A 56,667-nucleotide genomic window follows, 5' to 3' on the forward strand; every position below is an offset into this window, starting at 1 on the left:
CCGACCATGGCCCGTCACGTCCTCTCGTCAGGCCGCCCGGACGGCGACCTCGTCGTGCGGCTGCCCACCGAGCACCACCTTGAGGGCGCCGGTGCCGGCGGCCCGGGCGAAGACGTCGTACGCCTCCTCCATGTGCTCCAGCGGGAAGGTGTGGGTGACCAGCTGCGCGGTGGGCAGGCGGCCCGCGGCGGCCATGCGCAGCAGGGTGGGGGTGGAGTGGGTGTCCACCAGACCGGTGGTGATGGTCACGTTCTTGATCCACAGGTCCTCGAGGTGCAGTGTGGCGGGCTTGCCGTGGACGCCGACGTTGGCGACTCGGCCGCCGGGCCGCACCATGCGTGTGCACAGCTCGAAGCTCTCCGGCACGCCGACCGCCTCGATCACGACGTCCGCGCCGAGCCCGTCGGTGAGATCGGCGACCAACTGTTCCGGGTCCTCGTGGGCGTCGGCCACGGCATCGGCGCCGAGCCCCCTGGCCGCCTCCAGGCGGGACGCGGCCAGGTCCACGGCGACGATCCGCTCGGGCGTGAACAGGCGTGCCGTGGCGATCGCCGCGAGGCCGATGGGGCCGGCTCCGACGACGGCGACCGTGTCGCCGGGGCGGACGTGTCCGTTGACCACGCCCACCTCGTAGGCGGTCGGGAAGATGTCCGCCAGCAGGACGGCGTCGTTGCTCTCGACCGCGCCGGGCAGGGCGTGCACGGACATGTCGGCGTAGGGGACGCGGACGTACTCGGCCTGGGTGCCGTCGATCAGGTGGCCCAGGGTCCAGCCCCCGCCGCCCCGGCACTGGCCGTAGCTGCCCTCCCGGCAGTAGCGGCAGCGGCCGCACGCGCTGATGCAGGAGACCAGCACACGGTCGCCCGGCCGTACGGTCCGGACGTCGCTGCCGACCTCCACGATCTCGCCGACGGCCTCGTGGCCCAGGACCGTGCCCGGGCGCACCTCGGGCACGTCGCCCTTGAGGATGTGCAGGTCCGTGCCGCAGATGGTGACGGCGCCGACCCGTACGACGGCGTCCGTGGGCTCTTTGACGTCAGGGTCCGGGACCTCCTCCCAGGCCGAGTGCCCGGGACCGTGGAAGACGAAGCCTTTCATGACGCTCCTCACCGTCCTCTGTTCGACTGCCTGGATTGTCCCGTACATACAGCTTGGACGGTAATCACCCGATCCGCTTGGGCCGTCCGGCCCCCTCGCCCGCCGACGGTCCGGGGTGCGCGGTTCGGTGCCGGTCAGTACGGTGGCGTTCTGGTGTTCGACCATCGACGTGCGGGAGACTCCGGAACGTCAGGGACGTCGAGGTCATCGGGCGGTGGTGGCGGCATGGCCGGCAAGGACGCGGCGAAGGTGCCGCGCAAGACCTATGAGAACGAACTGCTGCGTCTGCAGACGGAGCTGGTCAAGCTGCAGGAGTGGGTGCGCGCCGAAGGCGCCCGGCTGGTCGTGGTCTTCGAGGGCCGGGACGCGGCGGGCAAGGGCGGGACGATCAAGCGGGTCGCCGAGCACCTCAACCCGCGTGTGGCACGGATCGCGGCGCTGCCCAAGCCGACCGAGCGCGAGCGCACCCAGTGGTACTTCCAGCGCTATGTCGAGCATCTGCCGGCGGCCGGGGAGATCACGCTCTTCGACCGGTCCTGGTACAACCGGGCCGGGGTCGAGCACGTGATGGGTTTCTGCACCAAGGAGGAGCACCAGCTCTTCCTGCGGCAGTGCCCGATCTTCGAGCGGATGCTGATCGAGGACGGCATCCTGCTGCGCAAGTACTGGTTCTCGGTGAGCGACACCGAGCAGCAGGATCGTTTCCGGCGCCGGCTGGAGGATCCGCTGCGGCGCTGGAAGCTGTCGCCGATGGACCTGGAGTCCCTCAAGCGCTGGGAGGCCTACTCGCGGGCCAAGGACGAGATGATGGTGCACACCGACATCAGCGAGGCGCCCTGGTTCGTGGTGGAGAGCGACGACAAACGCCGGGCTCGACTGAACATGATCGCCCATCTGCTGGACTCACTGCCCTACCACGAGGTGCCACCACCGGTGCTGGAGCTGCCCGAGCGGCCGGAGTCGACCGGCTACGAACGCCCGCCACGCGATCTGCAGACCTACGTCCCCGACCACGCGGCGAGCCTCTGAGCAGCCGGCCGTCCTTCTCACCCCCGCTCGGGCACGATCGCGACGGCGCAGGCGGAGTGGTGCAGGACGGCGTGGGCGACACGCCCCAGCTGGAGTCCGAGGTGCCCGGTGTCGCGCCGGGCGCCGACCACCAGCAGGTCGGCCTCGTGGGAGGCGTCCAGCAGGACCCGGCGGGCGGGGCCCTCCACCGCGCGCCGGCGCAGGTCCACGTCCGCGGGCGCGTCCTTCAACGCGTCGTCCAGGGCCTCGATGGCGTGCTGCTCGTGCAGCCGGGCGGGTTCGCCGGCCAGCAGCGGGTGGTCGGTGGTCTCGTGCGCGGGACACCGCCAGGCCCGTACGGCGTCCAGGGTCGCGTGCCGCAGCCTCGCCTCCTGTGCGGCGAAGCTCAGGGCGGCGGAGTCCGGGCCGGACTCGCCGACGCCGACGACGACACGGCCCCGCGCGACCGCCCGGACCTGGTTGTCGTGGCTGCCGCGCAGCACGATCACCGGACAGTCGGCGTGGGCGGCGACGGTGAGGCTGACCGAGCCGAGCAGCATCTCGGCGAAGCCGCCGCGCCCGCGGGTGCCGAGCACCAGGAGGGCGGCACCGCGTCCCTCACGGACGAGGGCGTACTCCGGCTCCTCCGGCAGCACGTCGGTGGAGATCTTCAGGTCGGCCTGGCGCCGGCGGGCCCGCCGCTCGGCGGTCCGCACGATGTCCTCGGCCGTGACCTGCTCGGACGGCCTGTCCGGGGCCGCGGCGGGAGAGACGCCCTCGTAGCGTTCCCAGAGGGAGGCGTACACCACCCGCAGCGGCGCCCCGCGCAGAGCGGCCTCGTCGGCCGCCCAGTCCACGGCCCGCAGGCTCGGCTCGGAGCCGTCCACGCCGACGACGACCGGGAGCTCCACCGTGCTCACCCCTCCGCCCCGAAGTCGAAGACGATCCGGGCCTTGACCTCGCCGCGCAGCACCTCGTCGATGGAGTCGTTGACGGAGGCGAGCGGGCGGGCCTCGTGGATGACCTTCGTGCGGCCGGCGGCGTGCAGCTGGAAGACCTCGGCGAGGTCCTGCCGGGTGCCGACGATCGAGCCGATCACCGAGGTGCCCTTGAGGACGGTGTCGAAGATGGGCACACGCACCGTGCCGTGCGCCGGCAGGGCGACCATGACCAGCTTGCCGCCGCGCCGCAGACCGGAGTTGACGGCCTCGAAGGCCGCGTCGTTCACCGCGAGCGCGATGGCCGCGTGGGCACCGCCGTGCTGCCTGAGCACTTCGCCGACGTCGTCCTTGCGGGCGTCGATCAGGATGTCCGCGCCGAGTTCCGCGGCCAGTTCGAGCTTCTCGTCGGTGACGTCGATCGCGGCGACCGTGGCGCCGGCGATCTTCGCGTACTGCACGGCGAGGTGGCCGAGACCGCCGATGCCGGAGATCGCGACGAGCTGGGTGGGCCTGACGTCGGCGACCTTGAGCGCCTTGTACGTGGTCACGCCCGCGCAGGTCAGCGGGGCGGCGTCCAGGGCGGTGATCCCGTCGGGAACGGGCTGGGCGAAGTCGGCCCAGGCCAGCATCTTCTCGGCGTAGCCGCCGTCGCAGCCGTAGCCGGTGTTGATCTGCTGCTCGCACAGCGTCTCCCAGCCGGACAGGCAGTGCTCACACCGCCCGCACGCCTTGCCGAGCCAGGGCACGGCCACCCGCTGCCCGACGGCCAGGTGGGTGACTCCCTCGCCCAGCTTCTCGACCAGTCCGACGCCCTCGTGCCCGGGGACGAACGGGGGGTTCGGCTTCACGGGCCAGTCGCCGTGCGCGGCGTGGATGTCGGTGTGGCACAGCCCGGAGGCCTCCACACGGATACGGACCTGGCCGGGGCCGGGCTCCGGGTCGGGGCGCTCCTCGATGACCAGGGGCTCGCCGAACGCTCGTACAACCGCTGCCTTCATGGGTCTCTTCTCCTCAGGGGGTGGGTCGTCGGGGGGTGGGTCATCGGGGGTCAGGCGTGGGGGACGACGGCGACGGGGGCGGTGGCGTGGTGCAGGACGGCGTGCGTGACATGGCCGATGTGGGCGCCGAACGGGCTGCGGCGGATCCGCCGGCCCACCACGACGAGGGAGGCGTTCCGCGAGGCGTCCACGACATGGACGGCCGCGCTGCCGTAGCGGGACTCCTCCGCCACCTCCACGTCGGGGAACTTCGTCCGCCAGGGACGCAGCACCTCGGCCACCGCCTCGGCGGCGCTCAGTGCCAGCGCCTCGTGCAGCGCGGGGTTGGCGGGCGTGCCGTACGCGTAGTAGGGCGGCGGGTTCCAGCCGTACACGACCCGCAGGGACGTGGCGCGGCGCAGGGCGGCGTCGAAGGCGAACCCGATCAGCGTCTCGTCCGGGTGCTCGACGTCGAGCCCGAGAACCACGGGCCGGAACGGCGTCGCGGCGGACGGCACGCCGGCGGGGTCCGGCTCGTGCTCGTCGGCGGCCACTTCCAGCGCGCGCACCAGCACCACCGGGCGCTCGGCGTGCGCCACGGCGGACAGGCCGACCGAGCCGACCATGAACCCGCCGATCCCGCTGAGACCGCGCGAGCCCAGGACGAGCAGTTCGGCGCTCTTCGCCGCCTCCGCGAGGACGTCACCCGGGTGTCCGGCGGTCTGCTCGCGGATCACCTCGACGCCGGGATGGCGCAGGCCGATGCCCTCGGCGGCCTCCCGCGGGATCCGCTCGGACCAGTGCTGCTGGGTCTCGGCTCCCAGGAGCGGGGCCTGGGCCATGGGCTCCGGTACCGGCTCCCAGATGTGGAGGAGCTTCAGCGGCAGGTCGCGCAGGCCGGCTTCCCGAGCCGCCCATTCCGCGGCGGCGCGGCTCTCGGGCGACCCGTCGAGGCCTACGGTGATGGTGCGGAGCATGATCTCTACCTCCTGAAGCGGGGATCTGATTCCAGAGTCGTGTTCGGGGGCTTGCTCGGGCAGGGGCCACTGGTCCCCGATCGGGACCGAACGACCCCCCGCGCCCGCAGGGTGCCGCCGGCGGCCACCCGGGGGTCGGTGCGTTGCCCGACGTCGCTCACTGTCGTCGCGGACGCCGGGCGGCACCGGATGCCGAAGGTCTGCGGCCACGGGGCCGAACGGCCCTGTCCCCGGGAGCCGTTGGGCTCGTGCCGGGCTCCGCGCCCACGGGGCCGTCGCCGAACCCCGGGATGCTTGTCGCGTCCGGTCGCGCACCGGTGGATCATGAGGGGCAGACGACGGAAGGCGGCAGATGTCCCAGGTCTCGGACAGACACGTCCCGGGGTGGCATCGCCTGGTGCCCGGCCTCATCACACTCCTCGGCTACCGGCGCTCGTGGCTCACGGGCGACCTGCTGGCCGGCGTGACGGTGGCCGCGTACCTGGTGCCGCAGGTCATGGCGTACGCGGGGGTGGCCGGGCTGCCGCCGGTGGCCGGCCTGTGGGCGATCCTTCCGGCGCTCGCGCTGTACGCCCTGTTCGGTTCCTCGCGTCTGCTGTCGGTCGGCCCCGAGTCCACCACCGCCCTGATGACGGCCACCGTGGTCGCGCCACTGGCGGCCGGGGACTCCGGGCGCTACGCCTCGCTGGCGGCGGCACTCGCGGTCACGGTCGGACTGCTCTGCCTGATCGCCCGGGCGGTGCGGCTGGGCTTCCTCGCGGATCTGCTGTCCCGCCCCGTGCTGATCGGCTATCTGGCGGGCGTGGCGCTCATCATGATGGTGGACCAGCTGCCCAAGCTCACCGGGGTGCCGACGACCGGATCGGAGTTCTTCCCCCAACTGTGGTCCTTCGTCAGCCATCTCGGGGACGCGCATCCGGCCACCGTGGTGTTCTCCGCCGTCGTCCTCGTGTTCCTCTTCACCGTGGCCCGTTACGTCCCCGCCGTGCCCGGCCCGCTGGTGGCGTTCGTCCTCGCCACCGCCGCCGTCCCGGTCTTCGACCTGGACGGGCGGTACGGGCTCAAGGTGATCGGCGAGGTTCCGTCCGGTCTGCCGACCGTGGCCCTCCCGGACCTCGGCGAACTGCCGCACCTCGTGCTGCCCGCGCTGGGCGTGCTCCTGGTCGCCTACACCGACTTCATCCTCACCGCGCGGGCGTTCGCCGACCCCGCGGACAAGGGGCCCGGGCTGGACGCCAACCAGGAGTTCCTCGCCCTGGGCGCGGCGAACCTGGGCGCCGGGGTGCTGCACGGCTTCCCGCTGAGCAGCAGCGCCAGCCGCACCGCGCTCGCGTCCTCGGCGGGCGCGCGCAGCCAGGCGTACTCCCTGGTTGCCGGGGCGGTGGTGCTCGCCGTGCTGCTCTTCCTCAGCCCGCTGCTGACGCGCACGCCCTCCGCCGTGCTCGGCGCGCTCGTCGTCTACGCCGCGGTCCGCATGATCGACCTCGCCGGCTTCCGCCGCCTCGCGGCCTTCCGCCGCCGGGAACTGCTCCTCGCGCTCGGCTGCCTCGCGGGGGTGCTCGCCCTGGACATCCTGTACGGGGTGATCGTGGCCGTCGGCCTGTCCGTGGCCGAGCTGCTGACCCGGGTGGCGCGTCCGCACGACGCCGTCGAGGGACTGGTCCCCGGGGTGGCCGGCATGCACGACGTCGACGACTACCCGCAGGCCCGGACGATTCCCGGTCTGCTCGTCTACCGCTACGACTCACCGCTGTTCTTCGCCAACGCGGAGGACTTCCGGCGTCGTGCCCTGGCAGCCGTCGACCAACAGACCGAGCCCGTCCGATGGTTCGTCCTCAACACCGAGGCGAACGTCGAGGTCGACATCACCGCCCTCGACGCGGTCGACGAACTCCGCCGCGAGCTGACGCACCGGGGCGTCGTGTTCGCCCTGGCCCGGGTGAAGCAGGACCTGATGGACGACCTGAAGGCGTACGGACTGACGGACTCGGTCGGCGAGGACCACGTCTTCCCGACCCTGCCGACGGCCGTGGCCGCGTACCGCGCGTGGCTCGCACGTCAGTAGCGGACACGCGCCGTGCCCTGCGACGCGGTCCGCGAGGGGCGGCCTCCTGCTCCGCCTTCGGTGCCGAACGGCCCGGCCCCATGGACCGCCTGGCCCATGACCCGCCCCCGTGGCCGGGCCCACGCTGGCCCTGGAAGTCCGTCACACGGCCGCGGAGGCACTCCATGAACGCTTCCCCCACCCCCAGCATGCTGCGCTCGCTGTCCGCCGAACACCGCCGGCGGCTCATGCGGGTGGCCCGCGAGGTGTCCATCCCCCAGGGCACACGTCTCTTCGAGGAAGGCGGACGCGCCGACCGCTTCTGGATCATCCGCACCGGCAGCATCGAGCTCGACATCCATGTGCCGGGGCGTCGGGCGGCCGTCATCGAGAACCTCGGCCACAACGAACTGGTCGGCTGGTCCTGGCTCTTCACCCCGCACGTCTGGCACCTGGGCGCCGAGGCGACCACACCGGTACGCGCCTACGAGTTCGACGCCACGGCCGTCCGGTCCATGTGCCAGGACGACCCGGCCTTCGGCAACGACCTCACCCGATGGGTCGGCGAGGTGCTCGCCCACCGCCTCCGCTCGTCCAGGACCCGCCTCCTGGACCTGTACGCCCCCTACGGCGCCGGCAGCGTCGCCTGACCCGGACTCGGACCCGGGCCCGTCGGGAGTGGGGCCGGTCGGCCCTGGTGCATTGGACCTGCGCGCGTGATGATCGGCATCATGGACAGCTCGCGGTCTGTCCTCTGCCGGGCGACGAGGGGTCATCACCATGCCAGAGCCACGCACCTTCAGCGAACAGAACCCGATCCGGGTGTTCCTGCTCGACGACCACGAGGTCGTCCGCCGCGGCCTGGCCGACCTGCTCGACTCCGAACCCGACATCCGCGTGGTCGGCGACGCCGGCACCGTCGACCACGCCCTCGCCCGGGGCCCCGCCCTGCGCCCCGACGTCGCCGTCCTCGACGTACGCCTGCCCGACGGCGACGGCATCTCCGTCTGCCGGGAACTACGCAGCCAGATGCCCGAACTGGCCTGCCTGATGCTCACCTCCTTCGACGACGAGGAGGCCCTCCTCAACGCGATCATGGCCGGCGCCTCCGGCTACGTCCTCAAACAGATCAAGGGCTCCGACCTCGTCTCCGCGGTCCGCACCGTGGCCTCCGGCCAGTCCATGCTCGACCCCGCCACCACGGCCCGCCTGATGCGCTCCCTGCGCGCCGAACCCGCCGACACCCCCGCCGTCCCCTCCGAACTGGCCGGCCTCTCACCCCGCGAACGGGAGATCCTCGCCCTCATCGGCGACGGCCTGACCAACCGCGAGATCGGCAAGCAGCTCTACCTCTCGGAGAAGACCGTCAAGAACCACATCTCCCGCCTCCTCGCCAAACTCGGCGTCCAACGCCGCGTCCAGGCCGCCGTCCTCGCCTCCCACCTCGAACAGCCGGAGACGGGCGACCACCGGACCAGGTGACACCGGCCACGCCCCCACCCGGACACGTCCAGCCGGCGTTTCGGGCGGGTTTCCGCTGCGTGCGAGCGGAGAAGCATTGGTCAAGAGTTGTACATGAACGCTTGTGGGGATTTGGGCGGCGGCCGATCATTGGCCGGATCGCACCCGCACCACGAGCACGCAGGAGCCCCGGTGGCCGCTGGCCAGATGACCCACGAGCCGGCCGACACGCCGCCGGCAGCCCAGGCGGAGCGGCAGAAGCTGCGCAAGCACTTCGGACGCTTCGACATCCTCTTCTTCCTCCTCTGCACCATCGTCGGAGTGGACACCATCGGCACGGTGGCCTCGTCCGGTGCCGAGGCGTTCACCTGGCTCATCGTTCTGGCCCTGGTGTTCTTCGTGCCCTCCGCCCTGCTGACCGCCGAACTGGGGGCCGCGTTCCCCGACGAGGGCGGCCCCTACATCTGGACCAGCCGGGCCTTCGGACGACTGGCGGGTGCCGTCAACAACTTCCTGTACTGGATCACCAATCCGGTGTGGCTCGGCGGCACGCTCTCCGTTTCGGCCGTCACGGCGTACACGACCTTCTTCCATGACGGGAAGGACCTGAGCACCCCGGCCTTCTACGTCTTCACCCTGGTCTTCATCTGGGTGGGCGTGCTCGCCGCCATCCTCTCCTTCGACGTCGGCAAGTGGATCCCCACGATCGGCGCCTGGAGCCGCTTCGCCCTGCTCGGCCTGTTCACCGTCACCGTGGTGGTCTACGGCGTCCGGCACGGCGTGCACGGATTCGGGATCGGCGACTTCTCCCCGACGTACGTGGGATTCGTCGGCCTGGTGCCCGTTCTGATGTTCAACTACGTCGGCTTCGAGCTGCCCAACACCGCCGGCGACGAGATGACCGACGCCCAGAAGGACGTGCCCTTCGCCATCTTCCGCAGCGCCGTCCTCGCCGTCCTGCTCTACGCGCTGCCGATCCTGGGCATCCTGCTCGTCCTGCCGGTCGAGGCCATCACCGGCCTCGGCGGGTTCATCGACGCGATCCGTCAGGTCTTCACCGTGTACGGCGGTCATGTCGCCGGCGACGGCACCGCCACGCTCAGCGGCGCCGGCAGCCTGCTCGGGGACCTCGCCGCGATCCTGTTCATCCTCACGGTGCTGTCCTCCGGCGTCACCTGGGTCATGGGGTCCGACCGCGCCCTCGCCGTCTCCGGCTACGACGGGGCCGCGCCCCGCTTCCTCGGCGTCATCTCCAGCCGGTTCGGCACCCCGGTACGGGTCAACGTCCTCAGCGGCCTGGTCTCCACCGTCGTCCTGGTCCTGGCCCACGAACTGACCGACGGCAGCGCCGCCAAGCTCTTCGGGGCCGTCCTCGGCCTCGCCGTGTCCACCACCCTCGTCAGCTACCTGGGCATCTTCCCGGCCCTCGCGGTACTGCGCCGCAAGGCCCCGGACGTCCCCCGCCCCTACAGGGCGCCCCTCCCCCGCACCATCAGTGTGGTCCTCACCGCGCTCGTCCTGTTCGCGAGCGTGCAGCTGGTCGCCCCCGGCCTCGGCGACCACTGGTTCGGCTCCGACTACGCGCCGGACGGCTGGAGTCACGGCGAGCGCTGGAAGTACCTGCTGACGGAGGCCGTCCCGCTCGCCGGGTTCATGCTCCTCGGCGTGCTCTTCTGGGCCCTGGGCCGGCCGACCCGCGTCGCGGCCGCCGCCGAGGACTGAGGCCGGTCCGGCACGAGGACGGGCAGCGGGGCTCTCGGTCTCACCGGGCCAAGGACACGGCCGCGACGAGGACGAGGCCCGCGCAGCTGGCCAGCACCCACCCCACACAGCGCAGACGCAGCGTTCGGTAACGCCGCTCGTACTCCCCGCGCAGGGAGCGGCAGCGAGCGGCGATCCGTTCGAGGTCCTGCCGGGCGCGCTGGAGGCTGTCGGCGACATAGCGCTGCTCGATCTCCGCGCGCTGGGAGGTGGTCAGCCAGTCCATCGGCCGGACGAACTCGGCCGCGCGCTCCTCCGCCACCGAGATCGTTGCCTGCCACAGCAGGTACCCCTCCACCTCGTTGCCGAGACCGGCGCCCGCCGTGGTCCGCCCCGGCATGTCGCTCATCCCTGTCTCCCGCCGGTCAACGCCCGACTCCGTACGCCTCGGCCTCCCGCATGGCGATCTCGGGGTGGTGCAGGTCGAACGCCGGGGATTCGCTGCGGATCCGCGGCAGGGCGACGAAGTTGTGGCGCGGCGGCGGGCAGGAGGTCGCCCACTCCAGGGAGCGGCCGTAGCCCCACGGGTCGTCGACACCGACCGGCTTGCCGTACCGGCCCGTCTTCCACACGTTGTAGAGGAACGGCAGCATCGACAGACCGAGGACGAACGAGCTGATCGTCGAGATCGTGTTCAGGACGGTGAAGCCGTCGGCCGCCAGGTAGTCGGCGTAACGGCGCGGCATGCCCTCGGCACCCAGCCAGTGCTGCACCAGGAAGGTGCCGTGGAAGCCGACGAAGAGCGTCCAGAAGGTGATCTTGCCGAGGCGCTCGTCGAGCATCCTGCCGGTGAACTTCGGCCACCAGAAGTGGAAGCCGGCGAACATCGCGAAGACGACCGTGCCGAAGACGACGTAGTGGAAGTGCGCCACGACGAAGTACGAGTCGGAGACGTGGAAGTCCATCGGCGGCGAGGCCAGGATGATCCCGGTCAGACCGCCGAAGAGGAACGTGACGAGGAAGCCCGTCGCCCAGAGCATCGGTGTCTCGAAGGACACCGAGCCCTTCCACATCGTTCCGATCCAGTTGAAGAACTTCACGCCCGTCGGGACGGCGATCAGGAACGTCATGAAGGAGAAGAACGGCAGCAGGACGGCTCCCGTGACGAACATGTGGTGCGCCCACACCGTCACGGAGAGACCCGCGATGGCGATCGTCGCCGCCACCAGGCCCATGTAACCGAAGATCGGCTTGCGGGAGAAGACCGGGATGATCTCGGTCACGATGCCGAAGAACGGCAGGGCGATGATGTACACCTCGGGGTGGCCGAAGAACCAGAAGAGGTGCTGCCACAGGATGGGTCCGCCGTTGGCCGGGTCGTAGATGTGGGCGCCGAACTTGCGGTCCGCCTCCAGGGCGAACAGCGCGGCCGCGAGCACCGGGAAGGCGAGCAGGACCAGGACGGCGGTCAGCAGCACGTTCCACACGAAGATCGGCATGCGGAACATGGTCATGCCCGGTGCGCGCATGCAGATGATCGTGGTGATGAAGTTGACCGCGCCGAGGATGGTGCCGAAGCCGGAGAAGGCCAGACCCATGATCCACAGGTCGGCGCCGATGCCCGGGGTACGGATGGCGTCCGACAGCGGTGTGTAGGCGAACCAGCCGAAGTCGGCCGCACCCTGCGGGGTGAGGAAGCCGCCGACGGCGATCGAGGAGCCGAACAGGTACAGCCAGTAGGCGAACATGTTCAGCCGGGGGAAGGCGACGTCGGGCGCGCCGATCTGCAGCGGCATGATCCAGTTCGTGAAGCCCGCGAACAGCGGGGTCGCGAACATCAGCAGCATGATCGTGCCGTGCATCGTGAACGCCTGGTTGTACTGCTCGGGCGAGACGAGCTGCAGGCCCGGCCGGGCCAGCTCGGCGCGGATCAGCAGCGCCATCACGCCACCGATCAGGAAGAACCCGAACGACGTGGTCAGGTACAGGGTGCCGATGGTCTTGTGGTCGGTGGTCGTCAGCCACTTCACCACGACGTTGCCGGGCTGCCTGCCCCTGACCGGCACCTCACTGTCGTAGGAGGCGGCGATCGGCTGCTCCGGGCCGTTGAGAATAGTCACAGGTCGTGTGTCTCCCGATGCGCGCGGTTCGCCCGCGCCGTGGCGTGGGTCACGGTCATCCTGGCGGCTGAGTGCCGGGAGGGAAGTCCACGGCGGTCGACACACCGCCGAACGGGGGATTGTCACCCCCGAGTGGAGCAACCGGGCCCGTCGTGCTCGCGCTGACGGTGGTCCCGCGCCGTGCGGGGTACTCGGCCACGCGTCCCGGATACGCCGACGAAGGGCAGGTGAGCGACCATGCCGGCCGACGGATCACACCCCACCGCGAGCACGGCGCAGGAGCCGGTGGGCGAACTGGTGCAGCGTGCGACACAGCAGCTGTCGCAGCTGGTGCGCGACGAGATGCGCCTGGCGCAGGCGGAGATGTCCGAGAAGGGGAAGCGGTTCGGCAAGGGCGGCGGACTGTTCGGCGGTGCCGGTCTGATGGGTGTCCTCACCCTGCAGGCCCTGGCGGCCACCGCGATCGCCGCGCTGTCGCTCGTGCTCGACGTGTGGGCGGCCGCTCTCATCGTCACGGGCGTGCTGGCCTGCGTCACCGCTGTCATGGCCGCTCTCGGCAAGCAGCAGATCGACAGGGCGTCACCGCCGAAGCCGGAGCGGACGGTGCGCAGCGTGAAGGCCGATGTGGCCGAGATCAAGGAGAAGGCACAGCGATGACCGAGGACAAACCGCACACGGGCGAGGAGGCGGCAGCCTCCCCGGAGGAACTGCGCAGGCGGGTCGAGGCGACCCGTGAGGAGCTCGGCGGGACCGTCGAGGCGCTCGCGGCGAAGACCGACGTGAAGACCCGTGCCCACGAGAGGACGGCCGACGTCAGGCAGCGGCTCGCCGAGCGGACCACACAGGTCCGTGAGAAGGCCGCACAGGTCGGAGAGCGTGCCCGGGACAAGGCTCCGGAGCCGGTGCGGGAGAGGGCGGGGCAGGGCGTGCGCATGGCGCGTTCGCACCGCGTGCCGCTCTTCGCGGTGGTCGGCGCCCTGATCGCGCTGCTGGCCGTCCGTCGGGTGAGGAGACGTCGATGAGGGCGTCGGGGATCGCCTGAAAGCCGATCGGCCCGGCCCTGGGCGCCCTCGGCGGTGCCCAGGCGGGCGGGATGTCCCCACAGGTCCGGAAGAGGCCGGGGCCCGAGGAGGGCGCCCCGGACGCCGCCGACGAGCGGCGCGGCCGGCCCGAGGTCCTGTCGGCGGCCGTCCTGCCGGGCAGGATCCCGCCGGGGTCGGCCCGGGGCTCAAGTCCCCTGCTCCCGGTCCGGCGTTGGCGGATACACTGGTGGCTTGACCACACCCTCTGCTCCGCATCCGCTCCTTCGCTACGGCTGGGACGGCGCGTTCGCGACCGCCTTCGCCCCCTACGAGGCCGAGGGTCTGCGGCCGGGGAGGGTGGTGCGGGTCGACCGCGGCAGCTGCGAGGTCGTCACCGTCACCGAGGCCGGTCCGGTGGCTGCCGTACGGGTGGGCACGGGGCCGGTGACCTCTCCTGATCCCGTACCCAACCCGTGCACCGGCGACTGGGTGGCGGTCGACCTGGAGCAGCGGGTCGCCCGGGCCGTGCTGCCGCGGCGTACCGCGTTCGTGCGGGCCGTCTCCTCGCAGCGGTCCGACGGACAGGTGCTGGCCGCCAACATGGACCAGGTGCTCATCGCCGTCTCCCTCGCCGACGAGCTGGACCTGGGGCGCGTCGAGCGTTTCCTCTCCCTGGCCTGGGAGAGCGGCGGGCAGCCGGTGGTGGTCCTCACCAAGGCGGATCTGGTCCCCGACCCGACCACCCTGTCCTATCTGGTCGAGGACACGGAGAGGGTGGCTCCGGGGGCGCGCGTGCTGCCGGTCAGCGCGGCCACGGGGCAGGGCATGGACGCCCTCGCGGCCCTCATCGGCGGCGAGGGCGGCACTACGGCCGCCCTTCTCGGGCAGTCCGGTGCCGGCAAGTCCACGCTCGCCAACGCGCTCACGGGAGCGGACGTCCAGCGGGTCGACGCCACCCGGGACAGTGACGGCAAGGGGCGGCACACGACCACGACCCGCGATCTTCTGCCGCTGCCGGGGGGCGGTGTCCTGATCGACACACCCGGGCTGCGGGGGGTGGGGCTGTGGGAGGCCGACGGCGGCCTCGCCCAGGCCTTCACCGATGTCGAGGCCCTGGCCCGGGACTGCCGCTTCCCCGACTGCGCGCACGTCACCGAGCCGGGGTGCGCGGTGCTCGCCGCGGCCGAGGAGGGGACCCTGTCCCTGCGGCGGCTGGAGAACTACCACAAGCTGCTCCGCGAGAACGAGCGGATCGCCGCCCGCAGCGACGCGCGGCTGAACGCGGAGCTGCTGCGGAACTGGAAGCAGAAGAAGGCGCTGGGCCGCCACATGATGGAACGCAAGCGTGGCCCCCGGGAGGGCGGCTGACGCGTTCAGTTCCCCCCGTCGAGGTGCTGGGCGTCGTCGAACCGCAGCAGGTCCCACCGGGTGCCGTCGTGGACGAACTCGTTGATCGACGTCGCCGCGGGTGTGGCGTCCGTGAACAGCACCGGGGGGACCACGTCCAGCAGCGCCGACATCACCGCGACGATGAGACCGGCATGGCACACCACGACGACGGTTCCGCCACGGTGACGGGACATCAGCTCGTTGACGGCACGGCCGGCCCGGCTCCGGAACCGGTTCCAGGTCTCCCCGCCCGGGGCGAAGGGCCGGTCGGGATGGGCGGTCATGTCGAACGCCCCGTGGACGCGCCGGTATTCGTCGATGGACAGGCCGTCGGCCGCCCCGAAGTCGAGTTCCCGCACCTCGGTCTCGACGACCGGCGCTGCCAGCCCCAGGCCCCTCGCCAGGCTCTCGGCCGTCTCCCGGGCTCTGCGGACCGGGCTGGTCAGCAGCGCGTGCGGCCGTAGCCGCTCGGCCTCGAGCCGTGCCGTGAGCCGCGCGGCCTGTTCCCGTCCCCGCTCCGTGAGACCGGGACAGCTGCGGGAGCCCGCGATCAGTTTCTTCACGCTGGCATGCGACTGCGCGTGCCGTACGAGGAGGACACGGGTGGCTGAGCCCTGTTTCATGCGAGTGGACGTTCCTTCGAATCGGCCTGCGAAGGCAGGTCAGTCGAGATCCCAGCCGCCGTCGACGGTCAGGCTCTGGCCCGTGATGAAACCGGCTTCCGGAGAGGCCAGAAACGCGACGGCCGCGGCCACGTCCTCGGGCCGCCCATGCCGTTTGACGCATTGGCGGGCGAATTCCCGCTGCCGCCAGACCGGGTAATCCGGATGAGATCTTTGCCCGGAACTCAGTTCGATCGACCCGGGTCTGACGGAATTCACCGTAATGCCGTGCGGGCCGAGTTCACGGGCCAGTGCGCGGACGAATGCCTCCAGACCGCCTTTGGCCGCGATGTAGGGGACGAGTTCCACGCGTCCGATCCGTGTGAGCACCGTGGAAACGGCCACGATCCGGCCGGTTCCGCGTGCCACCAAATGCGGTGTGGCGGCCCGTGCGCAGGCGATATGAGCGAGGAGATTGACGTCCACGGCCGAACGGATCTCGTCCCAGGCGGTTTTCTGCCATGGCGCATATGTGTATGCCCCGGCATTGCACACCAGGACGTCCAGCCTTTCCCGGCACAGTGCCATGACGCCCCCGAGGCGGTCCACGGTCTCCCGGTGCGTGAGGTCCCCGGCCACCGTGGCGACGACCTCCGCGCCGGCTTCCGACACCTGGTCGGCGATGCCGGCGAGCCCGGCGTCCCGGGTCAGATGGGTCAGCACCAGGTCATGGGTGGCGGCGAGCCGTACGGCGATGGCGGCGCCGAGACCCGATCCCGCCCCCGTGACCACGGCGACGCCCCGAGACGACATCACATTCCCCCTCCGCGAGCGGCCTGATCACCTTTCCGATAGTGCCACCCAAGACAGGCCGATCACCCCCCGTGATCCGGCCATTCCGGCACCGTCCGCTGTTGGCCACGAAAGCTCTGCGGCATTCTGTGATGCCGGAAGGGCCGACGAAGCTGGAGGTTTTCAGTGGGTGCCATGGACGCCGAACGTCGGACGAATACTGATTACCTGAATAGCATCAAAGAGGTCGTCGCCGGGGGTGTCAGCAGCAGCATGCGCGCCGCGGCGGTCCCCGTCCCGCTCGTTGTCCGGAGCGCCGAAGGCTGTTCGATCCGGGATGTCGAAGACAGTGAGCTCGTGGACTTCAACATGGGCTACGGGCCCCATCTCTTCGGTTATTCCGACCCCGACTTGGCCGAAGCCGTCGCCGACCAGTTCACCAAGGGCCACATGACCGGCCTGCCGCACGAATGGGACGCGGCGGCCGGATCCCTCGTGGCCGAACTCGTGCCGGGCGTGGAACAGATCAGGTTCGCCAATTCCGGCACCGAGGCGGTCGCCTCCGTGCTGCGGCTGGCCCGTGCCACCACGGGACGCTCCCTGGTGGTCACCTTCGAGGGGCACTACCACGGCTGGAGCGAGACCGTCCTGCGCGCGGGCAAGACCACGCTCCAGGTCCGGGGCGCCCGGCCGACGGACGTCGTCCCGGGGGCGCCGGGCATGATCCCCGAGGCGCTCGCCCACACCGCGCAACTGCCGTGGAACGACGCCGAGGCCGTCACGGAGCTCTTCGCCCGGGACGGCGACCGGATAGCGGCCGTCATCCTGGAGCCGGTCCTGGCCAACGCCGGTGTGATCCCCCCGGCGCCCGGCTTCCTCGAGCTGCTGCGCGACCTGACCTCGCGCAGCGGCGCGGTGCTCGTGTTCGACGAGGTGATCACCGGTTTCCGGGTCGCCCGGGGCGGGGCGCAGGAACGGTATGGCGTCGAGCCCGACCTCACGGTCCTGTCCAAGGTGATGGGCGGCGGGTTCCCCGTCGCCGCCTTCGGCGGACGCAGGACCGCGATGCGGATGCTCGCCACGAACGAGGCGCACCACGCCGGCGTCTACGCCGGCAATCACGCGGCCCTGCGCGCGGTCGTCACCATGCTGACCAAGATCCGCGCCCGGCCCGGCCTCTACGACGAACTCGAGGCCGTCGGGGCCGGTGCGGAGGACGCCCTGCGCGAGGTCTTCGCCGCGGAGAAGCGTCCGGTGCACATCAGCCGGGTCGGCACCCTGATGTGCGTGGCCCTGCTGAGGAAACCCCTGGAGCGGCGCGACACGCTGCGCGACCTCGCCGAGGCCGTCGACTTCCCCCGGCACCGCCGGTTCCAGACCCTGGCCCAGCGGGAGGGCGTCTACTTCCATCCCAACGCGCTGGAACCGTGGTTCCTGAGCACCGCGCACACCGGGGACGTCCTGGACAAGGCGGCAGGGGCGTTGCACCGCGCGCTGACCGGGCTCGGATGACCGCCGCGCGTGCGGAGCTGCTCTCCCTGCTGCGGGACCGGGCGGCCCGGCTCGGGGACACTCCGCTGATCAGCGACGGCTCCGGGAGCGTCGGCGCGGCGCAGCTGGTCGAACGGGTCGCCGCCAAGGCCCGCGCGCTGCGGAAGGCGGGCGTCGGGCCGGGTGTCCTGGTGGGGACCGTGGGCGGGCCCGCGGCGGAGTTCGTCTCCGACGTGTTCGCGGTCATCTCCACCGGGGCGGTCGCCGTACCGCTCTCGCGCCGGCTGACCCCGTGGGAAATGCGGCGCCTCGGGGAGCGCTGCCGGCTCGACTTCCTCTGGGCCCCGCAGGACTCGCCGCTGGCCTTCCCGTTCACGGCCGCGGACAGCGGTGCGCGCAGGCTGAGCGGTGCCGGGAAGGCCGGCCGGGAGGGGCCGCGGCGCCACGCCTTCGACGAGGCGGCGACGGCACAGATCACCTCGGGCACCACCGGGCACCCCCGGGTCGCCCTGCGCTCCGCCGCCGCCCTGCTGGCAGAGGCGGAGAACTACCGTACGGCCCTGCAACTGGGGCCGGAGAGCCGGCTGCTGTGTCCCGTGCCGCTGCAGCACGCGTACGGCTTCGGACTGTGCGCCCTCGCCGCGCCCCTCGCGGGTGCCCACGTCCGTTGCCTGACACCGGACAGGCCGCGACTGCTGCTGCGCGAGCTGGCCGACGACGCGGTGACGCTCTTCGTCGGGGTGCCCCCCATGCTGCGGCTGCTCGCCAAGTCCGCCCGCTCCCGCCCGCGGGACGGGCGTGCGGTCGGGTTCCTCTCCGCCGGCATGGCGCTGGACCCGCACACCGCCGAACTGGTCGCCGACCGCCTCGGCGGGCAGGTCGGCCAGGTGTACGGGACCACGGAGACCGGGCCGATCTGCGTGAGCAGGCCGGCCCCGTGGGACCCGGGCCTCGCCGGGCCCGGCCCGCTCCTGCCCGGTGTGGAGGTCGGGCTGTCCCCGGTCCCGGAGACCGGCGAAGGCCACGGCGGCTCCACCGGGCTCGTGACCGTCACCTCGCCGTCGACGATGCTCGGTTACGCCGAGGGAGACGGCGTCGACGCGACCGCGCTGCGGGACGGGTTCACCACGGGCGACCTGGCCCGCTGGGAGGGGCGGCGACTCGTCCTCGTCGGGCGCCTGTCCACCAGCATCAACGTCGCGGGCGCCAAGGTCAGCCCGGAGGAGATCGAGGCCGTCCTGCTCGCCTTCCCGGAGGTCGCCTCCTGTCTGGTCTCCGGTGCGGACGACCCGGTCCTCGGGCAGCGGATCGTCGCGACGGTGACCCCGGACACGGTCGACCTGGAGAAGCTGGGCCGCTTCTGCCGGGAGCGCCTGTCGCCCTCCTGGGTCCCCCATGCCTTCGCCGCCGTGGCGCAACTGCCCACCACCGAGACCGGGAAGGTCATCCGACCGAGGACGGACGGCCCGGACCGTCCGGCCAGTAAGGACATGTGAACGTGCGAACCGAGAACATCTTCCTGGCAGGGACCGGCGCGTACATTCCGCCCAGGGTGAGCGTGGCGGATGCGGTCCGGCGGGGCGCGTACGACCGGGAACGGATGGATTCCTGCGGGTGGCGGAACATCGCCGTGGCCGACGGGATCTCCGCGCCGGACATGGCGGTGGCGGCCGTACGGCAGGCGGTGGATCGTTCGGGACTCGGTCCGGACGACATCGACCTCCTCGTCCACTCCTGCGCCTACCACCAGGGCCCCGACGGCTGGTCGGCTCCTCACTACATCCTGCGCTCCACCCTGGGCTCCCCCATCCCGGCGCTGACGGTGGAGCAGGGGTGCAACGCGTTCCTCGCCGCCCTGGAGACGGCCACCCAGTACCTGCTGTGCGCGCCGTCGCGCAACGGGGCCGTGGTGAGCGGCGCCGACAACTTCGGCGCCCCCTCGGTCGACCGGTGGTACGCCCACCGTGACGCGGTGCTGGCCGACGCGGCCACGGCGGTAGTGCTGTCGAAACAGTCCGGCTGGGCCGCCCTGCGCTCCGTCGAGTCGGTGTCGCTCCCCCAGTTCGAGATCCTCAACCGCGGGCACGACCCGATCTTCCCGCCGGCGGTCACCACCGGACGCAGGCTCGACATGAACGAGCACCTGGAGGCGATGGTCGAGGAACTCGGCCCCAAGGCGTCCGAGATCGTGCAGGAGTACGGCGCGAGCGGCACGAAACTGGTCGAGCAGGTGACGGCCGAGGCGGGGATCACCGTGGCGGACGTGTCGAAGGTCCTGCATCTCGGGGCGGGCACCGCGGACTTCCTGGACAGCCATCTGCGGCCGATGGGCCTGGACTCCTCACTGGGCGGCGTCGACTTCTTCCGCGACGTGGGTCATGCGGGCGCCACCGACGTCGGACTGCAGCTCAACCACCTCGTGGAAGAGGGCGAGTTGAGCATCGACGACCATCTGCTCATGCTGAGCGCCGGACCCGGACTCATGATCACCGCTGCGGTGCTCACCGTGCTGGAGACCCCGGCCCGCGGCGAGGGGGGCCACGCGTGACGGGCCCTCAGGCCGTACCGGGCGCCGGGCCGCAGGAGCCGGTCGCCGTCGTCGGGCTGAGCTGCCGGTATCCCGGCGACGCCGACTCCCCCGACGCCTTCTGGGATCTCCTCGTCCAGGGCCGGGACGGCATCGGCGACGGAGCGGAGCGCTGGGCGCCGTACGCGGACACGGCTCCCGAGCACGCGGCCGTCGTACGGAACACCACGACCCGGGGCGGCTTCCTCGCCGACATCGCCGGTTTCGACGCGGAGTTCTTCGGCATCTCGCCGCGCGAGGCCGAGCTGATGGACCCGCAGCAGCGGCTGCTGCTGGAACTGGCCTGGGAGGCCCTGGAACACGCGGGGATCCCGCCGCTCGGCCTGGGCGGCGGCGACTGCGGGGTCTTCGTCGGTGTCGGTTCGGACGACTACGGGCGCCGGCTGCTGGAGGACCTGGCCGGGATCGAGGCCTGGACCGGCATCGGCGCGGCGATGTGCGCCACCGCGAACCGCGTCTCCCACAGTCTCGACCTGCGCGGGCCGAGCCTGGCCGTGGACACCGCGTGCTCCGCCTCCCTGGTCGGAGTCCATCTGGCCCGCCGGAGTCTGCTCTCCGGAGAGTGCGACCTGGCACTGGCCGCCGGGGTGAACCTCATGGTGGCGCCCGGTCTCTCGGTCACCCTGGACCGGGCGGGCGCCACCTCACCGGACGGCCACAGCAAGCCCTTCGACGCCTCGGCGGACGGCTACGGCCGGGGCGAGGGGGCGGGCGTACTCGTCCTGAAGCGGCTGTCGGACGCCGAGCGGGCCGGGGACCGCGTGCTGGCCGTGATCCGGGGCAGCGGGGTGAGCCAGGACGGGCGTACCGCCGGCATCATGGCGCCCAACGGCGACGCGCAGGCCGACCTGTTGCGCCGGACGTACGCGCGGTGCGGCATCGCCCCGGACACCGTCGACTACGTGGAGGCCCACGGCACCGGGACCGTCGCGGGCGACCCGCTGGAGGCGGGGGCGCTCGCCGCCGTCTTCGGCGCGGGCCGGCCCGCGGACAGCCCCTGCCTGATCGGCTCGGTCAAGGGCAACATCGGGCATCTGGAAGCCGGTTCGGGGATCGCCGGGATGATCAAGACGATCCTCGCCCTCGTGCACGAGGAGATCCCGCCCAGCGTGGGCTTCTCCACGCCCAACCCGCGCATCCCCTGGGAGGAGTCCCGGCTGCTGGTGACGCGGAAGCGTACCCCGTGGCGCCGTGGGGAGCGTCCGCGCCGTGCGGGTGTCTCCAGCTTCGGATACGGCGGCACCATCGCCCACGTCGTCCTGGAGGAGGCTCCCCAGCGGCCCGGGCCCTCCGCCACCGCGCCGGAGGAGCCGGGCCTGCCCCGGCTGTTCCCGCTCTCCGGCCGGTCCGAGGCGGCCCTCCGGGAGGACGCGGCCCGCCTCGCCGACTGGCTGAGCGGGCCGGGCGCGGGCGTCCCGCTCGCCTCCCTCGCCCAGGACCTCGTGGCCCGGCGCAGCCATCTGGACCGCCGTGTCGCCGTCGTCGCCGCCGCCCACGGGGAACTGGAGAACAGGTTGCGCCGGTTCGCCGCGGGCGACTCGGTCCCCGGCGTCACCGAGGGCACGGTGGCGGGCGAGGGCGGGGACGGCGTGGTGTGGGTCTTCTCCGGGACCGGCGCCCAGTGGCCGGGCATGGGCCGTGAACTGCTCGCCGAGAACCCCGTGTTCGCCGAGGTGATCGACCGGATCGGGCCGGTGTTCGCCGAGGAGACCGGCACGACGGCCCGGCAGCTGATCGAGGACGGGGACGTCGGCCGGGTCGACGTCGCCCAGATGATGATCTACGCCGTCCAGCTGGGCCTCGTCGCCGTCTGGCGGTCGCTCGGTTTCGCGCCCTCGGCCGTCATCGGCCACTCGATGGGCGAGATCGCGGCCGCCGCGACGGCGGGAGTGCTGTCGCCCGAGGACGGCGCCCGGCTGGTGTGCCGGCGCAGCCTGCTGCTGCGACGGGTGGCCGGCGCGGGCGGCATGCTGATGATCGGTCTGCCCGCCGAGGAGACCGCCGCCAGGCTGGGCGGCACCGACGGCGTGGTGCCGGCGGTCCTCGCCTCGCCCACGTCGACGGTGGTGGCCGGGGCGAGGGAGGAGATCGACGCCCTCGCCGGGACGCTGGCGGCGGACCCGGCCGTGCTGGTGCGACGGGTCGACAGCGATGTGGCCTTCCACAGCCCGCAGATGGAACCGCTGATGAAGGAGCTGGCGGAGGCCGCCTCCGACCTCGCCGTCCACGCCCCGCGCATCCCCGTCTACGGCACCGCGCTGGACGACCCTCGCGATCCCGCTCCCCGCGACGGCGCCTACTGGGCGGCCAATCTGCGCAGCCCGGTGCGGCTGTGCGGGGCGGTTGCCGCGGCGGCCGAGGACGGCTTCCGGACCTTCCTGGAGGTGTCGGCCCATCCGGTGGTCCGGCACTCCGTCCAGGAGACCCTGGAGGCGGCCGGGGCCGAGCGGCACTGTGTCGCCGGGTCCCTGCGCCGGGACACCGGGGAGCGGGAGCAGCTGCTGGCCAACGCGGGACTGCTGTACTGCAACGGAGCGGCCGTCGACCGGCCTTCGGCGCCGGCCACGCAACCGCTGTCGCTCCCGCCCCGGAGCTGGCGGCGTCAGCGGTACTGGCGGGAGCTGACGGTCCGCGGGGCCGACCGCGGCCGCCACGAGGTGACGAGCCGCACGCTGCTGGGGCCGCGCAGCACCCTGGCGGGAACCACGCCCCTGGACGTCTGGCGCACCCGTGTCGACCTGGAGTCGCGGCCGTACCCGGGCAGCCACACCATCCACGGGGTGGAGATCCTCCCGGCGGCCGTCGTCCTCCAGACGTTCCTGGACGCGGCGGGGCGCGACGGCGGGCCGTACGGCCTGTCCGAGGTGTCGTTCGACCTGCCGCTGCCCCTGACCGAGGCCCGCGACGTCGACGTGACCGCGCAGGACGGCGTCGTACGACTGCTGTCGCGGACCGCCGACCCGGGCGGGGACGGGCAGCCGTGGCTGACGCACGCGGTGGTCTCCGTGTCCGACGACCCCTCGCCGCCGCCCCTGCCGCCCGCCGCCACCGGGAGCGGGACGGTGCTCGCCCCGGACCGGATCGTCGCCGACCTGGCCTCGGTCGGGGTGCCGACCATGGCCTTCCCCTGGCGGGTGGACCGTCTGGAGCGCCTCGGGGAGGGGCTGCGCGCGGAGGTCGTCGCCGACGAGCCGGCCTCCGCCCCGAGAACCTGGGCTCCGCTGTTCGACGCCGCGCTGTCCATGGCGGCCGTCGCCTTCCCCGGACCCGCCGCCCTGCGGGTGGTGGCCGGTGCCGGCCGGGTGTGGACCACCGGCGAGCCGCCGCCCCGCGCCCGCGTCGAGGCGTACGCCGACGGACCGGTCACCGGCGCCCGGGGCAGGGTGGACGTGCGGATCGCGGCGGAGGACGGCCGGACCGTGGCCGTGCTGGCCGGGGTGCGGTACGCGGGCGCGGAGGTCGAGACGCGCCCCGGCACCCCCGAGGACCTGCTGCACCGGATGGACTGGAAGCCCCTCCCCCTCGACGGCTCCGGCCTCCCCCGGTCGCTCGTGCTGATCGGCGCCGAGAGCGAACTGGCGGCGCAACTCCGCGCCACGGCAGACCACTTGGGCATCTCCTGTCTGCCGGCGGAGGATCCGGACGGCCTCGACGCTCTGCGCGAGCGGCTGTCCGGGTCCGTGGACGTGATCGTGCTGCCGCTGACGGAACGTCCGGGCCGGGAGGCGGGAGATCGCGCGGTGCGGGAGGCGTGGCTGCTCGCCTCGGCGGCGCGGCGGCTCGGCGCCTGGCCGCCCGGTGCGGCAAGACTCTGGTCGCTGACCTCCGGTGTCCGGGAGGCGAACCGGCTGGAGGCCGTGGCCCAGGCCGCCCGGTGGGGTCTCGGGCGGGTCGTCGGGGGCGAACACCCCGAACTGTGGGGCGGCACGCTCGATCTCGGTCGGCGGCCCACGCGGGACGACCTCGTCACCGTGCTGCGGGTGCTCGCCCGCAACCCGGGCGAGGACGTGGTCGCGGTGCGGGAGGGCCGGGCCTCGGTGAACCGGCTGGTGCGCGCCGGCGCGGGCGCCGGCCACGCTCCGCCGCGCTGCCGGCCGGACGGCACCTATCTCGTCACGGGCGGTCTGGGCGCTCTGGGCGGTGAGATCGCCCGGTGGCTGGTGGAGCGGGGGGCGCGTCGCCTCGTCCTGGCCGGACGCGGCGGTCTGCCACCGCGGTCGGAGTGGGACACGGTCACCGACGGCGTCCAGGCGCGCCGCGTCGAGACGGTCCGCAGGCTCGAAGCCCTCGGCGCGACGGTCCGGGTGCTGTCCCTCGACCTGGCCGACGCCGAGGCGGCGGCCGCCGCCCTGACCCCGGACGCCCTGGGAATGCCCCCGATCCGCGGCGTCGTGCACGCGGCCGGTGTGCTGCGGGACCAGCTCGTCGACCGGCTCGGCCTCGAGGCCCTTTCGGCGGTGATGCGGCCGAAGGCCGGGGGTGCCCTGACCCTGCATCGGCTCTTCCCGCCGGGATCCCTGGACTTCCTGGTCCACTTCTCGTCGTGCGGGCAGTTCCTGGGCCTCACCGGCCAGGCCGCCTACGCGTCCGCCAACGCCTTCCTCGACGCCATGGCGGCGTACGACCGCACCCTCGGCGCGGCCGGCAGCATGAGTCTGGCGTGGACCTCCTGGCGGGGCATGGGCATGGCGGACAACGCGGCGGTGGACGCCGAGCTGCGGGCCCACGGGGTCGGGGACATCACGGTGCCCGAGGCCTTCGGCGCCTGGGAACAGGCCGGTCGGACCGGCAGCCCCTCCCTCGCCGTGCTGCGGACCGTGCCGCTCGCGTCCGGCGCGCGCCGGTCGGGTCTGCTGCGCGACCTCGCCGACGACGACCCGGCGGCGCCGGTGCGGGAGGAGACGGCCGGGATCCCGGATCTCGGGGCACTGTCCGAGGACGCGCTCCGGGAGCTGCTGCACGAGCAGACGGTCTCCGTCGTCGTCAGCGAGATGAGGCTGGACCGGGCGGAGCTCGACCCGGACCGTTCGCTGCTGAAGTCGGGCCTGGACTCGGTGATGGCCATCGTCATCCGGCGCCGGCTGGAGCGGCTGCTGGGGCGCAGGCTCCCGGCCAATCTGGTCTGGCACCAGCAGACGGTCTCGGCCATCGTCGACTACCTCGTGACCAGTGCGCGCTCCTGAGCCGGCGCTGACGTTGACCTGCCGGATCAGCGGTGATCCGGCGGGAAGACCGACGGTGCTGCTGCACGCGCTGGGCAACACCGGACGGACCTGGGACCGGCTGGTCCGCGAACTGGGGCCGCACGGACGCCGGTTGTTCGTGCCGGACCTGCGCGGACACGGGCGCAGCCCCAGGGCGGGGGCGTACACCTTCGAGCTGATGGTCCGGGACGTGCTGTCCCTGCTGGACCGTCACCGTCTGGGCACGGTCGACCTGGTGGGACATTCCATGGGCGGTCATGTCGCCTGGCTCGTCGCCCAGCGGCATCCGTCCCGGGTGGGCCGCCTGGTGATCGAGGACACGCCTCCACCCCCACGGGACGCGGCGGCGGAGGCGGAGCTGCGGGCCCGGTCACGGCCGGCCGGCGACCGGGCGCCGGTCCTCTCCCTGTACCGGGAGTTCCGCGAGCTGCTGCGGACGGGCGAGCTGGACGGCGCCGCGGTACGCCCGGTCATCGACGGCCTCAGACAGGCGGATCCCGGGTGGTGGCGGCGGCTCGGCGAAGTCACCGCCGAGACGCTGGTGATCAGCGGGGGCCTGTCCAGCCCGGTCCCCCGCTCCCTGCTGGCCGAGGTCGCCGACGCGGTGCCCCGGGGGCGGCTGCTGGCCATCGACGCGGGCCACTACGTGCATCGCACGGAACCCGAGCGCTACTGCGCCGAGGTGGCCCGCTTTCTGGCCTGACGCGCATGTTCGTAGGCCGTCTCGACCACGAGCTGGACCGCCAGGGCGTCCTGGGCGCCCACCTTTGCGTACGGGGTGGTGGCGCCGCCCGTCACGAGGTCGAAGCAGGCCGAGATCGCGGCGAGTTCCGGTCTGTCCCCGCCCCTCTCGACCGTGCCGTCCGCCCGCCGCAGCTCGCCCCGGCGCAGGTCCAGGACGTGGCCGCCGTCGGTGGTGGTGACGGTGACCGCTGTCTCCATGCGGCGCGCGGCCCGGTCGATGCTCAGTGTCGCCGGCAGGCCCTGGAAGGACAGGTCCAGCCGGACCCGCTCCTCGACGTCCGGCGCGTCCACCTCGCACGCCTCGACCCGAGCCGGGCCGAAGACCGTCTGGAGCAGGTCGATGGCGTGCGGCCCCAGGTCCAGCAGCGCGCCGCCGCCGGCCCGCCGTGCGTCGCCGTACCAGGGGGTGCGGGCCCGCCAGACCCGGTTGCCGGGGGTGGCGAAGGAGAAGTCGACGCGCCGCGCCCCGGACCGCGCCGCGTCGGCGAACGCCTCCAGCAGCGGATGGAAGCGGAAGGGCATGTTCACCCCGAGCAGTTTCTCGGCCGCCGGATGGGCGGCCATCCGGCGGGCCTCCCCCACCGTGGCGGCGAGGGGCTTCTCGCACAGCACCGCGACACCGGCGTCCAGCGCCGCCAGGACCGGCTCCGCGTGGGCGTCGTTGGGCGTGCAGACGCTGATCAGGTCCGGGCGCGTCTCCTCGATGAGCCGGTCCACGGAGGTCCCCGTCCACACCCCCTGGCGGCCCGCCGTGAGCTCCCGGGCGCGCTCGACGTCGGTGTCCACCACCCCCACCAGTTCCATGGCGTCCCGCTGGTCGGCGCAGGGCAGGTGGTAGCGCTCGAACACCCTCCCGCAGCCCACGGCCGCGAACCGGATCCTCTCGTGGGTCATCGCTCAGCCCCTCACCTGTGCCAGGGTGTGCTCGCCGCACGCCCTCGCCGTCTCCACGACGAAGTCCGGGAAGGTGTGACCGAGGTGCTCACGGTCGTACGCGGCGATCATCGCCCGCAGTTCGGTCTCCAGCCGGTCGGCGAGCCCGGGCGGGTTCTCGTCGGCGAGCAGCAGCCCCGCGTTGAGGAAGGCGACGAGCAGTCCGGCGAGTCCCTGGTCCCAGCGGCGCAGCCGGCCCAGCAGGGGACGCAGTGACTCGGCGCCGGTGCCGCGCCGGGCGCGGACGGCGTCCGCGATGCTCTGGGCCAGGAACGGGACCTCGTTCTCCTTGCGGTCGTTGATCTCCGAGGAGACCCTGCTCCAGGCCGTCCACAGGTGTTCCACGCGCTCGTCCTCGACGCGGTAGTCGCGGCGGGCGTGCCGGAGCACCTCCCAGGCGGCGCCCTCCACTCCGGGGATGTCGGGCTCCTCGTAGCGGGTGGCCTTGTCGTAGATCTCGGTGCCGCGCAGTGCGATGGCCCGGTTGATCAGGAAGAACGGGTTCTCGCTCTCGTGCACCCGGGCGGCCACGACGAACTTCAGGTTCTCCCAGAGCTCGTCGAGCGTCGTGCCCGGTTCGATCATGATCCAGCCGGGTTCGAGTTCGATGCCCTCCTGCTTGAACAGGCGGGCGGCGTCGAAGTTGTACTCCACGGTGGTGCCCTTGCGGAACCGCTTCATCATGCCGGGCGAGCCGGTCTCCATGCCGAGGAGCGCCAGGTCCATGCCGGCCCGGCGCAGGGTCCGCAGCGCCTCCCGGTCGATGAGGCCAGTGTCGACGCGGAACTCGCAGTGGAAGGAGATCTTCAGGCCACGGCGCAGGACTTCCTCGGCGAAGCCGACGGCGTGGCTGTAGCCGTCCTGGAAGGCGCCGCCGAAGTTGTCGTCGTTGAACCACAGGAAGCGGGTGCCGAACTCCCGCTGGAGGAACTCGATCTCGTCGACCGCGTCCTCCACCGGCCGTACCCGCCAGGGGCCGTCCACCACTCCGGGCTGCCGCGGCGCGTAGCAGAAGGTGCACTTGGCGTGGCAGCCGCGACTGGTGTACGTCGACGCGCGGGGCGTGGGGATGCCGTTCTTGCGGTGGTGCACGAGCAGGTCGCGGGCGGGCCACGGTTCGTCCGCGAGGTCGGGGAGCCTGGGCGGGCCGCTGCTGCGGACACGGCCGTCCTGCCAGAACCACAGCCCCGGCACGCTCCGCCAGTCCCGGCCGGCGGCCAGACACTCCATCAGACCCTCGACGGTCAGCTCACCCTCACCGAAGGCCACACAGTCCGCCTCCGGGATCCGCTCGGCGATCAGCTTCGCGTTGTACGTGCAGAACGCCCCGCCGATCGCCACGAACACCGACGGATCCGCCTCACGCACACACCGCAGCAACCGCACCGCGTCGATGATGTGCAGGTCGTACATGATGCTGATCCCGACGAACGCCGGCCGCTCACGCCGGATCAGATCCGTGATCGCCTCATCGCTCGGATTACGCCCGTGCAGGTTCAGCGCCCGCACCGAATACCCGCACGACCTCAAGTGACCCGCGATGCACGCCACACCCAGATTCTCCCGGACCCGCTTGTAGAACAGCCGCATCGCCGGGTCCAGGGACAGGTACTCCTCGTCGTTGATCAGGACGTTCTGGTTGTTCAGGCTCGCGGCTCCGGTGGGGATCTCCCGGGGGGTCAGCAGGACCACATCCGCCATGGCCGGTCTCCTCTCTTGTCTTCACGACCGCATCCCGACACCGAGTGGGTCACCCGGCCATGGCCTGATCTCCGCACAGCCTCCTGGTCTCCTCGACGAACGCCGGGTAGGGCTCTCCCAGGACCCGGCGGTCGTAGGCGTCGACCAGGGTGCGCAGCTCCGCCTCCAGGCGCTCGGCGAGGCGGGGCGGGTCCTCGTCCGCGAGCAGCAGCCCTACGTTGAGGAAGGCGACCAGCAGTTCCGGCAGGCCGTCGGCCCATCCGCGCAGCCGGCTCAGCAGCGGGCGCAGGCCCTGTTCGCCCCGGGTCCTGCGGGCCCTGGTGGCGTCGACGATGAGCTGGGCGACGAAGGGCAGCTCTTCCTTGCGGTCGGCCACCTCCGCGCTGACCTTGCTCCAGGCCGCCCACACGTCCTCGACCCGCCGGTCCGGGATCCGGTACTCCCGGCGGGCCTGAAGCAGGACGGCCCTGGCCGGCCCCTCGACGTCCGGGAGTTCCGGGGGCGTGGGGTCGGCGATCTTGTCGTACATCTCGGTGCCGCGCAGTGCGATGGCACGGCTGATGAAGGAGAACGGGTTCTCGCTGACGGCGATGTCGGCGGCCACGATGAACTTCAGGTTCTCCCAGAGCTCGTCGAGGGTCGTGCCCGGTTCGACCATGATCCAGCCGGGTTCCAGCTCGATGCCCTCCTGCCTGAACAGGCGGGCCGCGTCGAAGTTGTACTCGACCATGGTGCCCTTGCGGAACCGTTTGGCCATGCCGGGCGAGCCGGTCTCCATGCCGAGCAGCGCGGAGGCCATGCCGGCCCGGCGCAGGGTCCGCAGCGCCTCCCGGTCGATGAGGCCGGTGTCGACGCGGAACTCGCAGTGGAAGGAGATCTTCAGGTCACGGCGGAGGATCTCCTCGGCGAAGCCGACGGCGTGGCTGTAGCCGTCCTGGAAGGCGCCGCCGAAGTTGTCGTCGTTGAACCACAGGAAGCGGGTGCCGAACTCCCGCTGGAGGTACTCGATCTCGTCCACGACGTCGACCGGGGAGCGGACCCGCCAGGCGTTGCCCGCCGTGACACCGGGCGCCCGGGGGACGTAGCAGAAGGTGCACTTGGCGTGGCAGCCGCGACTGGTGTACGTCGACGCCACCGGCGTCGGGATGCCGTTCCTGCGGTGGTTGACCAGCAGGTCGCGGGCGGGCCACGCCTCCTTGGCGAGGTCGGGGAGCCTGGGCGAACCGCTGCTGCGGACACGGCCGTCCTGCCAGAACCACAGCCCCGGCACGCTCCGCCAGTCCCGGCCGGCGGCCAGACACTCCATCAGACCCTCGACGGTCAGCTCACCCTCACCGAAGGCCACACAGTCCGCCTCCGGGATCCGCTCGGCGATCAGCTTCGCGTTGTACGTGCAGAACGCCCCGCCGATCGCCACGAACACCGACGGATCCGCCTCACGCACACACCGCAGCAACCGCACCGCGTCGATGATGTGCAGGTCGTACATGATGCTGATCCCGACGAACGCCGGCCGCTCACGCCGGATCAGATCCGTGATCGCCTCATCGCTCGGATTACGCCCGTGCAGGTTCAGCGCCCGCACCGAATACCCGCACGACCTCAAGTGACCCGCGATGCACGCCACACCCAGATTCTCCCGGACCTTCTCGTAGAAGAGGCGCATCGCGGGGTCGAGGCGGAGGTACTCGTCGTCGTTGATCAGGACGTTCTGGTTGTTGACACTGGAGAATCCGGTGAGGATCTCGCGTGGTGTCATCAGGACCGCGTCAGCCATCCGTGCTCCCCTCCCTGCGCCCGGCCGCGCCGCCCGTCAGGAGCAGCGCGGCGTTGTTGCCGCCGAACCCGAAGTTGTTCACCATCACGGAGCGCATCCCGTCACAGGGCTCCGGATCGCGCAGCACCCGCACATGCCTCGCGTCGAGGGGCTTGCGCAGCCCGGGGGTGCCCGGGAGCACCTGGTCACGCAGGGCCCGGACCGCCACCACGACACCGGGGAACACCGAGGCGTGCAGCAGATGGCCGGCCGCTCCCTTGTACGAACTCACCGGGACGCCCCGCCAGTCGTGCTCGGCGCCGACCCGGTCCAGGGCGAGCAGTTCCGCCTCGTCGCCCTGCCGGGTGCCGGGGGCGTGGCCGTGGACGTAGTCGACGGTGGTGAGCCCGGCCATGGCCAGGGCTTCCCGCATGCAGGCGGCGCCGGTGTGTGCGTCGAGCCGGCTGACGCCCTGGCCGGCCACCCGGCAGGAGATCCCGCTGAGCGTCGCCAGCGGGGTGTGGCCGCGTGCCGCCGCGTGCTCGGCGGTCTCCAGCACGATCGCCCCGGCGCCCTCCCCGACCGTGACGCCGGAGCGGTCCTCGTCGAAGGGGCGGGCAGCGGTCGTACTCGTCGCGCGGAGCACGTCGAGGCAGGCGTAGTCGTACGTGTTGAGGGACGACACGCCGGTGACGACCGCCAGGTCGGCCAGCCCGGACAGCAGCCACTCGCGCGCCATGGCCAGGCCGAAGGCACCGGACGCGCAGGCGTGGGCCATCAGTACCGCGTCGCGCGGGGGGATGCCCGAGCCGTCGTCGTCCCAGTCGGGCTCCAGGGCGATCTCGTCGATCCGGGGCGCGTCACCGACCCGCGGGAGGTGGGGGACCACCCCGGCCATGACCAGCAGGGTGCGGGCGGGCAGTTGCCCGACCCCGGCCTCCCGCAGCGCCTCGGAGCGGGCCCGGTCGAGCAGCGCGCGCCGTGTCGGGCTGCCGGGCGGCGCCTCCACGGAGGTCTGGCACACGGTCCTGCCGCGGAATCGCGAGGCGTCGAACCGGGTCGGCTCGGACAGTCCCCGTCGGCCGTCCAGCAGGTTCCGCCAGAACGCGTCGCCGCCGTCGCCGAAGGCGGTGACCAGACCGGTGCCGGAGAGGACCACCGACGATCCCGTCGTACGGCGGCTGCCGCCGGTGTGTGCCGGCGTGGCGCTGTCGGCGGCGGTCACGGGGACGGCCGTGACGCGGAAGCCGTCGCCGTGCGGGTCGTGGACGAGTTCGCACACGACCATCGCCTCGTGCAGGCCCGCGGAGACCGTGCCCCATGCCCAGCGCCAGGCCTGGAGAGCGGCCGCGCGGGGGCTGATCAGCACATGGCCCGGCCCGTTCCAGCCGCCGGACTCCGCCAGCTCCTGGAGGAGCTGGGCCGGTTCCGGGGTCATGGCCTCGGACGGGCGCAGCCTGCGGCCACCCGCCTCCGCCTCCGCGCACCGGGTGACGTACCGGGAAGTGGTCTGCACGCAGTAGTCCGTGGCCGCCATGACCACCGGGGCGCCGGTGCGCAGGCCGGCGGGCAACTGGTCCAGCGCCGTGGCCAGCACCTCGACGAAGGCGGTGGTCAGGCGGTCGCGGGCGGGGAGGACGGTGAGGTCGGGCCGGGAGCGCAGGCCGTCCGGCGTCTCCGGGGCCGTGCCGCCCACGATCACCGCGGTGACCTTCGGCGTGGTCATGACGCCGCCGTCGCGGCCGGCAGGTGGCCGTCCACGGGGCCGAGGCGCTCGGCCAGTTCGTCGAGGGAGAGGCGGCCGGCGAGATAGGTGCCCACGCCGGCGAGGCGTGGGTCGTCGTGCCGCTCGGCGACCCGGTGCCAGAACCTGGGCAGCAGGTCGCCGGTGTCCCGGCGCGCGGTCGGCAGGTGGTAGGCGACCGTGTCGAGCGGTGCGAAGGTGGCGCCCGAGGCGGCGAGCCGCAGCCCCAGTTCGAGATCCTCGCCGCCCCACAGCTCGCCGTAGTGCTCGTCGAAGCCGCCGACCCGTTCGAAGACCGTGCGCCGGATGCTGGTGCTCGTACCGATGCAGGTGAGCCAGCGCAGTGCGGCGTACGCGGGTGACCGGGTCACCTTGCGGGCGGTCCGCTCGATGAACGAGCGGCGGGGCCCGAGGTGGGGCACATGGGCGTCGAGGTCGGTGAGGGCGCCGGGGTCGATGCTCCGGCCGCGGGCACCGGTGAGGGCCGGCCGCAGCGGCTGGGGGTCGGGGGTCAGCGCGAACGCGGAGAGATCGGTGATGCCGCCGTGGACGACGGCGGCATCGGCGTCCTCGTGGGCCGCGAGGTGTGCCTCCAGCAGCCGGGGGGTGGCCAGGGTGTCGTCGTCGAGGAAGAGCAGGACCTCCCCGCGGGCCAGGCGCGCCCCGGTGTTGCGCGCGTGGGCCGCGCCCCGGCCACCGGTCGCGGCCCGCCGGACCGGCAGTCCCTGCGGGTCGGGCAGGGCCGACAGCACCTGCTCCACCGCGCCGGGGTCCGGCGCGTCGTCGACCAGGACGATCTCGAACCGCTCCCGGTCCAGAGTCTGGTGGCGAAGGGCCGTGAGCGTGAGCAGTAATCGCGTGGTCCGGTCACGGGTCGGCACGACCACACTGACCGATACGTCGCCCCTCACGTCAGAGAAGGGCTCTCGCCGGCCCTCTGGTCGAGGATGTAGGTGGCGAGGCCCTCGATGGAGAAGAGCGTCTCCTCGGTCAGGTCCTCGTCCTCGAAGACGACGTCGAACTTCTCCTCGAGGATCAGCAGGTACTCCAGGGCGTCGAGGGAACTGAAGCCGTACTGCTCCACAAGGCTGGCGTCGCCCTCCCCGGGTACGTGCCGGTGCTCGCCCTTGGTCATGCCCGCTGCGATCTCGTGGAGTTCCCGTATGAGCCCGGCGCGGTCCATCGTCTCTGTCTCCCGTGATGAGGATTCTGGTCAGGCGTTGGTGAACTGTGCCTCGAGCTGCTGCTCCGTCAGCCCGCGGAAGCGGTCCATGCGGAAGTAGTGCTGGACGTCGCCGCCGAATTCGGTCCGGTAGTAGAAGTCCGTGGTGTGGCGCTCGGGTTCGGTGCTCACCGTCTCGCCGCGCCGCAGTGCGGCGATCAGGCGGGGCACCGGGTGGGTGAATTCCGTGCCGCTGCGCAGATACCAGCGTTCGCCGTGCCTGGTGACGACCGGGAGGTCCTCCTCGGGTCCCGAGCCGTCGGACAGCAGACGGACGGGCTGGCACAACAGGTCGTAGCGGAAGACCTCGTCCAGCAGCGGCAGCAGGTGCTCGGGCAGGTCGGGGCGCAGGGCCTCCTCCCACCACTGCCGCAGCAGCCGCTTGGTGAGCAGACGCCAGACGTTGGGGTCGACGTTCTCGCTGGCGGAACTCGCCGGCCTGGCGAGCGCGTGCAGCTGCCTGGCCTCGGGGTCGTCGCTCTTCTCGATCCAGTCCGAGAAGCTGAGGATGACGCGTGACTGGGGAATGCCGGCGAGTTCGCGCAGGGCGACCCAGATGTTGTGCAGCCACAGACTCCGGGCCAGTACCCGGTTCCAGCAGATGAAGCGGAGCATGCGCTCGTTGTCCGCGAGGGTCATGGTGTTGTGGGCGAGCACATAGTCGAAGTCGTCGTGCTCGCCGCGCACGGTCACCAGTCCGTGCTGTTCCCGCTTGTCGTGGTATTCGGTGTTGGGCAGCAGCATCAGCGGATGGACCGCGATGAACGGGGTGTGCCGGGCCGCCCGGTCGTAACCGTCCAGGAATGAGGCGACCGTCTCGCCCGGCGCCCCCCAGATCAACTCCAGATACGGGGTGATGCCATGGTCGGTCAGCCAGGCGACGAGGCTTTCCCAGTCGTTCAGCCTCATGTTCCGCCGGCGCATCAGATCCAGCACGGAATCGTCCATCGTCTGCAGGGCGAGGATGAACGCGTTGTGCATCCCCGACTGCTTCATCTTCTCCATGATGCGGTAGAAGCCGGGCGACTTGTTCTTGGCCCAGGAGGTTTCCAGTCTCTTCGGAAAACCATACTTACTGCGCACCCGAAGCAGATCGTCGAGGAATTCCTCGTCCTGGCGCAGGAGACCGAAATTGGAGTCGGCGAGCATGAGGATTTCCGCGCCGCGCCGCCCCAGCACGTCCAGTTCCTCACGCAGCCGTTCCCTCGAGAACGCCCGCATCTTCTGTCCGGTGGCGCCTCCCCAATAACAGAAGGCGCACTTGTAGGGGCATCCGCGGTTCGTCTCCATGAGGGCGTAGTCGTAGAGGAAGCGACCCTTCGTGTCGACGAGCGGTATGGCTCCGGTGAGGATCGGGGACGGCAGGATCTCGAGATCCTGGATCCGTTCCCGCTCGGGAGTCGTCACCAGGTTTCCCTCCGCCTCGCGGAAGGAGATCCCGGCGATCTCGTGGAGTTCGGTGCGCCGGGCGCCGTCCAGGTAGCCGTTCACCAGGTCGCGGAAGACCAGTTCCCCCTCGCCGTTCACCACCACGTCGACCTGCGGGAACATCCGCAGGACCCGCTCGGCCTGATGAGCGACGTGGTTGCCGCCGAAGACGACCCAGCCCTGCGGGTTCATCTGTTTGAACGTCTCCGCGAGGGTGCCGAAGGCGCGGTAGTTCCAGCCGAGGACGGAGAAGCAGAGGATGTCGGGGCAGCCGTCGCGCACGAGGTCCCGGGCCATGGCGTTCAGGCCCGCGTCACCGGGGTAGTTCCGGATGGTGATGTCCGTACGACGCCGAATGCGCTCATCGGCCTCGGCGTAGGCCTTCAGGTAGCCGATCGCCAGCGGCATGGAGGCCGCTGAATTCCCCCAGACTCCTTGCTGAACAAGCAGTACGCGAGTCGCCATTCCCTGCCTCGTCCTCTAATCGATCCGACAGGCCAAATCGCACTTTGAGGCTACAGCAGAAGATCCCCGGCGCAATGGTGCCTCGGCAGCCAATCCGAAGTCGTGGCCAATCGTTCCACCTGTGTTCGGCCAGGCCGATGCCCCGATGACGGCCCCGTTCCGAGGCCGTCCCGCGGCACACAACGCCTCCCGTTGCAGGGTGGTTGACGTGGGAATCCCGTTACGGCCGCACGGCGTGGCCACGGCGTCCGGTGCGGGCCCGGGGGCGTCGGCGGAAGCGGGGTCAGGGGCGAAATGAATGACCGGAAACCTATTGGTCCCGACGTTCCTGAAAAACGATCACAGCCACCTCCGGCTGGGCATTTTCGGCCACCTGGCCCCTCATTTTCTGCCGCTCTGGAACGCCCCCTGTGCCCACGTCGGAGTGATCGGTATGCTCCGGCCATATTGTGGCTGTCATTCGTCACCGCGCGGGCTCGGAGTTACATGACGCAGATTCCTGACCGTTGGTGCCCGACCGCTCTGCCGCATGTGGAAACGGTCGACGGCGAACTCCGTTTCATGGGGCGTCAGGTCGACACCGGCGCCCGTCCGTCGGACGGTGACGCCTCGCTGCTGTCCCGCTGCGACGGCACCCGGCCGCTCGACGGATTCACCGCGGCGGACCGCGAGACCATCGGCCGGTTGCGGCGGCACGGGCTGCTGCTCATGGCACCCCCGCCCACGCCCACGCCCACGAGCACGGTGGCGGATCCGCCGGTGATCGTGTCCCCGCACCCGGACGACGCCGCGCTGGCGCTCGGCGGGACGGTGGCCCGGCAAGGGGGGCGAATCCTCGACGTCTTCAGCGTCGAGACCTGGACCAAGGACCCGTACTACGCCGAACGCCCGGAACTGACCCGGCACACGCTGCTGGCCGAGGAGACGGTCGCGGCCCGTGTGCTGGGCGCCCGGGTGGAGCTGCTCGGGTTCGTCGACGCCGCCGACCGCGAGCTCAGACGCGACCGGTTCTTCACCGACCCGGCCTGGTCCGACGGGTTCGCGCGGGAGGAGCCGGAGCTCTTCGACGCCGTCACCGAACGGCTCGCGACCCTGCTCGACGGCACCGGTCTCGTCTACGCGCCCCTCGGCGTCGGCGGTCATGTCGACCACCTCGCCTGCCGGGAAGCGGTGCTGGAACTGGCGCGCGGCGGCCGGCTCGGCGGGGCACGGCTCGCCTTCTACGAGGACCAGCCGTACTCGCTGTTCTCCTCGGCGGAGGAGACGGCGCGCAAGCTCGGCGCCCGCCTGGCCGAGGCGGGACTCGGCGAACTGCGCCCGCGGCTGCGGCCGGTGGACGACACGGCGGCGCTCACCAAGGCCGAGGCGCTGGGCGCCTACCGCATCCAGGTACGCAAGGGCATCATCCAGCGCGTCCGCCGCCATGACGCGCGGCTGGCGGCCGACGCCGGGTTTCCGGCCGCCGAACGGATCTGGCTCATGGACGGCCGACCGTCTCCTCAGTGAAGGGTTTTCCATGTATGCACTGGCTCAGTCCCTGACCCCGGCGGACCTGGAGGTCCTCGCGGACGCGTGCGCCGAGGTGGGCCTCACCCTGCGGGTGACGGACCCCGCGGCGGACCACGCCCCGCCGGCCGGCGCCCAGTTGGTCTCCTTCCACCGGGTCGCCGCCGCCCGACCGGACGATCCGTCCGTGGAGGAGCTGAAGCGCAGGGGCGGTTACGCCGTCGCCGTACTGGACGGCGTTTCCGCAACGGAGGTCCTGGCGGCGGTCTCCCGCGGCTACAGCTTCACCCTGGCCAGCCCCCTGCGGCGGGCCCGGCTGGTGGAGACCCTCGGCTATCTCAAGACCGTCACCCCGCCCGAGAACACCCAGGTGCTCACCCTCGACGGGAGGGGCTCGCTGAGCTCCCCCGCGAAGTCCTCGCCGGTGACCGACGCCGAGGCGGGTCTGCTGCGCCTGCTGGCCGGCCGGCCGGGCCAGATCGTCTCCCGCGAGGAACTCGCCGAGGCCACGGGCGGGGAGGACGTGAACAAGGTGGCCTCCGTCCTGAAGCAGAAGCTTCTGGACATCGACTCCGGTGCGAAGCTGCTCAAGATTCCCCACCTGGGCTTCCGCCTGGTCGGGACGGTCCGTGAGGAGGCGAACTGATGCGGGCCGTGGTGATCACCGGCGCGCCGGGCGTCGGCAAGACCAGGCTGGGACACCAGTTGGTGACCCGGTACAGCGTCCCGGCCGCCGCGATGGACTGCGACCCGATCGTCCATCCGTGGAACGGGGGCGAGGAGGTGTACGACCTGATGGCCGCGAGCGTGCGCGCCGTGCTGCCCGTCTACCGGGAGTGGGGGGCGCGGGTGGTGATCGTCACCGGGGTGGTCCTCGTCGGCCGTGCCTACGAACGCTTCCACAAGGTGTTCGGGGAACTCGGCGTACACCCGGTCTACTACGGGCTGCGGGCCGACGCGGAGGCGCTGGCCGTCCGGATCGAGGGCGACACGGGCGGCCGGTACTTCGTCGAGGGCCGACTGGCGGAGCGTCACCTCGACGCGGAGGTGGCGGATGTGCCCGGTGTCCGGCTGATCGACACCACCCGCCTGACGCTCCTGGAGGCGACCAGCGCGGTCGCCGCCCTGGAACACGCCGAACTGGGACCGGAGTGGCTGGGCTCCCCCGGCTGATCACCGCGGACCGGCCGCCCGACCGCCGGGCCCGCCCGGGCGAACCCGCCGACCACCGGGGTGACCGCCGTCATCACCCCGGTGATCGCCGTGGGTCGCCCGGGGGCTCACCGGAAGCGGCCGACCTCCAGGCCCTCGCCGGTGAGGCGGGCCGACAGGACGAAGCCGTAGTAGTGCGTGGCGCCGACGCGGGTGACGTACTCGCGGACCTCGTCGCCGAGTGGGCCGGTGAGCTGCTGGTGCTCGTCGCGCGGGGCGAAGGCCGGCCAGCGCGGGGGCGTCGAGGGCCTGAGCAGCAGCCGGCCGGAGAGCTTCAGGCGGCGCAGTTCGGCCTCCAGCTCCTGGACGAAGAACGGTCCGCGCTCGTCGCCGTAGGCCGCGGCCTGGAGCAGCGCCTCGCCGTCGTCGGTGAGGAGCCGGGGGACCTGGCGCAGGAGTTCCCAGAAGAACTCCAGTCCGTCCAGCCCGGCCTCGCCGGCCAGCCAGCCGAGCGAGCCGCGCCGCAGCGGAAGGCACGGCGGGTTGGAGACGACGAGGTCGAACCGGGAGTCCAGCGACAGGGACATGATGTCCCCCTCGGTGGCGGTCAGCCGGTCGCCCAGGCCGTTGACATGGGCGTTGACCGTGGTGGCCGCCGTGCATTCGGGGTTGACGTCGACGGAGAGGACGTCGGCGCCGTTGCGCGCCGCCGCCAGGCCGAGGATGCCGGTGCCGCAGCCGAGGTCCAGGGCCGAGCCGGCCCCGCGGCGCGCGGCGACGAGCCGGGAGAGCGTCATCGAGTCGGTGCCGACCCAGGGCGCGTACGACCCGGTGTCCCGTCCCGCCGCCCGCCAGGCGGCGAGCAGCGTCATGCCGTCCCCGCGGACCAGGCAGTAGTCGGCCGACACCTTCCCGGCGTCCTCGCGGAGCACCCGGGCGCGCAGCAGGAGATCGAGCAGCGCACCGGGGACCTCCGCGCGGACCTCGGACTCGGCCACCTGGTCCCCGAAGACGAACAGGGAGGAGAGGACGGACTCGGCGGACATGCTGGTGGAGATCGCCGCCAGGGTCTCGCTGTTCCGCCACGGCGCCAGTTCACCGAGCCAGTCTCCGGCGAGGGTGAGCAGATCGTGCTGCGGAAGTGCGAGAAGCCGGTGCAGCCCGGCCTTCGCGAAATCGCCGGCGGACATTCCGTCCAAGGTGATCATGACGTCTCCTCACGACCTTGGTTTTCCGGTTCGAAGACCGGCGTGAACGCCGATTTCAGCTCCCGCAGCCGTTCCAGCGCGCGGGGTCCGGCGTACGGCGCACAGCGCGCGATTTCCTCCTCGGAGATGCCGCCGAACAGATAGAGGTTGACGACGTCGATCGGTCCGGTGCAGCTCTTGCAGTACGGGAAGCGTGGCCTTGGCTGCATGAACATGTCGTAGTGCTGGTGCTTTCCGTACTGTTCCGGGACGAGATCGGGATTCTCCTTGATGTTTCCCATGGGTTTGAGCCAGGCGTACGGGCAGCAGGAGACGTCGCCCTGCCCGAAGAGCTGAACCATGGTGGCCGTCGCGTAGCACCGAAGAGTGCGTACGCCGGTGCGCAGCTGATTCCCTATGTGTTCCACGAAGGCGCGCGGCGGAAGTACCGCGGACAATTCGTCGTAGCGTTCGAGCAATGGCGCGAAATGGTCGCCGAGGGGTGGGGCGTGCGTCGTCCTGGTCTCTCCGCGCACGGGGAAGAAGTACAGCATCACGCCCCGGCCGTAACGCTCCAGCAGGAACTCGGCGAAGTCCGCCTGGGCGGTGGCGTTCAGGTCGGTGATCACCGACTGGATCTCGATGGGGATCCCCAGCTCCACCGCGTGGTCCAGGTGCCGCATGATGACGTCGAAGAGCCTGTGCTGCTTGGGCGGCAGCCGGTGGCCGTTCAGCTCCAGCGTGTGGCCGTCCAGGGAGAGGCACAGCTGGACGTTGCCCAGCTCGGCGAGGGCCTCCAGCCGGTGCGGGGTCAGAAACGCGCCGTTGGTGATGACCTGCACGACCTCGTACTTCTCGCTGCATTCCGCGACGAACTCGGTGGAGCCCTTCAGCCAGAAGAACTCGCCGCCGCTGAGGCGCATGACGGGGCTGTCCACATGACGGTGATAGGCGTCGAGGATCTCGTGCCAGTCCGCACGCCGGTCGGTGGTCAGACGCAGTCGCGCGTCGGGGACCTGCATGAGGAGGTTGAAGTCCTCGGTGAGGCAGTAGGAACACCTCATCTGGCACAGCTGCTCCTCGATCACCATGTCATTCATGAGGAGCTTGAGACGATTCCGTCCGTCGCGATGCGCGAACATCGCATCACGATAATCACGTTTCAGGGCCATGCCTTATCACCGCACCCAGGTCGTTTTACGCATGACTCTTCCGTTGACGGACGAGTCTAAGTTCACCGCGAAGACGCGGTCAATGCGCACAAGCGCAGGCATCGGCTTCCGCCCGGAACGCGACTTGATTCGGCCGGAGGATGGCTCATATGACTCTGACGACGGACCGGTTGACACGGGGTAGCGTTACGAGCACGTACTCGCCAAATCTGTATGCCGCAACCGGCAGTAAGGACGGCAGTATGCTCGCTCTGGGGCTCGGTGGTTCCAACCACGACTTCTCGGCCTGCTTGGTCGAGAACGGTGAGATCGCCGTCGGTATTGAAGAAGAACGGCTGACCCGCCGCAAATACGCGGTCAATGTGAATTCCCTGGCGAACCAGTGCTGGCGCTATTGCCTGACCACCCGTGGGGTCCGGCTCGGCGAGGTGGAGGCGATCGTCGCGGACGACACCCTCCTGCCCAGTTGCTACTTCCCCTTCCGCAGCCGTACGACACTGATCAGGCATCACCTGGCGCACGCCGCCAGCGCCTTCTACCCCTCCCCCTTTCCCGAGGCGGCGATCCTCGTCGTCGACGGGGCCGGCAGTCTCTTCGAGGGGCGGGGCGTCGAGACCCTGACCATGTCGGTCGGCAACGGCACGGAGATCACCGAGATCTCCAAGGTGTACGGGACCAACTGGAGCACCGACGGCCTGCGCGAGACCCGGGTCTACCAGGCCGGCGACAGCGACCACTCGCTGGGATTCATGTACAAGGCGGTCAGCAAGGCCATCGGTTTCACCCTCTACGAGGAGGGCCGCTGGTATCTGACCGAGGACGGCAAGACCATGGGCCTCGCGCCCTACGGCACCGACCGCTACCGGGCGGAGTTCCACCGCTGGCTGGACCTGCTGCCGCAGGGCCGGTACGCGCTGCGTCTCAAGGACGGCGGGCTGCTGGAGTTCGTCGAGCACGCCCTGGACGGATTCGAGGGCGACGAGCGTTTCGCCCGGGGCGCCGACCTCGCCTGGGCCGCACAGGACCTGCTGGAGACCGCCGTCCTGCACGCCGCCGACTGGCTGCACCGCGAGACCGGCCTCACCCGGCTCTGCCTGGCCGGCGGTGTCGCCCTCAACTCGGTCGCGAACGGCAAGATCCTGCGCGGGACCCCGTTCACCGAGGTCTACGCCCAGCCCGCGGCCGGCGACAACGGCTGCGCGGTCGGCTGCGCGTACTACGGCTACCACGTCCTCGGCGAGCAGCCGCGGCCGCGCGGCCCGAAGGCACCGGCGTCGGCCCCACGCCCCCAGACCCACACCTACCTCGGCCGTTCGTACGGCACGGAGGAGATCCGGGCCGCGCTCGAGGCCTCCGGCCTGCCGCACCGGCGGGTGGCGCGGCCGGCCCGGCTGGCGGCCGGACTCCTGCCGCAGGGCGCGCTCATCGGCTGGTTCACCGGCGGTTCCGAGTTCGGGCCGCGCGCCCTGGGTCACCGCAGCATCCTGGCCGACCCGCGCCGCGCGGAGATGAAGGACATCCTCAACAGCAAGGTCAAGCACCGTGAGGGGTTCCGGCCGTTCGCCCCGGCCGTCCTGGCCGAGCGGGCCGCCGAGTACTTCGAGCTGGACATCGAGTCGCCGTACATGCTGATCGTGGCGCCGGTGCGGGAGGACAAGCGGCAGGAGGTGCCCGCCATCACCCACGTCGACGGAACGGCGCGGGTCCAGACGCTGACCCCGGAGGCGAACGGCAGCTTCTACGAACTCGTGGCGCGGTTCAGTGAGCTCACCTCGGTGCCCGTCGTGCTCAACACCTCCTTCAACGACCGCGGTGAGCCGATCGTGGAGACCCCCGATCAGGCACTGGCGTTCTTCGGGCCGAGCCAGCTCGACTATCTCTTCCTGGAGGACTTCGTGGTGGCGCACAGCGCGACGGACCTCGACACGGTGACCGAGGCGGCCGCGTGAGCGAGGGGCCCGGGACGCGGTACGAGACCTGGCGGGCCCTGGCGTTGTGGGGGGAGGAAGAGGAGGCCGCCGCCCTGGAGGTGATCCGGTCGCGGTCGCTGTTCCGCTACTACGGGCCGGACCTGCGGCACCGGACCGAGGCGTTCGAGGCCGCGTTCTCGGACGTGGCCGGTGTCGCGCACACGGTCGCCGTGTCCTCCGGCACCGCCGCGCTCACCGCCGCGATGATCGGCCTCGGGATCCCGCCGGGGGCGGAGGTGATCGTGCCGGCCGTGACCTTCGTCGGCAGTGTCGGCGCGGTCGTCGCCGCCCGGGGCGTCCCGGTCTTCGCCGAGGTCGACGACTCGCTGACCCTGGACCCCGCGAGCCTGGAGGAGCGGATCACCGAACGCACCTGGGGCGTGATGCCGGTCCACCTCGCCAACGTCGCCGCCGACATGGGGCCGATCACGCAGGTCGCGCGCCGGCACGGACTGCGGGTGATCGAGGACGCCGCGCAGGCCGCCGGCGTCGGCTACCGGGGACGGCCCGTCGGCGGCCTCGGCGACGCGGGCGCCTTCAGCTTCCAGCTCGACAAGAACATCACCGCCGGTGAGGGCGGCGCGGTCACCGTGACCGACGCCGACGTGTACGACCGGGTGGCCCGCTACCAGGACCAGGGCGGCCAGTTCACCACCTCCAAGGGCGCGACGCGCGGCACCGCCGACAGCCCGCCGTTCATCGGGACCAACCTGCGCATGACCGAGCTGACCGCGGCGATCCTGTCCGCGCAGCTCCCCCGGCTGGTTCCGATGTGCCGGCGGCTGCGTGACGTGGCGCGCCAGGTCCGCGCCGAGACCGCCGACCTGCCGGTCCGCTGGCGCAGGCTGCCCGACGAGGACGGATCGGGCGGCGACCTCACCCTGTTCCTGGGCTCCCGGCTGGAGGCGCGCGGCTTCGTCGCCGACCTGAACGCCGCCGGCATCCCGGCGCACACCCTGTACCAGGGGCAGCCGGTCACGGCCAACCGGGCCGTGCGGGAGGGGCGTACGCCCTGGGGCGTGGAGTGGCAGCGGCCTCCGCGCCTGCGGACCAGCGAGGGGCTCCTCGGCCGTTCCGTCACCATCGGCCTGGGCGCGGCCATGACCGACGAGGACGTCGACGCCCTGGTCACCGCCTTCCGCAAGGCCCACCCCCGACAGGAGCGGAGCGAGACGCCGACATGACCCTGTACGACATCCCGGTCCGCACACTCGGCGGGGAGCCCGGTGACCTGAGCGCCTACCGTGGGCAGGCCCTCCTCGTGGTCAACGTGGCCTCCCGATGCGGGCGTACCCCGCAGTACGCGGCGCTGGAGCAGTTGCACCGGCGCTACGGACCCCGCGGGTTCGCCGTACTGGGCTTTCCCTGCAACCAGTTCGGGCAGCAGGAGCCGGGCACCGCCGAGGAGATCCGGGCGTTCTGCTCGACGACCTACGACGTCACCTTCCCGCTCTTCGAGAAGGTGGACGTCAACGGCGCGACACGCCACCCGGTCTACGCGTTCCTCACCGCCGCGCCCGACGAGCACGGGGTGGCCGGGGACGTCGAGTGGAACTTCGAGAAGTTCCTGGTCTCGCCCGAGGGACTGGTGGCGCATCGCATCCGTTCCCGCGTCAGGCCGGACACCCCCGAGGTCCTCGACCGGATCGAGGCCCTGCTGCCGGCCTGACGCGGGCCCGCTACGACCGGGTGACGGCGTCGCGCGTCCTGCCGCGGACCAGTGCCACGGCCACCACGGCCACGGCCACGGCCGTGGACAGGACGACCTGGTCGCGTCCGCCGCCGTCGGCCGTGTCGGTCAGCATGTAGCCGAGGACGAAGACGATCAGGGCGATGGTGGCCCAGGTGAGGTAGGGGTAGAGCCACATCCTGACGATCAGCTTCTCCGGCGACTCCCGCTGGATGATCTTGCGCATGCGCAGCTGGGAGAAGCAGATCACCAGCCAGACGAACAGGGCGATGGCGCCGGAGGAGTTCAGGAGGAACTGGAAGACCGTGTCGGGCCAGAGGTAGTTGAAGGCGACGGCGACGAAGCCGAAGACGACCGAGGCCAGGATGGCCGTCCGCGGCACACCGCGCCCGGTGGTCTGCCCGAAGGCGGCGGGGGCGTCGCTGCGCCGGCCGAGGGAGAACGCCATGCGTGAGGCGGTGTACAGGCCGGAGTTGAGGCAGGACAGCACGGAGGTGAGCACGATGGCGTTCATGATCTGGGCGGCGTGCGGGATGCCGATGGAGCTGAGCGCGGCGACGTACGAGCCGTCCTTGAGGATCGCCGGGTCGTCCCAGCGCAGCAGCGACACCACGATCAGGATCGAGCCCAGGTAGAACACCGCGATCCGCCAGATCACGCTGTTGGTGGCCTTGGTGACCGCGCCCTGCGGGTCCGCCGACTCACCGGCCGCCAGGGTGACGATCTCGCTGCCCATGAAGGAGAAGACGACCATCAGGACGCCGGTGAGGATCGCGCCGGGTCCGTTGGGCAGGAAGCCGCCGTGGGCGGTGAGGTTGGAGAAGCCGGAGGCCGGGTGGTCCGAGCCGGGCAGCAGTCCGAAGATCGCGAGTCCGCCGAGCACGATGAACGCGGCGATGGCGACGACCTTGATGCCGGCGAACCAGAACTCGAACTCGCCGTAGGAGGCGACCGAGGCCAGGTTGCTGACGGTGAGGACGATCATGACGATCAGGGCCCAGCCCCATTGCGGGACCGCCGGTATCCAGCCGGCCAGGATCTTGGCCCCGGCGGTCGCCTCGACCGCGAGGACGACGACCCAGAAGAACCAGTACAGCCAGCCGATGGTGAATCCGGCCCAGCGGCCCAGCGCCCGGTCCGCGTAGGCGGAGAAGGAACCCGAGGTGGGGTTGGCCGCGGCCATCTCGCCGAGCATCCGCATGACGAGGACGACGAGGATGCCGACGAGCGCGTAGGAGACGAGGATCCCGGGGCCCGCGGCGGCGATGCCGGAACCGGAGCCGACGAACAGGCCGGCACCGATGACACCGCCGATCGCGATCATCGACAGGTGGCGGTTCTTCAGGCCGGCCTGCAGGCCTGAGTCCGGTGGGGTGCTCTCGGTGGCGGGGAGCGGTTCCGCGGCGGAGAGCGGGGGACGTGTGGTCATCTCGACATCCGAACCTGGAGTGGGGACGAGGACATGGCTCCGGAAATTAGTTCACCGCGATCCAAAAAAACAAGACCTGCCCGCCTTGTTTAAGTGTTCAGCGTGCTCTATTTTTTGGGCATACCCGCTCAGCAGGCCGTTAGGGTGGGCGCCGTGGTGAATGCAGCGGGCAAGTTCGGACCCTACGGCGGCGGCGACACCCGTCTCCTGCCCGGCCGGGGGCCCACGGGAGCGGAACTGGTCCGGTCCCGGGTGGCACTGCGGGTGCGCCTGAGATCCGTGTCGCCGGGAGACCGGCTGCCGGACGCCGGCGTCCTCGCCGAGGAGCTGGGCATCAGTGAGATCACCGTGCGCCGTGCGCTGGAGGGAATGTGCCAGGACGGGTTGCTCGACCGGCGGCGAGGCCGCGCGGGCGGGACCTTCGTCGCCGCGGACTGGGACGCCGTCGTCGCCGTGACGCATGACGCCGAGGAGGCGGCTTCCCTGGACTCCTTCCATCTGCTGCTCGAATGCGGTCTCGTGGCCCGGGGCGCGGGCGAGGTCCCGGACGGTCACCTCGAGGGACTGCGGTCGCTGGTCACGGAGATGGACCTGGCCGAGGACCCGGCACGACTGGTCGAACTGGAGACACGTTTCCATCTCGACCTCGCGGAGGGGCTCGGCGGTGCGGGGGTCCGCGAGTTCGCCGCCGACCTGCTCGGCCGCCAGTGCCTGCTGATGCCGGCCCCGTCCCCCGCGGTGGTACGGGCGCGGAACCGCTGCCACGCCGACCTGCTCGCCGAACTCGGCCGCGGCGCGATGGACCCGGCCGTGCGCGCCGTGAAGGAACACCAGCGGGCCCGCCCGAGCTGACGCTCGCCGGCGCCACTCCCGGCCTCCGTCCTCCCCGCCGTACCGCCGCCCCCAGAAGGAGCTGCCGTCATGTCCGATCCCGGAGCCGTCGGCCCGTCGCCGACCTCGGGCCCCGCCGGTGGCGCACCCCAGCGCCTGCGCGGCGGCGTGCTCGGCATGGCGGACATCGCCGCCGCCACGATGGCCAACGTGGGTCCGGCCATGAGCTTCTTCTTCGGCTTCGCCTTCCTGGCCACCACCGCGGGCGTCGCGTCCCCACTGACCATCGCCGCCGCCGGAGTCGCCGTCGCGCTGCTCGGCAACACGCTCGCCGAGTTCTCCCGGGCGCACCCCTCGGCGGGCAGCTTCATCACCTTCGTGGGCAAGACCTTCGGCCCGGTCAGCGCGGTGACCACGGCCCTGCTGGCCGGACTCGGCTACATCATCGCGATGGCCTCCGTCATAGCGATCTCGGGCGGGTTCGTGCAGATCACCCTGCACCACTACACCGGCGTCGACCTGCCGTGGATCATCTGGACCCTGCTGCTGACCGGGCTGGCGATGGTGCTGATGCTGCGCGGGATCGTGGTCTCCACCAAATGGGCCGGTTACTTCTTCGGTGTGGAGATGCTGGTGCTGGTCGCGGTCTCGGTCGCGACGATCGTCGAACACCGGGGCGGCCTCTCCGCCGACCCGTTCCTGCCAGGCCACCTCAGCCACGGCGTCAAGGGCCTCGCGGCGGGTTTCCCGCTGGCGGTGTACCTGTTCATCGGCTGGGAGAACTCGGCGGCGCTGGCCGAGGAGACGGAGAACCCGCGGCGCAACGTCGGCCGCGCGGTGTTCTCCTCCGTCGCGATCATGACGGTCAGCTACATGCTGTTCTCCTACGCCACGGTGACCGGCTTCGACTACGACACGGCCCGCCTCGGCGCCTCCACCATCCCGTTCGTCGACGTCGCCCACCACACCCTCGGGGCGCTGGCGTTCGTCGCCTACGTCGGTGGCCTGACCTCGACCCTCGGCGTGCTGATCGCCGGCATCAACTCCCAGGCCCGGCTGGTGTTCAACGCCGGACGGGAGGGGCTGCTCCCGTCCTTCTTCGGCTACGTCCACCCCACCCGCCGTACGCCGAACAACGCGATCGTCACCTTCACCGTCACCGCGCTGCTGATCATCGGAGGCTGGGGGCTCGGCCATCTGCTCGGAGCCGACGGCGGTCCGATGGACCCCGTGGTCTTCTTCACCGAGTCCTCGAGCCTGGGCGCCATCCTGATCCTGCTGGTCTACCTCGCCTCGAACATCGCCCTGCCGCTGTACTACCGCAGATACCGTCCGCAGGAGTTCCGGACCGTCCGTCATCTCGTGCTGCCCGTGATCGGCGCCGTGGCCATCCTGGTCCCGCTCTACTACCTCGCCAAGCCCGGTCAGCCGGCGCCGTACAACTGGTTCCCCTACGCGGCGCTGGCCGCTCTGCTCGGCTCCGTCGGCTATGCGACGCTCCTGGTCCGCCGTGACCCGCACCTGGCCGAGCGGGTCGGTTCCGTCGTCGCCGACGTGGAGTGAGCGGGCGGCTCCGGCACGGAGGTTGCGCCGGTCTTCCGTGCGGAATTACGTAGTTTCACCGAAGCGGACCGGATCGCCGGGCGTCACCATGATCGGCACAGCGACGACCGATGCCCCCAGGGGTGTCGAAGGGAGCCGATGCCGTGACCATCTCGAACAGCCCCGCGGCCACCGACGGGAAGCTGACGACCGCGTACGTGCTGACGGTGAGCGCCTCGGCGCTCACCCTCGCGGGGCTCTACCTCATGGACTGGTTCCCCGAGCGCGTCCTGGGCGGCCACTCGTTCCTGGATTACCGGTCCGAGCACCTGACGGACCGCGCCGACGCCACCGGACTGGAGGGGTGGCAATCCCTGGCGGACACGTACTTCGTCGTCGGATACCTCGTCCAGACGGTGGCTTTCGTACTGCTGCCGTTCGTGGTGGCGCGCACCAGCCGGTGGCACTGGCTGGCGGCTCTCGCCGTGCTCGGGGCGGCCTGGCAGATGGCCGGCATGGCCGGTGCCACGATCGTCAACACGACGTTCGCGCCGGCGCTGGGTCCGCTCGCCGGGATCCTGGCCCTCATCGGCTGGGGGCTCGCACGGTCGTCGGTGAACGAGTAGTGCCGCGGCAGGCACCGTTTGCCCGTCAAGGAGCGGCGTCATGGGGGTCCCTCCCGCTCGAGCGAAGCCGAGAGTGGGGGAGCGTGCTCTCGGCGTGCCGGGCGCAAGCCCTCGTACTGGACGTACTCGGGGTTGTGCCCGGTGCGGCGAGAGGGCGTGCCGGGCGTCGCGACGGGGCGAACGCCGCCTGCCGCGGCACCGGCGCGCGCGGCGCCCGCCTCCGGCCCGGGACGGCGGTACACGTACGGCGGTGGGTCCTGCGCCGGGCCGGTGTCGGTGAGGGTGCGCAGGAGGCTGTGGTCGGGGGACAGGGCGCACGCCGGGTCGGTGCGGGTGGCGTCGCCGGTGAGGGCGTACGCCTGGCAGCGGCAGCCGCCGAAGTCCTCCTCCCGGCGCGGACAGGTGCCGCAGGGGCCGGTCATCCAGTCGGTGCCGCGGTAGCGGGTGAAGGCCGGGGAGTGGTCCCAGATCCAGTCGAGCGGACGGTCGCGGACGTTAGGCGGGTCGAGGTCCGGCAGGGAGGCGGCGGCCGGGCAGGGCAGTACGGTGCCGTCGGGGGCGACGGTGAGGGAGACCGCTCCCCAGCCGCCCATGCAGGGCTTGGCGACGCCGTCGAAGTAGTCGGGGACCACCCAGACCAGGTCGATCCGGCCGGCGAGCCGATCGCGCCCGCGTTCGACGCTCTCCCGGGCGCGGGCCAGCTGGTCGCGGGAGGGCAGCAGCGCGGTGCGGTTGAGCAGGCCCCAGCCGTAGAACTGGGTGTTGGCCAGCTCGATGCGGTCCACGCCCCAGGCCTCCCCCAGGTCGATGAGATCGTCGACGGCGTCGAGGTTGTCGCGGTGCAGCACCACGTTGAGGCCGAGGGGGAGCCCGGCCCGGCGGACCAGGGCGGCGGCCCGCTCCTTGGCGGCGAAGGCGGACGGACGTCCGGCGATCCGGTCGTTGGCCTCGGGGTCGGCGTGCTGGACGGAGAGCTGCACACTGCGCAGGCCCGCCGTGCGCAGCGCGGTGAGCCGGGCCTCGTCCAGTCCGGTGCCGCTGGTGACCAGCTGGGTGTAGATCCCGGCGCCCTCGGCGGCGGCGACGATCCGCTCCAGGTCGGGGCGCAGCAGCGGCTCGCCGCCGGAGAGATGGGTGTGGACGACGCCCAGGGCGGCGGCCTGGCGCAGTACGTCCGTCCAGTCGTCGGTGGTCAGCTCGGCCGAACGGCGGGCCAGCTCCAGGGGGTTGGAGCAGTACGGGCAGTGCAGCGGACACGCGTGGGTGAGTTCGGCGAGCAGGGCCCAGGGGCGTGCCGGGGCCGTGGGGGTGGGAGCAGCGGTCACCTGAGCCAGCCCTCCTGGTGCAGACGGTCGAGGAAGGCGGGGACCTCGGTGGCCACCGGGGCGCCCGGGTACCGCTCGGTCAGCTCGGCGACGATCCGGCCCACGGTCCGTGTCCCGTCGCACAGGCCGACGATCCGACCGGCCTGTCCCTCCAGGACGACCACCCGTTCCGGCAGGACCAACAGGTCGGCGCCGCGCACGCGGTCGTGCCGCAGCACCAGCGCCGGGGCCAGGGCGGGCCGCCACCGCCGGCCGGCCGTCACCCCCTCCCCCGTCGGCCGTCGCGCCGGGACCGGCCCTGGTTGCCGGCCCCGTTCCCCGTGTCGGCCCCGTGCTGCTGTACCGCGTCGAGCAGGGACCACAGCACCTCGCACTTGAAGCTCAGCGCGGCAACGGCCCGCTCCTGGTCCTCGCGGGTGCGGGCCCAGTCCAGGACGAGGGCGAGTGCCTCGGTGCTGTCGCGGCGGCCCTGGTCGACCCGGGTTCGGAAGTAGGCGAGCCCCTCCGGCGCGATCCAGGAGTAGTGGCGTTCGAAGGCGTCGATACGCAGCCGCATCAGGTCGGGCGCGGTCAGCTCGGTGAGGGAGGCCGCGACGGCCTCCAGCGGCGGACGCAGTCGGCAGAAGTTGACGTAGCCGTCCACCGCCAGCCGTACGCCCGGCAGGACGGCCTCACCCGCCAGCAGGCTCCGGCGGTCCAGACCGGCCGCCTCGCCGAGCCGCAGCCAGCGCTCGATGCCGCCCTCTCCCTCCGCGCGCCCGTCGTGGTCCTCGATGCGCCGCAGCCACATGCGCCGCAGCCGCGGCTCGTCCAGCTTGGCGATGATCAGCGCGTCCTTGACCGGGATGTACCGCTGGTAGTGGAAGCGGTTGGTGATCCAGGCCCGTACCTCCGCCGGGTCGAGGTCGCCCTCGTGCATCCGGACGTTGAAGGGGTGGCGGTCGTGGTACCGCTCCCGGGCCACCGCGCGCAGGCGGCCCTCGAATTCGGCGGGGCTCCAGGGCTCGGTCGCGGGGGGCCCGGTCCGGGGGGCGAGTGCCGTGGTCACAGCTCGATCACCAACTCGTCGTCGGCCACCTCGATACCCAGCCGGGCGAGCCGCTTGTGCTGCGCCGCTCCGGGATCGACGAGGGGGTTCGTGTTGTTGAGGTGTGTGTAGTAGCAGCGGGCGGACAGCGTGGCGAGGATTCCGGCGGTGCCGCCCGGTCCGTCGACGGGCAGATGGCCCATGCCGGTGGCGGTGCGGGAGGAGATGCCGGCGCGGCGGGGCTCGTCCTCGTCCCAGAAGGTGCCGTCGACGATGACGCAGTCGGCCTCGGCGGCGGCCTGGTGCAGCGCGTCGGACCAGGCGGCGACGGCGGGGGCGTAGACCGCCGTCCGGCCGGTGGCCGGCTCGTACAGGCGCAGCGCGACGACCCAGGTGTCGTCCTCGGGGGCGTCGGCGGCGTACCGGGGGCGCTTGGCGGAGACGGGGACGGCGCTGATCCGCAGGCCCTGGTCCGGCGGGCCGAGGGAGCGCGTGCCGTGGCACGGCAGTTCCCGCCAGGTAAGTGCGGTGTAGGGGCCCAGTACGTCGCCGAGGCGGAGGCGGTCGGTCAGTGCCCGGCGGACCGGGGGCGTGGCGAGGATCTCCAGGGCGTCCGCCTCGCGCAGCCGTGCGATGCCCAGGGTGTGGTCGAGTTCGGCGTCGGTGAGGACGACTCCGGCGATCGGTGTCTGCCGGGGCCCGGGGCCGGGGTGGAGCGCCGGGTGGGCCTCGATCTGGTCGCCGATGTCGGGGGTCGCGTTGACGAGGTACCAGCGGCCGTCGTCCGTGCGGACCGCGAGGGAGGCGTGCCGGCGGCGGCGCTCGGGATGCGCGCGTGCCCCGGAGCACCCGGGGCACGCGCAGTTCCACTGCGGGATGCCGCCGCCGGCCGCGGTGCCGAGCACCTGCAGCAGCATGGCGGCGGGCTAGCGGGCGGAGAGGGAGTAGGCGGTGACCTCCAGCGCGGTGTCGACGACCGTGTAGCCGGGGGTCTGCCAAGCGGACGAGGCGTCGGGCTGCGCGATGGTCTCGGCCGGGTGGCCGGTCTGTTCGGTGGTCTCGTTCATGGTGCGTACCTTCCTTCCGGGGGAGGTGGGTTCACCCCGTCGCGGGATGTGTGTGACGGGGAGTCACTTGATGCTGATCTTCAGGATGCGGTCCTTGTCGTCGCCGCGGTCGGTGGTGCCGAGCCAGAGTTGGTCGGCGCCGGGCACCTTGGCGATCGCCCGCAACCGGCCGTAGGCGCCGCTGTAGTACGCCTTCGCGGTTCCGACGTTCTTGCCGGTGCCGTCGATCGGCAGGGCCCACAGCCGCTGGCCGAGCAGCGTGGTGACGTAGATGACGTCGCGCTTGATCGCGATCTGGGCGGGCACGCCGCCCTGGTCCGGGTGCCAGACCCTCTTGGGGTTGGTCATTCCGGCCTTGGAGCAGGAACCCTCGCAGGTGGGCCAGCCGTAGTTCTTGCCGGGCTCGACGAGGTTGAGCTCGTCCCAGGTGGACTCGCCGATCTCGGTCTCCCACAGCCTGCCCCGGGCGTCCCAGGCGAGGCCCTGCGGGTTGCGGTGGCCGAGGCTGTAGACGCGGGTGCCGAACGGGTTGCCGGGCGCCGCCGCACCGCTCTTCGTGATGCGCAGGATCTTTCCGTTGAGCGAGTTCTTGTCCTGGGCGAGATTGCGCTTGAGGGCGTCGCCGACGCTGACGTACAGATAGCCGTCGGGGCCGAACGCGATCTTGCCGCCGTTGTGGTCGCCGCCCCGGGTGATTCCGCCGAGGACGACCGTGTAGTCGCTGAGCGAGGTGCCGTCGAAGTGCATCTTCACGACGCGGATCGCGGAGGCGACCGTGTGGACGAAGAAGACGTCCTTGTCGGTGGTGCCGTTCCAGGTCGGTGAGGGGGCGACGCCCAGCAGCCCGCCCTTGCCGCCGCTCGGGGAGGGGGGCACCGTGTGCGGGACCGTGCCCACCTTCTTCTTGGAGCCGTCGCTCGCCTGGAGCCACACGTCGGCGGTGAAGCGCTCGGTCACCAGGGCCCTCTTCCCGTCGGGGAGGAAGGTGATGGCCCAGGGTCTCGTCCACTTGTCGGAGAGGACGGTGGCGCCCGCCGGCGCGCCGCCGGCCCGGGTGGCGTCCCCGGGGTCCGCCACGGCCGTCGAAGCCGGCTGCAGGACGCAGGCCCCGAGGAGTGCGGCGACCACGGCCGTGCCCGACCGGACTCGTTTCAGCGCCGGGACGCGTTTGAGCGCCGAATACGCCAAGCGTGACATTCTGATGCCTTTCCTGTCGCGGGAAATGTCGTGGGAAACGTCGTGCGAAACGTCGCGGGAGACGTCGTGGGAAACGTCGTGGGAAACGTCGTGGGAAACGTCGTGGGACTTGTCGCGGGGTCAGTCGACGGTGACTTTGAGGAGGAGGTCCTTCTCCGTGCCGCGGTCGCTCGTGCCGAGCCAGAGTTCGTCGGCGCCGGGGACCTTGGCCAGGGCCCGCAGCCGGCCGTAGTCGTCGCCGTAGTACGACTTCGCGGCCTTCACGCCCTTGCCGGTGCTGTCGATCGGCAGCCGCCACAGCCGCCGGCCGCGCAGGGTCGACGCGTAGATGACGTCGTCGACGATGGCGATCTGGGCGGGCACGCCTCCTTCGGACGGCTTCCAGACCTTCCGGGGATCGGTCATTCCCGCCTTGGAGCAGGACCCTTCGCACACGGGCCAGCCGTAGTTCCTGCCCGGCTCGACGAGATTGAGCTCGTCGTACGTCTCGTGCCCGATCTCCGTTTCCCACAACTGCCCGGCACGGTCCCAGGCCAGGCCCTGGGGATTGCGGTGGCCGTAGCTGTAGACGGCGGTTCCGAAGGGGTTTCCGGGGGCCGGCTCACCGGTCCGGGTGATGCGCAGGATCTTCCCGTTGAGCGAGTTCTTGTCCTGGGCGAGTTTCGACTGGTAGGCGTCGCCGGTGGTGACGTACAGATATCCGTCGGGGCCGAAGGCGAGCTGTCCGCCGTTGTGCTGCGTGTCCCTGACGATGCCGGTGAGGACGGGTGTGTAGTCGCTCAGGGAGGTTCCGTCGAAGCTCATCCGGACGACACGGTTGTCGGTGGCCGTGGTCTCCATGAAGAACACGGCCGTGTCCGTCGAGCCGTCCCAGGTCGGTGACACGGCGACGCCCAGCAGTCCGCCCTTGTCCTGGGTCTCCTTGCTCCACACCACGTCCGGCACCGTGCCGACCCGCCGTTTGGAACCGTCGAGGGCGACGTTCCAGACGGTGCCGGTGTTGCGTTCCGTCACGAGCGCCGCCTCGCCGTCCGGCAGGAAGGAGATCCCCCAGGGCGTGGTCAGCCGGTCCGCCAGGGTGCTGATGCCCGACGGTCCGCCGGCGGCCCGGGCAGCTGTCGCGGGAGCCGCCGCGGCCGTCGCCGGCAGCGCACCGGCGGTCATGACGACGGTGACGGCGGCGATCACGGCCGGCCCCGGACGAACTCGATGCTGCGCCAAGCGTGCCATTCTGCTGCCTTCCTGCCACAAGGGCGACCGGCGTAATAGTCGAAGGGAATCCGCCGCCGAATTCGGAGAAACACGAGCAAGGCCCGCGACGCGGCAATGGCTCCTTCAAGGAGTATTGAGGGCAGGTTCTGGCGCGGGCCACCGGAGTTGCCCCATCCTGCTGAACCGGGCCGGCCGGACGGGTGCGCAGGCCGTCGCCGCCGCACCCCGGGCTCGGGTACGACGGCCGACGTGTTCGAGTGGCGGGGGGCCTCCTCGTCGTGCGCCGTGGACGGGCGCCGCTGTCTCAGGCGGCCGGGGCCGTCGGCTCCGGCACTCCCGGCTCCTCGAACTGCGTGCGGTACAGCTCGGCGTAGCGTCCGCCCGCCGCCAGCAGCGTCTCGTGGGTGCCGCGTTCGACGATCCGGCCGGACTCGACGACGAGGATCTGGTCCGCGGCCCGCACGGTGGACAGGCGGTGGGCGATGACGACGGCGGTGCGGCCGGTCAACGCCTCGGTGAGGGCTTCCTGGACGGCCGCCTCCGAGGTGTTGTCGAGGTGGGCGGTGGCCTCGTCGAGGATGACGACACGCTGACGGGCCAGCAGCAGCCGGGCGATGGTCATCCGCTGGCGTTCGCCGCCGGAGAGCCGGTAGCCGCGTTCGCCCACGACGGTGTCGAGACCGTCGGGCAGGGAGTGGACGAGGTCGTCGAGGCGGGCGCGGCGCAGGGCGTCCAGGAGCTCGTCCTCGGTGGCGGTCGGGCGGGCGAGGAGGAGGTTGGCGCGGACGGTGTCGTGGAAGAGGTGGCCGTCCTGGGTGACCATGCCGAGGGTGGCCCGCAGGGAGCTGGCGCTCAGGTCGCGGACGTCGGTCCCCCCGATGCGGACGGCGCCGGAGTCGACGTCGTAGAGACGCGGCAGGAGTTGGGCGATCGTGGACTTGCCCGCGCCCGAGGAGCCGACGAGGGCGACCGTCTGTCCGGGTTCGGCGCGGAAGGAGACGCCGCGCAGGACCTCGGCGCCACCGCGGGTGTCGAGGGAGGCGACCTCCTCCAGGGAGGCGAGGGAGACCTTGTCGGCGGAGGGGTAGCCGAAGCGGACCTCCTCGAACTCGACGGCCACCGGGCCCTCGGGGACCTCGCGGGCGTCCGGCTTCTCCTCGATGAGCGGCTTCAGGTCGAGCACCTCGAAGACCCGCTCGAAGCTGACCAGGGCGCTCATCACTTCGACGCGGGCCCCGGCGAGCGCGGTGAGCGGGGCGTACAGGCGGGTCAGCAGCAGGGCGAGGGCCACGACGGCACCCGGCTCCAGGGCGCCGCCGAGGGCGAGCCGGCCGCCGAGGCCGTAGACGAGGGCGAGGGCGAGGGCGGAGACCAGGGTCAGCGACGTGAGGAAGACCGACTGGGCGGTGGCCGTACGGACCCCGATGTCCCGGACGCGGGCGGCGCGGGCCGCGAACTCCGCCGACTCCTCCTCGGGCCGCCCGAACAGCTTGACCAGCGTGGCGCCGGGCGCGGAGAACCGCTCGGTCATCCGGGTGCCCATCGCCGCGTTGAGCCCGGCCGCCTCCCGCTGCATTCCGGCCATCCGGCTGCCCATGCGCCGGGCCGGGATCACGAACACCGGCAGCAGGGCCAGCGCCAGCAGCGTGACCTGCCAGGACAGGGTGAGCATGACGGCGAGGGTGAGCAGCAGCGTGACCAGGTTGGAGACCACTCCGGAGAGGGTGTTGCTGAACGCGCGCTGGGCGCCGATCACGTCGTTGTTGAGTCGGGAGACGAGCGCTCCCGTACGAGTACGTGTGAAGAACGCGACCGGCATTTTCTGCACATGATCGAACACGGCCGTGCGCAGATCGAGGATGAGCCCCTCTCCGAGCGTCGCCGAGAGCCTCCTGCCCAGGATGCCGAGCGCCGCCTCCAGTATCGCGATGAGCGCGATGAGCAGCGCCAGCCGGACGACCCGGTCGGGGTCGCCGTGCGACACGATCGCGTCGACGACGCGCCCCGCGAGCACGGGTGTGGCCACGGCGAGCAGCGCGGTCATCACCCCGAGCACGACGAAGAGCGCGATCCGGCGGCGGTGCGGACGGGCGAACACGCCGATGCGGCGCAGTGTGGCGGGGTCGAAGGGGCGGCGTTCGTGCTGGGAGTTCATGACGCTGTACAGCTGCGTCATGGCAACGGCATCCATGCTCATGGGAAAGACCGTAGAACCTCAAGCATTCTTGAGGTCAATGCCGGCCCCCCGTCCCCTCGTACGAGGACCCACCCGAAGGACCCGATGACCGTACGTAATGCTCCGTCCCCGCTTCCGCAACCCGCTGTTG

General features: G+C 71.6%; 49 protein-coding genes (1 of these 49 only partly in view). 22 read left to right on the forward strand and 27 right to left on the reverse strand.

Annotation, left to right across the window (positions count from 1 at the left end; genetic code table 11):
* Nucleotides 1-8 carry the beginning of a helix-turn-helix domain-containing protein gene (locus ACIBVL_RS08455; RefSeq protein WP_399093894.1) on the reverse strand. Its footprint begins 667 nt before the window's first position, so only the first 8 of its 675 coding nucleotides appear in the window; the start codon lies at nt 6-8; its stop codon lies beyond the left edge, outside the window.
* Nucleotides 9-27: 19 nt separating this feature from the next.
* A complete protein-coding gene (locus tag ACIBVL_RS08460) occupies nt 28-1,098 on the reverse strand; it encodes a zinc-dependent alcohol dehydrogenase family protein (protein ID WP_399093898.1) in 1,071 nt (356 codons plus the stop codon).
* A gap of 225 nt (nt 1,099-1,323) precedes the next feature.
* Here ACIBVL_RS08460 and ppk2 point away from each other — a divergent pair, with 225 nt between their 5' ends.
* Nucleotides 1,324-2,127, forward strand: coding sequence for a polyphosphate kinase 2 (ppk2, locus tag ACIBVL_RS08465; protein WP_399093901.1), 804 nt, complete (start codon nt 1,324-1,326; stop codon nt 2,125-2,127).
* A 17-nt stretch (nt 2,128-2,144) separates the two neighbouring features.
* On the opposite strand, the gene ACIBVL_RS08470 is transcribed toward ppk2, so the two are convergent.
* From ACIBVL_RS08470 to ACIBVL_RS08480, 3 genes are read right to left on the reverse strand one after another with little or no spacing between them, the layout of a single operon-like run.
* Entirely contained in the window at nt 2,145-3,026 is an 882-nt protein-coding gene (locus ACIBVL_RS08470; RefSeq protein WP_399093904.1) for a universal stress protein, read from the reverse strand.
* Complete coding sequence (gene adhP / locus ACIBVL_RS08475; RefSeq protein WP_399093907.1) at nt 3,023-4,045, reverse strand: alcohol dehydrogenase AdhP; 1,023 nt, start codon at nt 4,043-4,045, stop codon at nt 3,023-3,025. The genes ACIBVL_RS08470 and adhP overlap by 4 nt, the downstream gene beginning before the upstream one ends.
* A gap of 50 nt (nt 4,046-4,095) precedes the next feature.
* Nucleotides 4,096-5,001 carry a universal stress protein gene (locus tag ACIBVL_RS08480; protein WP_399093910.1) on the reverse strand — a complete coding sequence of 302 codons (906 nt, stop codon included), beginning with the start codon at nt 4,999-5,001 and terminating at the stop codon, nt 4,096-4,098.
* 352 nt (nt 5,002-5,353) lie between these two features.
* Between ACIBVL_RS08480 and ACIBVL_RS08485 the strand changes: the two genes are divergently transcribed.
* The 4 genes from ACIBVL_RS08485 to ACIBVL_RS08500 all read left to right on the forward strand — a co-directional run bounded on the left by ACIBVL_RS08485 (nt 5,354) and on the right by ACIBVL_RS08500 (nt 10,228).
* Nucleotides 5,354-7,066 carry a SulP family inorganic anion transporter gene (locus ACIBVL_RS08485; RefSeq protein ID WP_399093913.1) on the forward strand — a complete coding sequence of 571 codons (1,713 nt, stop codon included), beginning with the start codon at nt 5,354-5,356 and terminating at the stop codon, nt 7,064-7,066.
* A gap of 164 nt (nt 7,067-7,230) precedes the next feature.
* Nucleotides 7,231-7,695 carry a cyclic nucleotide-binding domain-containing protein gene (locus tag ACIBVL_RS08490; protein WP_399093916.1) on the forward strand — a complete coding sequence of 155 codons (465 nt, stop codon included), beginning with the start codon at nt 7,231-7,233 and terminating at the stop codon, nt 7,693-7,695.
* A 130-nt stretch (nt 7,696-7,825) separates the two neighbouring features.
* Nucleotides 7,826-8,527, forward strand: a complete 702-nt coding sequence (locus tag ACIBVL_RS08495) for a response regulator (RefSeq protein ID WP_399093919.1) — start codon at nt 7,826-7,828, stop codon at nt 8,525-8,527.
* A gap of 171 nt (nt 8,528-8,698) precedes the next feature.
* Entirely contained in the window at nt 8,699-10,228 is a 1,530-nt protein-coding gene (locus ACIBVL_RS08500) for an APC family permease (RefSeq protein WP_399093922.1), read from the forward strand.
* Between the two features lie 40 nt (nt 10,229-10,268).
* Here the strand turns inward: ACIBVL_RS08500 and ACIBVL_RS08505 are convergent, their stop codons facing one another.
* Together ACIBVL_RS08505 and ctaD are read right to left on the reverse strand one after the other, a co-directional pair.
* Nucleotides 10,269-10,616 carry a cytochrome C oxidase subunit I gene (locus ACIBVL_RS08505; RefSeq protein WP_399093925.1) on the reverse strand — a complete coding sequence of 116 codons (348 nt, stop codon included), beginning with the start codon at nt 10,614-10,616 and terminating at the stop codon, nt 10,269-10,271.
* A gap of 16 nt (nt 10,617-10,632) precedes the next feature.
* Nucleotides 10,633-12,327, reverse strand: a complete 1,695-nt coding sequence (gene ctaD / locus ACIBVL_RS08510) for a cytochrome c oxidase subunit I (protein ID WP_399093928.1) — start codon at nt 12,325-12,327, stop codon at nt 10,633-10,635.
* Between the two features lie 237 nt (nt 12,328-12,564).
* Between ctaD and ACIBVL_RS08515 the strand changes: the two genes are divergently transcribed.
* From ACIBVL_RS08515 to rsgA, 3 genes are all read left to right on the forward strand, one after another.
* Complete coding sequence (locus ACIBVL_RS08515; RefSeq protein WP_399093931.1) at nt 12,565-12,984, forward strand: phage holin family protein; 420 nt, start codon at nt 12,565-12,567, stop codon at nt 12,982-12,984.
* Entirely contained in the window at nt 12,981-13,349 is a 369-nt protein-coding gene (locus ACIBVL_RS08520) for a DUF3618 domain-containing protein (protein ID WP_399093935.1), read from the forward strand. Before ACIBVL_RS08515 ends, ACIBVL_RS08520 begins: the two co-directional genes overlap by 4 nt.
* A 252-nt stretch (nt 13,350-13,601) precedes the next feature.
* Nucleotides 13,602-14,717: a ribosome small subunit-dependent GTPase A gene (gene rsgA / locus ACIBVL_RS08525; protein WP_399093939.1), complete on the forward strand. Its 1,116-nt coding sequence runs from the start codon at nt 13,602-13,604 to the stop codon at nt 14,715-14,717.
* Between the two features lie 5 nt (nt 14,718-14,722).
* Here the strand turns inward: rsgA and ACIBVL_RS08530 are convergent, their stop codons facing one another.
* Complete coding sequence (locus tag ACIBVL_RS08530) at nt 14,723-15,361, reverse strand: histidine phosphatase family protein (protein ID WP_399093941.1); 639 nt, start codon at nt 15,359-15,361, stop codon at nt 14,723-14,725.
* Between the two features lie 39 nt (nt 15,362-15,400).
* Nucleotides 15,401-16,153, reverse strand: a complete 753-nt coding sequence (locus ACIBVL_RS08535; RefSeq protein WP_399093945.1) for an SDR family NAD(P)-dependent oxidoreductase — start codon at nt 16,151-16,153, stop codon at nt 15,401-15,403.
* Nucleotides 16,154-16,405: 252 nt separating this feature from the next.
* Between ACIBVL_RS08535 and ACIBVL_RS08540 the strand changes: the two genes are divergently transcribed.
* From ACIBVL_RS08540 to ACIBVL_RS08560, 5 genes are read left to right on the forward strand one after another with little or no spacing between them, the layout of a single operon-like run.
* Nucleotides 16,406-17,644, forward strand: a complete 1,239-nt coding sequence (locus ACIBVL_RS08540) for an aspartate aminotransferase family protein (RefSeq protein ID WP_399093948.1) — start codon at nt 16,406-16,408, stop codon at nt 17,642-17,644.
* Nucleotides 17,641-19,119, forward strand: a complete 1,479-nt coding sequence (locus ACIBVL_RS08545) for a class I adenylate-forming enzyme family protein (RefSeq protein WP_399093951.1) — start codon at nt 17,641-17,643, stop codon at nt 19,117-19,119. The genes ACIBVL_RS08540 and ACIBVL_RS08545 overlap by 4 nt, the downstream gene beginning before the upstream one ends.
* A gap of 2 nt (nt 19,120-19,121) precedes the next feature.
* Nucleotides 19,122-20,171: a ketoacyl-ACP synthase III family protein gene (locus ACIBVL_RS08550; protein ID WP_399093954.1), complete on the forward strand. Its 1,050-nt coding sequence runs from the start codon at nt 19,122-19,124 to the stop codon at nt 20,169-20,171.
* Nucleotides 20,168-25,393, forward strand: coding sequence for a beta-ketoacyl synthase N-terminal-like domain-containing protein (locus ACIBVL_RS08555; RefSeq protein WP_399093957.1), 5,226 nt, complete (start codon nt 20,168-20,170; stop codon nt 25,391-25,393). The genes ACIBVL_RS08550 and ACIBVL_RS08555 overlap by 4 nt, the downstream gene beginning before the upstream one ends.
* Nucleotides 25,380-26,117, forward strand: a complete 738-nt coding sequence (locus ACIBVL_RS08560; protein WP_399093960.1) for an alpha/beta fold hydrolase — start codon at nt 25,380-25,382, stop codon at nt 26,115-26,117. The genes ACIBVL_RS08555 and ACIBVL_RS08560 overlap by 14 nt, the downstream gene beginning before the upstream one ends.
* Here ACIBVL_RS08560 and ACIBVL_RS08565 read toward each other — a convergent pair.
* From ACIBVL_RS08565 to ACIBVL_RS08595, 7 genes are read right to left on the reverse strand one after another with little or no spacing between them, the layout of a single operon-like run.
* Nucleotides 26,084-27,052, reverse strand: coding sequence for a Gfo/Idh/MocA family protein (locus tag ACIBVL_RS08565; RefSeq protein WP_399093963.1), 969 nt, complete (start codon nt 27,050-27,052; stop codon nt 26,084-26,086). The two genes, ACIBVL_RS08560 and ACIBVL_RS08565, sit on opposite strands and share 34 nt — an antisense overlap.
* A 3-nt stretch (nt 27,053-27,055) precedes the next feature.
* A complete protein-coding gene (locus ACIBVL_RS08570; RefSeq protein WP_399093966.1) occupies nt 27,056-28,792 on the reverse strand; it encodes a B12-binding domain-containing radical SAM protein in 1,737 nt (578 codons plus the stop codon).
* A 49-nt stretch (nt 28,793-28,841) separates the two neighbouring features.
* Complete coding sequence (locus ACIBVL_RS08575) at nt 28,842-30,569, reverse strand: B12-binding domain-containing radical SAM protein (RefSeq protein ID WP_399093969.1); 1,728 nt, start codon at nt 30,567-30,569, stop codon at nt 28,842-28,844.
* Entirely contained in the window at nt 30,562-32,274 is a 1,713-nt protein-coding gene (locus ACIBVL_RS08580; protein WP_399093972.1) for a beta-ketoacyl synthase N-terminal-like domain-containing protein, read from the reverse strand. Before ACIBVL_RS08580 ends, ACIBVL_RS08575 begins: the two co-directional genes overlap by 8 nt.
* Nucleotides 32,271-33,173, reverse strand: coding sequence for a glycosyltransferase family 2 protein (locus tag ACIBVL_RS08585; protein ID WP_399093975.1), 903 nt, complete (start codon nt 33,171-33,173; stop codon nt 32,271-32,273). Before ACIBVL_RS08585 ends, ACIBVL_RS08580 begins: the two co-directional genes overlap by 4 nt.
* 26 nt (nt 33,174-33,199) lie before the next feature.
* Complete coding sequence (locus ACIBVL_RS08590; RefSeq protein ID WP_399093978.1) at nt 33,200-33,475, reverse strand: acyl carrier protein; 276 nt, start codon at nt 33,473-33,475, stop codon at nt 33,200-33,202.
* Nucleotides 33,476-33,505: 30 nt separating this feature from the next.
* The gene (locus tag ACIBVL_RS08595) at nt 33,506-35,407 is read right to left on the reverse strand and encodes a KedN5 family methylcobalamin-dependent radical SAM C-methyltransferase (protein ID WP_399093983.1); all 1,902 of its coding nucleotides are present in this window, start codon (nt 35,405-35,407) and stop codon (nt 33,506-33,508) included.
* A 486-nt stretch (nt 35,408-35,893) separates the two neighbouring features.
* Here ACIBVL_RS08595 and ACIBVL_RS08600 point away from each other — a divergent pair, with 486 nt between their 5' ends.
* From ACIBVL_RS08600 to ACIBVL_RS08610, 3 genes are read left to right on the forward strand one after another with little or no spacing between them, the layout of a single operon-like run.
* Nucleotides 35,894-36,913, forward strand: a complete 1,020-nt coding sequence (locus ACIBVL_RS08600) for a PIG-L deacetylase family protein (protein WP_399093986.1) — start codon at nt 35,894-35,896, stop codon at nt 36,911-36,913.
* A gap of 10 nt (nt 36,914-36,923) precedes the next feature.
* The gene (locus ACIBVL_RS08605; protein ID WP_399093988.1) at nt 36,924-37,559 is read left to right on the forward strand and encodes a transcriptional regulator; all 636 of its coding nucleotides are present in this window, start codon (nt 36,924-36,926) and stop codon (nt 37,557-37,559) included.
* Complete coding sequence (locus tag ACIBVL_RS08610; RefSeq protein ID WP_399093991.1) at nt 37,559-38,086, forward strand: hypothetical protein; 528 nt, start codon at nt 37,559-37,561, stop codon at nt 38,084-38,086. The genes ACIBVL_RS08605 and ACIBVL_RS08610 overlap by 1 nt, the downstream gene beginning before the upstream one ends.
* Before the next feature lie 107 nt (nt 38,087-38,193).
* Here the strand turns inward: ACIBVL_RS08610 and ACIBVL_RS08615 are convergent, their stop codons facing one another.
* Together ACIBVL_RS08615 and ACIBVL_RS08620 are read right to left on the reverse strand one after the other, a co-directional pair.
* Nucleotides 38,194-39,273 (reverse strand): methyltransferase, encoded by a 1,080-nt coding sequence (locus tag ACIBVL_RS08615; protein ID WP_399093995.1) that lies wholly within the window; start codon nt 39,271-39,273, stop codon nt 38,194-38,196.
* The gene (locus ACIBVL_RS08620) at nt 39,270-40,394 is read right to left on the reverse strand and encodes a radical SAM protein (RefSeq protein ID WP_399093998.1); all 1,125 of its coding nucleotides are present in this window, start codon (nt 40,392-40,394) and stop codon (nt 39,270-39,272) included. Before ACIBVL_RS08620 ends, ACIBVL_RS08615 begins: the two co-directional genes overlap by 4 nt.
* 272 nt (nt 40,395-40,666) lie before the next feature.
* On the opposite strand from ACIBVL_RS08620, the gene ACIBVL_RS08625 reads away from it, so the two are divergent.
* From ACIBVL_RS08625 to ACIBVL_RS08635, 3 genes are read left to right on the forward strand one after another with little or no spacing between them, the layout of a single operon-like run.
* Nucleotides 40,667-42,373, forward strand: coding sequence for a carbamoyltransferase (locus ACIBVL_RS08625; RefSeq protein ID WP_399094001.1), 1,707 nt, complete (start codon nt 40,667-40,669; stop codon nt 42,371-42,373).
* The gene (locus ACIBVL_RS08630) at nt 42,370-43,578 is read left to right on the forward strand and encodes a DegT/DnrJ/EryC1/StrS family aminotransferase (protein WP_399094004.1); all 1,209 of its coding nucleotides are present in this window, start codon (nt 42,370-42,372) and stop codon (nt 43,576-43,578) included. Before ACIBVL_RS08625 ends, ACIBVL_RS08630 begins: the two co-directional genes overlap by 4 nt.
* Nucleotides 43,575-44,063 carry a glutathione peroxidase gene (locus ACIBVL_RS08635; RefSeq protein ID WP_399094007.1) on the forward strand — a complete coding sequence of 163 codons (489 nt, stop codon included), beginning with the start codon at nt 43,575-43,577 and terminating at the stop codon, nt 44,061-44,063. Before ACIBVL_RS08630 ends, ACIBVL_RS08635 begins: the two co-directional genes overlap by 4 nt.
* A gap of 10 nt (nt 44,064-44,073) precedes the next feature.
* Here ACIBVL_RS08635 and ACIBVL_RS08640 read toward each other — a convergent pair whose 3' ends face one another.
* Nucleotides 44,074-45,513 carry an amino acid permease gene (locus ACIBVL_RS08640; protein ID WP_399094010.1) on the reverse strand — a complete coding sequence of 480 codons (1,440 nt, stop codon included), beginning with the start codon at nt 45,511-45,513 and terminating at the stop codon, nt 44,074-44,076.
* Between the two features lie 153 nt (nt 45,514-45,666).
* Between ACIBVL_RS08640 and ACIBVL_RS08645 the strand changes: the two genes are divergently transcribed.
* The 3 genes from ACIBVL_RS08645 to ACIBVL_RS08655 all read left to right on the forward strand — a co-directional run bounded on the left by ACIBVL_RS08645 (nt 45,667) and on the right by ACIBVL_RS08655 (nt 48,512).
* Nucleotides 45,667-46,365, forward strand: a complete 699-nt coding sequence (locus ACIBVL_RS08645; RefSeq protein WP_399094013.1) for a FadR/GntR family transcriptional regulator — start codon at nt 45,667-45,669, stop codon at nt 46,363-46,365.
* A gap of 69 nt (nt 46,366-46,434) precedes the next feature.
* A complete protein-coding gene (locus ACIBVL_RS08650) occupies nt 46,435-47,907 on the forward strand; it encodes an APC family permease (RefSeq protein ID WP_399094016.1) in 1,473 nt (490 codons plus the stop codon).
* A 143-nt stretch (nt 47,908-48,050) separates the two neighbouring features.
* The gene (locus ACIBVL_RS08655) at nt 48,051-48,512 is read left to right on the forward strand and encodes a hypothetical protein (RefSeq protein WP_399094019.1); all 462 of its coding nucleotides are present in this window, start codon (nt 48,051-48,053) and stop codon (nt 48,510-48,512) included.
* 38 nt (nt 48,513-48,550) lie between these two features.
* On the opposite strand, the gene pqqE is transcribed toward ACIBVL_RS08655, so the two are convergent.
* The 8 genes from pqqE to ACIBVL_RS08695 form a co-directional block, all read right to left on the reverse strand.
* Nucleotides 48,551-49,837 carry a pyrroloquinoline quinone biosynthesis protein PqqE gene (gene pqqE / locus ACIBVL_RS08660; RefSeq protein WP_399094022.1) on the reverse strand — a complete coding sequence of 429 codons (1,287 nt, stop codon included), beginning with the start codon at nt 49,835-49,837 and terminating at the stop codon, nt 48,551-48,553.
* A complete protein-coding gene (gene pqqD / locus ACIBVL_RS08665; protein WP_399094025.1) occupies nt 49,834-50,100 on the reverse strand; it encodes a pyrroloquinoline quinone biosynthesis peptide chaperone PqqD in 267 nt (88 codons plus the stop codon). The genes pqqE and pqqD overlap by 4 nt, the downstream gene beginning before the upstream one ends.
* Nucleotides 50,097-50,885 (reverse strand): pyrroloquinoline-quinone synthase PqqC, encoded by a 789-nt coding sequence (gene pqqC, locus ACIBVL_RS08670; protein WP_399094028.1) that lies wholly within the window; start codon nt 50,883-50,885, stop codon nt 50,097-50,099. Before pqqC ends, pqqD begins: the two co-directional genes overlap by 4 nt.
* Nucleotides 50,882-51,781 carry a pyrroloquinoline quinone biosynthesis protein PqqB gene (gene pqqB / locus ACIBVL_RS08675; RefSeq protein ID WP_399094031.1) on the reverse strand — a complete coding sequence of 300 codons (900 nt, stop codon included), beginning with the start codon at nt 51,779-51,781 and terminating at the stop codon, nt 50,882-50,884. The genes pqqC and pqqB overlap by 4 nt, the downstream gene beginning before the upstream one ends.
* A gap of 9 nt (nt 51,782-51,790) precedes the next feature.
* On the reverse strand, nt 51,791-51,931 hold the full coding sequence (gene pqqA, locus ACIBVL_RS08680) for a pyrroloquinoline quinone precursor peptide PqqA (RefSeq protein ID WP_399094034.1): 141 nt from the start codon (nt 51,929-51,931) through the stop codon (nt 51,791-51,793).
* 63 nt (nt 51,932-51,994) lie between these two features.
* Nucleotides 51,995-53,128, reverse strand: coding sequence for a PQQ-dependent sugar dehydrogenase (locus tag ACIBVL_RS08685; RefSeq protein WP_399094037.1), 1,134 nt, complete (start codon nt 53,126-53,128; stop codon nt 51,995-51,997).
* Between the two features lie 120 nt (nt 53,129-53,248).
* Nucleotides 53,249-54,358: a PQQ-dependent sugar dehydrogenase gene (locus tag ACIBVL_RS08690; protein WP_399094040.1), complete on the reverse strand. Its 1,110-nt coding sequence runs from the start codon at nt 54,356-54,358 to the stop codon at nt 53,249-53,251.
* Nucleotides 54,359-54,644: 286 nt separating this feature from the next.
* A complete protein-coding gene (locus ACIBVL_RS08695) occupies nt 54,645-56,531 on the reverse strand; it encodes an ABC transporter ATP-binding protein (RefSeq protein ID WP_399094848.1) in 1,887 nt (628 codons plus the stop codon).
* Nucleotides 56,532-56,667: the final 136 nt, after the last annotated feature.

Origin of the sequence: Streptomyces sp. NPDC049687 (assembly GCF_044465285.1) — a bacterium.
Classification (GTDB): Bacteria; Actinomycetota; Actinomycetes; order Streptomycetales; family Streptomycetaceae; genus Streptomyces.

Excerpts from the sequence above, each read along its gene's own strand:
- ACIBVL_RS08460 (WP_399093898.1), bottom strand. The coding sequence starts at position 1,098 with ATGAAAGGCTTCGTCTTCCACGGTCCCGGGCACTCGGCCTGGGAGGAG.
- ppk2 (WP_399093901.1), top strand. The coding sequence starts at position 1,324 with ATGGCCGGCAAGGACGCGGCGAAGGTGCCGCGCAAGACCTATGAGAAC.
- adhP (WP_399093907.1), bottom strand. The coding sequence starts at position 4,045 with ATGAAGGCAGCGGTTGTACGAGCGTTCGGCGAGCCCCTGGTCATCGAG.
- ACIBVL_RS08480 (WP_399093910.1), bottom strand. The coding sequence starts at position 5,001 with ATGCTCCGCACCATCACCGTAGGCCTCGACGGGTCGCCCGAGAGCCGC.
- ACIBVL_RS08485 (WP_399093913.1), top strand. The coding sequence starts at position 5,354 with ATGTCCCAGGTCTCGGACAGACACGTCCCGGGGTGGCATCGCCTGGTG.
- ACIBVL_RS08490 (WP_399093916.1), top strand. The coding sequence starts at position 7,231 with ATGAACGCTTCCCCCACCCCCAGCATGCTGCGCTCGCTGTCCGCCGAA.
- ACIBVL_RS08495 (WP_399093919.1), top strand. The coding sequence starts at position 7,826 with ATGCCAGAGCCACGCACCTTCAGCGAACAGAACCCGATCCGGGTGTTC.
- ACIBVL_RS08505 (WP_399093925.1), bottom strand. The coding sequence starts at position 10,616 with ATGAGCGACATGCCGGGGCGGACCACGGCGGGCGCCGGTCTCGGCAAC.
- ACIBVL_RS08515 (WP_399093931.1), top strand. The coding sequence starts at position 12,565 with ATGCCGGCCGACGGATCACACCCCACCGCGAGCACGGCGCAGGAGCCG.
- ACIBVL_RS08520 (WP_399093935.1), top strand. The coding sequence starts at position 12,981 with ATGACCGAGGACAAACCGCACACGGGCGAGGAGGCGGCAGCCTCCCCG.
- ACIBVL_RS08530 (WP_399093941.1), bottom strand. The coding sequence starts at position 15,361 with ATGAAACAGGGCTCAGCCACCCGTGTCCTCCTCGTACGGCACGCGCAG.
- ACIBVL_RS08535 (WP_399093945.1), bottom strand. The coding sequence starts at position 16,153 with ATGTCGTCTCGGGGCGTCGCCGTGGTCACGGGGGCGGGATCGGGTCTC.
- ACIBVL_RS08540 (WP_399093948.1), top strand. The coding sequence starts at position 16,406 with ATGCGCGCCGCGGCGGTCCCCGTCCCGCTCGTTGTCCGGAGCGCCGAA.
- ACIBVL_RS08545 (WP_399093951.1), top strand. The coding sequence starts at position 17,641 with ATGACCGCCGCGCGTGCGGAGCTGCTCTCCCTGCTGCGGGACCGGGCG.
- ACIBVL_RS08565 (WP_399093963.1), bottom strand. The coding sequence starts at position 27,052 with ATGACCCACGAGAGGATCCGGTTCGCGGCCGTGGGCTGCGGGAGGGTG.
- ACIBVL_RS08570 (WP_399093966.1), bottom strand. The coding sequence starts at position 28,792 with ATGGCGGATGTGGTCCTGCTGACCCCCCGGGAGATCCCCACCGGAGCC.
- ACIBVL_RS08575 (WP_399093969.1), bottom strand. The coding sequence starts at position 30,569 with ATGGCTGACGCGGTCCTGATGACACCACGCGAGATCCTCACCGGATTC.
- ACIBVL_RS08580 (WP_399093972.1), bottom strand. The coding sequence starts at position 32,274 with ATGACCACGCCGAAGGTCACCGCGGTGATCGTGGGCGGCACGGCCCCG.
- ACIBVL_RS08590 (WP_399093978.1), bottom strand. The coding sequence starts at position 33,475 with ATGGACCGCGCCGGGCTCATACGGGAACTCCACGAGATCGCAGCGGGC.
- ACIBVL_RS08595 (WP_399093983.1), bottom strand. The coding sequence starts at position 35,407 with ATGGCGACTCGCGTACTGCTTGTTCAGCAAGGAGTCTGGGGGAATTCA.
- ACIBVL_RS08600 (WP_399093986.1), top strand. The coding sequence starts at position 35,894 with ATGACGCAGATTCCTGACCGTTGGTGCCCGACCGCTCTGCCGCATGTG.
- ACIBVL_RS08605 (WP_399093988.1), top strand. The coding sequence starts at position 36,924 with ATGTATGCACTGGCTCAGTCCCTGACCCCGGCGGACCTGGAGGTCCTC.
- ACIBVL_RS08610 (WP_399093991.1), top strand. The coding sequence starts at position 37,559 with ATGCGGGCCGTGGTGATCACCGGCGCGCCGGGCGTCGGCAAGACCAGG.
- ACIBVL_RS08615 (WP_399093995.1), bottom strand. The coding sequence starts at position 39,273 with ATGATCACCTTGGACGGAATGTCCGCCGGCGATTTCGCGAAGGCCGGG.
- ACIBVL_RS08620 (WP_399093998.1), bottom strand. The coding sequence starts at position 40,394 with ATGTTCGCGCATCGCGACGGACGGAATCGTCTCAAGCTCCTCATGAAT.
- ACIBVL_RS08625 (WP_399094001.1), top strand. The coding sequence starts at position 40,667 with ATGCTCGCTCTGGGGCTCGGTGGTTCCAACCACGACTTCTCGGCCTGC.
- ACIBVL_RS08635 (WP_399094007.1), top strand. The coding sequence starts at position 43,575 with ATGACCCTGTACGACATCCCGGTCCGCACACTCGGCGGGGAGCCCGGT.
- ACIBVL_RS08640 (WP_399094010.1), bottom strand. The coding sequence starts at position 45,513 with ATGACCACACGTCCCCCGCTCTCCGCCGCGGAACCGCTCCCCGCCACC.
- ACIBVL_RS08650 (WP_399094016.1), top strand. The coding sequence starts at position 46,435 with ATGTCCGATCCCGGAGCCGTCGGCCCGTCGCCGACCTCGGGCCCCGCC.
- pqqB (WP_399094031.1), bottom strand. The coding sequence starts at position 51,781 with ATGCTGCTGCAGGTGCTCGGCACCGCGGCCGGCGGCGGCATCCCGCAG.
- pqqA (WP_399094034.1), bottom strand. The coding sequence starts at position 51,931 with ATGAACGAGACCACCGAACAGACCGGCCACCCGGCCGAGACCATCGCG.
- ACIBVL_RS08685 (WP_399094037.1), bottom strand. The coding sequence starts at position 53,128 with ATGTCACGCTTGGCGTATTCGGCGCTCAAACGCGTCCCGGCGCTGAAA.
- ACIBVL_RS08690 (WP_399094040.1), bottom strand. The coding sequence starts at position 54,358 with ATGGCACGCTTGGCGCAGCATCGAGTTCGTCCGGGGCCGGCCGTGATC.
- ACIBVL_RS08695 (WP_399094848.1), bottom strand. The coding sequence starts at position 56,531 with ATGGATGCCGTTGCCATGACGCAGCTGTACAGCGTCATGAACTCCCAG.